Genomic DNA, 55,343 nt, shown 5'->3' with positions numbered 1-55,343 from the left:
GTGCTGGCCTGCAATGCCCCGGCGGACACGCTGTTCGGGTTCTGGCAGCACGCGCCGGCCCGCCGCAATCTGCTCTGGCTTTTGTTCACCGATCCCTTTCTGCGCGACTGCTTTCACGATTGGGAAACCCAGGCGCCGCTGATGCTGTCGAGCTTTCGCCGGGACTACGCGCATGCCACGCAGGAGGCCGACATCCATGCGCTGGTGGCGGAGCTGCGCAAGGTCTCGCCCGAGTTCGCGCAATGGTGGGCGCGCCATGACGTGCACGCGCCGTGCGGAGGGGTGCGCACGCTGCGCGTCGACGGCCGGCTCGCGCGCTACGAACACACCTCGCTCACGATCGATGCCGACCGCCATCTGCGGCTGGTGGTGTACGCGCCTGCCGTGTCTGCCGGCAGCGCCGAGAGCGGCTGAGCAGACGAGCGCACGGACGCATCGGCGGGCGCGCGCGGACAAAAAAATCCCCACGGCAAGCCTGCGCGTGGGGATCTGTTTGCCCGGCGTACACCGGATTGCGTGTTTCAGCGGCGGGGTGTCTCGCCGGAGTCGCCGGGATCCGCGAGCGGAAAGCGCTTGTCGGTGAGGCAGACCTGCAGCCACGCGTGATCGTCGACGTCGTAGATTTCCGCGTCGACCTTGGGCAGCCCCTTGGCGTAGAACTCGCGTTCGAACGGCGGCGGGCTGGTGTTCCAGCGGCCCGTCGCGTCGCCCGGTTGCGGGCAACCCGATTCTCCGCCGCTGAAATTGCAGGTCGCGATCAGGGTGGGCTTGCCTTCCTTCACGTCGGCCACGTAGCGATGGGTATAGGCCGCGTTGGTGGCGAAATACTCGTCGACGCTGCAGATGCGATCGTCGTTCTGGTAGTGGCGGGTGGCGAAGCAGGCGTAGTTTTTGTAGTCGGGCGGAAGCACGTCGCAGCTGGTCTGATAGCCCGCATATTCGCCACCCGAAAACTTGGCCAGGAACTGGCGCTGCGCCGCGGCGCGTGCCAGCAGATCCGGTTTGCCATCGCGGGACTTCGCCTTCAGGGCATCCGTGCGGGCAGCGAGCATTTCGAGCGCGGCATCCGCGAGCGTGCCCTCGCGGTCGCCGGCCTCCAGGTTTTCCTGCAGCGTGTCGAGCCCGCGGTCGCGCGCCAGCAGCCAGCGGCGCTGACTCTCGCGGACCATGGTGCGCAGGCCGTCGTCGCCCGCCTGCTTGAGCAGATCGGCATAGGCGCGGTTCAGCTCGGCATCGGCCTTCTTCAGGCGTGCATCGCTGCAGATCAGCTTTTCGGGCGCGGTCTGGGCCTTGGCGCAGTCGATGGCGAGCGCCGGCGTGGCCGCGAGGGCCAGCGTGACGCAGGCCGCCGCGCGCGACAGCAGCGCGGCAAGGGGAAGGCGGGAAAAGCGCATAAGAAACTCCGTCCGGGGGTCAGCGGCTGATGACTTCGCTGTCTTCCATGACGATGCGATAGCCGTTGCGCAGGTCCAGCACATACGTGAAGTTCGAGGTGCCGGTGGCGGTGCGGCCGCGTTCCGGGCTGGACACCTTGAAGTCATAGATGCCGCGCACCTGGCACAGTCCGCTCTGGCACTTCGCGGTCAGCGAATTCTGATCGACCGTGAAGCGGCGCACCGGCCAGCGCGCGAAATAGCGTTGCTTGTCGTCGAGGATCTCCGACTTCGGCCGCTGCTTCTTGAAGTAATCGACCTCGTTGGCGTAGAACTCGCGCGTGAAGTTCATCGCTTCTTCGTTGGTGGCGCTGCCGGCCTGGATCATCAGCGCGGCCGCGTTGATGGCGCGTTGTTCGTCGGTGGGCTTGGCGGGCTGCGCCGGCGTGTTGGGCGGCGTACCCGCAGGCTTGTCCATGTAGGGATTGGCCGTGGTGCCCGCGGCGGGGGCGGCGCCGCGCGGCGGCAGCTTGGCCGGCGCCTCGCTTTGCGTGACCCCCGTGCGCGGCTGCGCGGCCGTTTGTTGCTGCTGCTGCGGCTGGCCCTGCTGCGGGCTCGACGCCTGCGCGGTGCGAGTGGCGCCCGTGCGGTTGATGCCGTACTTTTCGATTTCCTGCGGCGTGAAGAAATACATGCTCTTGGCCGGCGTGCTGAACATGATGCCCAACACATCGGCCGAGACGCCGTACTTGGGCAGCGTCGACACGATATCGGACACGCCGAACTGCGCCGCCTCGCCTGTCAGCTCGGGCGCCGAGATCTGATGCACGCCCAGACGGCCATCGGCGATGCGCACGCGGCCCGCGAAATACACGAACGCGCATGCGGACGCGCAGAAGCTGTCGGGCGGGATGTAGGTGTTGAGCCCGCGATCGTAGACCTCTTCGGCCACGACCAGCCCGATGTGCACCAGGCCGCCGGGATTGTCTTTCAGGATCAGGGTGTTGATCGTCGGATGCTCGCGCAGCGCCTTCTTCAGGTTCAGCAGGTCGTTTGCCCCGACCCCGCCGGTGTAGAGCAGCATCGTGGGCTGGCTGGGCAGATAGAAGAACGGGCCGAAGCGCTCGACGTTGCTGGGCGCTGCCGGGGCGGCGGGCGCCTGCTGCGCCTGCGCGGCGGCGCCGAGCGCCAGGGACCATGCCAGGCCTAAAGATACGAGCGATTTTTTGAGCATGTGTTGTTCTTCGGTCGGAGTGGAAAGGAATGCGGCGGGGTCAGTTGTCCACCGAGCGCATGTCGCAGGTGGTCACGGCGTTGGAGCACACCCCGCGGAACCAGGCGCGGCCGCGCGTGCGTTGCGCTTCGGGCAGGCGCTGCATGCCGGTGCCGCGGTCGATCTCGTAATCGAGCAGCACCCACGGAGCCTGACAGGCCACGATATGTCTAATGGTGCCACGATCCGTGAGCCAGTCGTCGCCCAAATCCAGCAGGCGCGCGCTCGCGCTGTCGGGGCGGGCATATCCGCGGGCCGACTGGATGCCGATGCGCGCGTCGTCCGAGCGGATCCATCCGGTGCCCCGGTACACGGGACGCGGCCGGGTGTGGTCGCCCGCGCTGTCATCGTCGTTGGCATCCGAAATCCGCAGCCAGCCCGCGCGCGCTTCGTGCACCTGGAAGTTGACGCTGTAGTAGTCGGCGTCGGCATCGTTGCGGGTGGTGGGCAGGGAGCCCACGACCGCCGCGTCGGCGGCCGGTGCGGCATGCACGCGGATCGCGGGTTTGACGTCCTGCGTCCAGGCGCCGAAGTCGCAGGCCGTGGCGCCCGCGGGTGTCCAGGGGCCGGCCGGCTGCGCGGCGGCGGGGGCCAGCACGGCGCACGAGAGCACCAGGGCCAGCCCACGCACGGATAAGGCGTGCTTGTCGGTCTTTTGCATGGGGCTCGGGTCGGTCTGCGGCGCCGGTTGCGCGCGCGAGGAATTTTCCCTCAAGGCCCCCGCGCCCGTGCCGCAATAATGAAACCAAATCCAACACGAGGAAACTCGACGCTGCCTTATGGCGGCGTGCGCCCCGCTCAGAGACCCACGGCGTAACCATCCTTGCGATGGTCGGATGCGGCGAGATAGCCCGACGGCAGGCGCATGGCCATCTGTGCGCTGCCGAACTCCAGGTCGAAGCGGGGCGACACCGTGATGTTGTGTTCCATGTCACGCAGCTGCGCGACGACCTCGGGCGGGCAGTTCCATTCGACCGCGATGCCGACGTTGTCGTCTTTGACGCGCCAGCGCGGCGCATCGCTGGCCGCCTGCGGGTTTTGCCCGAAGTCGGCCAGACGGCTCATCATCTGCACATGCCCCTGCGCCTGCATCGATCCGCCCATGACGCCAAAGCTCATGAGCGGCTCGCCGTTGCGCGTGACGAAGCCGGGAATGATGGTGTGGAATGGGCGCTTGCCCGGCGCCACGACGTTGGGATGCCCCGCGCGGGTGCTGAAGCCCCAGCCGCGATTCTGCAGCGCGATACCGGTGCCCGGCACGACCACGCCGGAACCGAATCCCTTGAAGTTCGATTGGATGAACGACACCATGGTGCCGTGGCGGTCGGCGGCCGTGAGATACACGGTGCCGCCGCTGTGCGGGGTTCCGGGACGCGGCGTGCCGGCGCGGCGCGGGTCGATCAGGCGGGCGCGCTCGGCGAGGTAGGCGGGGTCCAGCAGTTGCGCGTGGCCGAGCGGCATGTGGGCCGGGTCGCCCACGTGTTCGTACATATCGGCGAAGGCAAGTCGCATCGCCTCGATCTGCAGGTGCAGGGTTCGCGCCGTGTCCAGGCCGGCCTCCGCGAGGTCGAACTCGCGCAGCATGCCCAGCGCCATGAGCGCGCCGATGCCCTGACCATTGGGGCCGATCTCGTGGAGTTCGAGATCGCGATAGGCGGTGGAGATCGGCTCGACCCAGTCGGCCCGGTGCGCGGCGAGGTCGGCTTCGGTCAAGAGGCCACCCGTCTCGCGGGCATGGCGCGCGATGCGTTCGGCCAGTTCGCCTTGATAAAAGCTATCGCCTTTGCTGAGCGCGATGCTCGCCAGCGTGGTGGCCTGGCCGGGGCAGCGAAAGCGTTCGCCGGGCAACGGTGCGCGGCCGCCGGGGGCAAACGCCTCCATGAATCCCGGCTGGCCCTGCAGCTTGGGCACCTGCCGCTGCCACTGGCGGTGCACGGTCGGCGAAACCAGAAAGCCGTCCCGCGCGTAGCGGATGGCGGGCTCGAACAAATCTTCGAAGGGCAGCGAGCCGAACTTTTCCCAGATCTCGCGCCAACCCGACACCACGCCCGGCACGGTCACGCTGCCCCAGCCGATCGCGTCCATGCCATCCAGGTGCGCGAAGCGGGCGGTTTCCCAGGCGGCCGGGGCCCGGCCGGATGCGTTCAGGCCGTGCAATCGGCCCTCGTGCCACACCAGCGCGAACATGTCGCCGCCGATGCCGTTCATGCACGGCTCGACGACGGTGAGCGCGATGGCGGTGGCCAGCGCCGCGTCGACCGCGTTGCCGCCGCGCGCCAGCATCTGCAGGCCGGCCGCGCTGGCCAGCGGCTGCGACGTGCTCACCACGTTGTCGGCGAGCACGGGCATGCGTTGCGAAGGATAAGGGAACTGCCAGAACGAGTCGGAATGAGGCATGTCGCGAGTCAGGGATGTCGAAGGGAGCGGCTTACTTGCCGGTGTTGATGTTCAGCGTGCGGACCTTGTCCTTCCAGAAACGCTGCTGGTCCAGGATGAACTGCGGCAACGCGGTGCCGGAGATCTCGCTGATTTCGAAGCCCTGCGCGCCGATCGCCTTGCGGAAGGCCGCGTCCTGCTGCACCTTGTCCATGGCCTGGGCCAGTGCCGCGATGCGGTCCGGCGGCGTGCCTTTGGGCACCATCAGCGCGAACAGGTTCTCGGCCTCCAGCCCCTGCACGCCCAGCTCCTTGAACGTGGGCACGTCCGGCAGCACCGACAGGCGCTTGGCCGACGCCACGCCCAGGATGGCAATGCGCCCGGCGTCTTTGTGCGGCAGCGAGCTCGTCACGCTGTCGAACATGAACGCGGAGCTGCCGTTGATGACCTCGGGGATCGCCTGGCTGCTGCCCTTGTACGGAATCTGCAGCGCCTGCACGCCGGTCTGTTCCTTGAAAATCTCGGCCTCGAGATTGGACAGCGTGCCGGCACCCATCGACGCGTAGTTGTATTTGTCGGGAGACGCCTTGAGCAGCTGCACCAGTCCGGCCATGTCACGCACGCCCAGCTGGGTCGGCGCCACCAGAATGTGCGGGGCGCTGGCGATGCCGTCGACGGCATCGAAGTCGCCGTCCAGCGAGATCTGTTGCTTGCCGTTGAGCGCTTCGTAGATCGAGTTCGACATCACCGAAGAGATGTAGAGCGTGTAGCCGTCGGCCTCCGAGCGGGCGGCCGACTGCATGCCGATCAGGCCGCCCGCGCCGGGCCGATTCACCACCACGACCGACTGCCCGAGTACGGCGCCGAGCTTGAGCCCGAGCTCGCGCGCCAGCACGTCCGTCGCGCCACCGGGCGGGAACGACAGAATGAGCTGGAGGGAGCGATCGGGGTAGGCCGCGGCCGCCGCGGAGGCGGCGCACAGCGTGGTCGTCGCGAGCAGGCCGGCGAGCGCGTGGCGCCACCGGCGTGTCGTACTGCGGAAGGCTTGGAAGGCGTGAGCGTGCATGGTCGTTTCCCTTGTGTTGGTATGACGACGCTTCCTGTGCATGCGAGCCACGGGCGTCGTTCAGGCCATTCTAGAAATTGCGATTTGGGCAATCAAGTTCGATAATTCGCACTCAGATTGCCTTTATTAGATGTGGCGTGCCGTGCCCCGGCGCGCCCGGGAGTGCCCATGCTAGACACCGCCCATCGCTACTTTCTGGAAGTGGTGCGCACCGGCAGCATCAAGGAGGCGGCCGCATGCCTGCACGTGGCCGCCTCTGCGGTCAGCCGGCAGATCGCCAAGCTGGAGGACGCGAGCGGAACGCCGTTGTTCGAGCGCCGCCCGCACGGTATGGTGCCGACGCAGGCGGGTGAGCTGCTGGCGGGATATGCGCGCCGGACGGCGCTCGAGGCCCAGCGGGTGCGCCACGAGCTGCGCAGTTTGCGGCACGCCGAACGCAGCACCATCCGCATCGGAGCCAATGAGGCGGCCGGGCGCAACCTGTTGCCGGGCATCATGGCGGCCTGGCGCGAGACGCATCCGGAGGTGGCATTCCAGGTGCTGGTGGGGGCGCCCGGCGTGCTGGCGCAGCGGCTGGCCGAAGGCGGCATCGACATCGCCGTGGCGTTCAGCCTCAAAACGGCCAGTGGCGTCACGGTGCGCCACGAGATCGACTCGCCCGTGCGGGCGCTGATGGCGCCCGACCACCCGCTGGCGCGACGCGCGTTCGTATCGCTCGATGACCTGCGGGCGTATCCGATCGCGCTCACCGACGCGGGGGCGACCGTCAAGCTGTTGTTCGATGCGGCATCGGGCGGGCTCGACGGCACGCCCTTCGATCTGGCCTACTCGTCGAACTCATCTTCCGTGATTCATGCGGTGGTGAAGGCCGGGCAGGCCATCACCCTGTCTGGCGAAATCACGTTGCGGGCGGCGTTGGCGCGCGGTGAGCTGGTGGCGGTGCCGCTGGCGGAGGCGGGCTTCGCGCTGCGCACGCTGCAAGTGCAGACGGCCGCCGGGCGGGTATTGCCCGAGGCGGCCGAGCGCTTCATCGGCACGCTCATCCAGGCGCTCCAGGCCGAGGCCGACGCGCCGCCGGTGGCTCAGGTCGCGTAGCCGGGGTTGCGGCGGTCGAGCCGGCGCAGCAGTCCGGGCCAGGCCAACGCCGCCTTGGCCGCCCGATCCGCGCGCGACTCCACACGCGCGCGTTCCAGCACATCGGAAGGGATCTCGATCAGCTCGGCGCCGCCGGATTGGGCGCGAACCTGCACCATGCAGGCGGCCTCGAGGCGATGCATCGCCTGGAACGCATCGGCCATGGTCGAGCCCACGGTGAGCAGGCCGTGGTTGCGCAGGATCATGTATTGACGCTCGCCCAGATCGCGCACCAGGCGCGGCTGCTCGTCGGGGTTGAGCGCCAGCCCTTCGTAATCGTGGTACGAGAGCGAGGGCAGCACGATGAACGCGAATTGCGACAGCGGCAGCAGGCCGCGCTTCTGTGCGGACACCGCGGCGCCGTTGATCGAATGCGTGTGCAGCACGCACATGGCGTCCTTGCGCGCCGCATGGATACAGCTGTGGATGGTGAAGCCCGCCGGATTGATGTCGTACTCCGACTCCATCACCTTGCGGCCTTCCAGGTCGATCTTCACCAGGCTGGAGGCCGTGATCTCGTCGAAGGTCATGCCGTAGGGATTGATCAGGAAATGCTCCGTGCCAGGCACCTTGGCGGTGATGTGGGTGAAGATCAGATCGTCCCAGCCGAACAGCGCGACCAGCCGGTAGAGCGCGGCGAGGTCGCAGCGCACTTGCCATTCGGTCTCGCCGACGCGCTCGCGCAAGGCGGCGCTGGCGGCGGAGAGGGGGGCGGGAACATCGTCAGAAAAACTCATGAGGTCGGGCTCGCTGGCTGAGGCCGCGTCCAGGGCGCGGTCGGGATGCATGGCTGGAATAAGCAAGGAAACTGGCTGTCATGGTAGAAAGGGCGTCCGCTAACTCAAACCGGCAAAAGCTCATCGTCCTGATGAGTTTTATGAATATATGTTCCTGCGCAGGCTGACCCCCTCGATGTCGCAATTGCTGGCCTTCGAAGCCGCCGCGCGCCTGGGCAGCTTCACCGCGGCCGCGGCGGAGCTGCACCTGACGCAAAGCGCCGTGAGCCGCCACGTGCAGGAGCTCGAGTCGGCATTGCAGGCAGACCTCTTCCTGCGCAGTGGCCGGCGGGTGAGCCTGACGCCCGAGGGTGCGCGCTACGCGCGGGAGGTCGGCGCCGCGCTGGCCCGCATTCGCAGCGCGAGCATCGACGTGCTGGAGTCGCGCACGCGCGCCGGCGCGCTGCAACTGGCGGTGCTGCCCATCTTCGGCTCCAAATGGCTGATGCCGCGGCTGGGCGAGTTCCACGCGCGGCATCCCGAGGTGTTGATCAACCTGCATTCCAGGCCGGGCGACATCGAACTGGCCGCGGAGGGGATGGACGCCTGCATCGTGGTGGGCGATGGCGACTGGCCGAACATGGTTTCGCATCCCTTGATGAGCGCGCGTGCGGTGGTGATCGGCAGCCCCGCGCTGCTGGCGCGGCAACCCGTGCGGCGCAAGGCCGACCTGCTGCGCCACACGCTGCTGCACATCACGTCCAACGGCGCGGGTTGGCGCGATTGCCTGCTGGCCAACGGGCAGGACCCGCGGCGCGCCCGCATGGGTTCGCGCTTCGAATACACGGCGCACCTGGTGCAGGCCGTGACGAGCGGACTCGGGCTGGGCCTAGTTACCGAGCTGTTCGTGCAGGAGGAGCTGCGCGCGGGCACGGTCGTGGTGCCGCCGATGCCCGGCTTCGTCGCACCCCTCAAGCACTACTACCTGCTGCATCGGCCGGACAAGGCGGCGCACCCGGCGTTGCAGGCGTTCATTGCCTGGCTGCTGCAGGCCTGCCGCAGCGATCAGCCCTCCCTCGATTGAGTTCATGCGCGTAGCGGCTCGCCTCATGCTTCAATTCTTCTCGTTCCGGGCCGTGCGGCGCACGGCTCTCTTCCTGGATTTCACTTCATGAATCTTCTGCTCCTGAGCAACTCCAGCAGCGATGCCGGCTACCTGGTCCATGCGCTCGCCGACATCCGCGCGCTGATCGCGGACCTGCCGGCCGGCGCGCCCGCCATCTTCGTGCCGTTCGCGGGCGTCACTCGCGGTTGGGACGACTACGGCGCGCTGGTGGCCGAGGCCCTGGCCGACACCGGCCTCGACCTGCAATCGCTGCATCGCGCCGCCGATCCGGTGGCCGCGCTCGAGCAGGCGGCCTTCATCATCGTGGGCGGGGGCAATACCTTCAATCTGCTGGGTGAGCTGCGCCGCCGGGGCCTGCTCGAGGTGATCGCACGGCGCGTGCGTGCCGGCGTGCCGTATCTGGGCTGGAGCGCCGGATCCAATATGGCGTGCCCCACCATCTGCACCACCAACGACATGCCGATCACCGATCCGGGCGGCTTCGATGCGCTGGGTCTGATCCCGTTCCAGATCAATCCGCACTACACCAATGCGCATCCGCCCGGCCATCGTGGCGAAACGCGCGCACAGCGCCTGGCCGAGTTCTGCGCCAAGAACCCGGCCATGCCGGTGCTTGGCCTGCCGGAAGGCACGGGGCTGCGCGTGCACGGCGCGGCGATGACGCTGGTCGGGCCGCACGACGCCACCGTGTTTCTCGGTCAGCAGGCGCCGCGCGCCTGCGCGCCGGGCGCGCTGGATATGCGGGCATAGAGGCCGCCCGCATCGGCCCGGGCCAACCGCCCGGGCCAACCTTAATGCGACGTCAGACGCCAGACCTTCGGGTCTGGCGTTTTGCATTGCGCGTTCTGCGTCCCGCGTCCTGCGCCCTGCGCCCCACGTCCTGCGTCCCACGTCCTGCCTCCCGCATCCCGCATCCCGCATCCCGCGTCCCGCGTCCCGCGTCCTGTCGCGGGGAGCCGCAACGGAGCGTTTGCCTGACGCGACGGGAAACGTCCTATTTCAGGCCGGAATCGTGGCAGTCGAAGTGTGCGCGCCAAGAATGGCAACACGCCTTCGCCGGTGCACTCGTTTTCACCGCGATGTGGCCGCGGGACCTCTCTCCGGCCTTCGTGCGCAGACTCCACTCAACAGGAACAACCATGAAAAAAACCTTGCTCAGCGCTGCCGTTCTGGCCCTCATGGCGGGCGCTGCCCATGCCGACTCGTCGGTCACGCTGTACGGCATCCTCGATACCGGCCTCGGCTACCAGAAAATCAAGGGCGCCAAAAATGCCGAGGAATCCAAGTTCGGCATGGTCAGTGGCGTTTCCAGTGGTTCGCGTTGGGGCCTGCGCGGGGCCGAAGACCTGGGCGATGGCCTGAGCGCGGTGTTCACGCTCGAGAGCGGCTTCAATTCAACCACCGGCACGATGGGACAGACCGGCCGTCTGTTCGGCCGCCAGGCCACCGTCGGTCTTAAGAGCAACGCCTGGGGCCAGCTCGACTTCGGCCGCCAGACCAACATCGCCTCGAAGTACTTTGCGGCCATCGATCCGTTCGGTGCCGGCTATGGTCAGGCCAACTACGGTCAAGTGTTCAGCTCGGCCAACACCGTGCGCTACGACAACATGGTCATGTATCAGACCCCGTCGTTCAGCGGCTTCCAGGCAGGCATCGGCTACTCGTTCAGCATCGACGAGCAAAACCTTCAGCCGGGCTACGCCACGATGGACAACGCGCGCGCCTTCACTGCCGGTCTGCGCTATGTCAACGGCCCCGTCGCCGTCGCGCTGAGCTACGACCAGCTCAATCCCAGCCATAAGACCTCGGTCGCGGATGTCAAACCCAATGCCTGGATCGTGGGCGGCGCCTACGACTTCACCGTCGTGAAGGTATCCCTGGCGTACGGGCAGACGCGCGACGGTTGGTTCGCCGGTCAAGCACTCAGTCCGTTCAGCGCGAAAAGCCAGTTCCCGAGCTACTCGAGCTTCAGTGTCTCGGATAGGTACAAGGTCCAATCGTTCCTGGTGGGCCTGAGCGCGCCGGTCGGCCGCGCCGGCAACCTGATGACGTCCTGGCAACACGGCCGGATCGACCGGTCGGATAACGATATCGACGTGCTGAGCGCGGGCTACACGTATGACCTGTCCAAGCGCACCAACATGTACGCCGTGGTCTCGCACACCGAGAACTTCCGGGGCGTGGAAGACCTGTCGAGTTCGGTGGGCATGGTGGGCGTGCGTCATCGCTTCTAAGCGCGATGCAGCACCCGGGTTTGGGCAGGTCTACCTTCGCATAGCCCTTGTCTGATCCCGACCGAATCGGCGGCGCGCATGCGCCGCCGATTCTTTTTTGCGTGACGCGCATGTGTCCGCGCGTCCCACATATCGGGCCATGTCCTCCTTGTTAACACAGGCGCGTGACATGGCTTTTTCGCGCGCCCGACTCTTACATTGCGTGCACCTTCTGCAACACAAAACCCCTTGTTTTCAGGCGTTTCGAGGGTATTCCCTCGTCTGTCACCGAAATTAAAAATGCGGTCCCTAGGATGCGTTCCTGTCATGCGCCTAGGCCGAGGGCGACACGTTCCGGCTGTCATGCGCATGCTTCTTCAATCAATGGGAACAACCAATGAAAAAGACTTTGCTCGGCGCCGCCGTTATTGCCGCGATGGCCGGTACCGCACAGGCGGAAACCTCGGTCACCCTGTATGGCCTGATCGACACCGGCATCGGTTATCAGCGCATCAAGGGCGCTGACACGCACGAATCCAAGTTCGGCATGGCCAATGGCGTGTCCAGCGGTTCGCGTTGGGGCCTGCGCGGCGCCGAAGATCTGGGCGATGGCCTGAGCGCCGTCTTCGTGCTGGAAAGCGGCTTCAACTCGGCCAACGGCACCTCGGGCCAGAGCGGTCGACTGTTCGGCCGTCAAGCCACGGTGGGCCTGAAGAGCAGCTCGTGGGGCCAGCTCGATTTCGGCCGCCAGACCAACATCGCGTCGAAGTACTTCGGTGCGATCGATCCGTTCGGCGCCAGCTACGGCCAGGCCAACATCGGCAACGCCTTCAGCGCCGCCAACACCGTTCGCTACGACAACATGGTCATGCTGCAGACCCCGTCGTTCAGCGGCTTCCAGGCTGGCGTGGGCTACTCGTTCAACGTGGCCGACACGACCGCCGCGCAAACGGGATTCGCCACCGCCGACAACACCCGTGGCATCACCACCGGTGTGCGCTACGTGAATGGTCCGCTGAACGTGGCCCTGGCCTACGACCAGCTGAACCTGTCGAACCGTGTCGCGACGTCCGACGATCCCACGCCCAAGTCGTGGATCGTGGGCGGTTCGTACGACTTCGAAGTGGTCAAGCTCGCCCTGGCCTACGGCCAGACGCGTGACGGCTGGTTCGGTGGCCAGAGCATCAACGCCTTCGGCAGCGGCAGCCCCGCCGCCTCGAGCTTCGGCAGCAACGTCGCCGCCGACGGCTTCAAGGCCACGTCGACCCTGGTGGGCCTGACCCTGCCGCTGGGCGGCGCGAGCAACGTCATGGTGTCGTGGCAGCGTGCCGACGCCAAGAACGACAGGCTGAATGGCGATGACGCCACGATGAACGTCTACAGCCTGGGCTACACCTACAACCTGTCCAAGCGCACGAACCTGTACGCGCTGGGCTCGTACGCCACCAACTTCGCGTTCCAGGACGACGTGAAGAGCACGGTCGCCATCGTGGGTGTGCGTCACCGCTTCTAAGCAGTACGAGAGTCCGGTGGCGCACCTTCGCCGCGCCGCCGGATTTTCCCGAACCGGGTTCGGGTGAGTGGACTGGGCGTCTTACCCGGCCACAGACGCGAAAAAGGCGGCCACCTCCCTAGCTCCACCCCCAGTCCGCTCTCCCGAGCCCGGTTCCCTGTCGTGCGCTGCCGTCGCGGCGTGCGGCACAACAGACTTTCCTACGACACGTCTCGTTGCCTGCCGATCCGAGCGCAGGCGCGGCGCGAAGCTCGCGCCGACGCGTGCGTCGTCTCAGCGCGAGGGCCGTGTCTGCGTGAGTCCGGTAGGCGGGCCGTCGATGGCCGTCCAGCCGCCGTCCACGGACAGACTGCTCGCCGTGATGTAGCTGGCGGCGTCGGAGGCCAGGAATGCCACCGCCGCGCCGACTTCGTGGGCTTCGCCCCAGCGATTGAGCACCGTGTGCCCGGCATAGGCCCGGTGGATCTCCGGCTTTTCTTTCAGCGGTGCGGTCAGGCGGGTCTCGATGACGCCGGGCATGACGGCATTCACGCGCACGCCGTGCGGACCGGCTTCGGCCGCGAAGGCCTTGACCAGCTGCTCGATGCCGGACTTGGTGGCGGCGTAGACGCCCAGCCCCGGTTCGATCGTGACGGCCCGCATCGACGAGCACAGGATCAAGCTGCCGCGGCCCTGCGCCATCATGGGCCGGCCGAACGCGCGCATCACGCGGAATGCGCCCTTGAGGTTGAGATTGACCACCTGATCGAATTCGTCTTCGCTGGTGTCCACCAGCAGCTTGCGGATGTTGAGCGCGGGCGTGGCGACCGCGATATCGATCTGGCCGTATGCGTCGAGGGCGTGCGCGGCCAGCGCCTCGATGGCGGCGCCGTCGGCGGCATCGCAGACGGACCAGCGCGCATGCGCGCCGATCTGCTCGGCCGTGGCGCGCGCGCCAGCCTCGTCGCGGTCGGCACACAGCACCTGGGCGCCGAGTTCGCCCAGGGCGAGGGCGCTGGCCTGGCCGATGCCGGAGGCGGCGCCCAGCACCACGGCAGTCTTGCCATGCAGGCGGAAGCGGTCGGAATAGAAGCTCATGGGATCGGGCGATAGAGAGTTCGGGGCCGCGAGCCTAGCGCGAGCCCATGACAGGGCGGCGACAGCGGGTGCGGGATAATGAGGCCAGGGCGGCCCGCGGGCGGGCTGCCGCCATCGAGAGCACCATGAATCCTACCGAATTTCCCGTCGTGCAAAGCTGGCACGCCCACGTCTATTTCGATGCCGCGAGCCGCGACGCCGCGTTCGCCCTGCGCGAGCGCATCGTGGCCGAGTTCGGCAACCGCATCGAGATGGGGCGCTTTCACGAGAAGCCCGTCGGACCGCATCCGTGCTGGAGCTATCAGGTCGCCTTCCTGCCGGTCGAGCTGGCGCCGTTGCTGACCTGGCTGGCGCTGCACCATGGTGAGCACGATGTGTTCGTGCATCCCAATACCGGCGAGACACTGCGCGATCACCGCGACCGCGCGATCTGGATCGGCCGCAGCCACGCGCTCAACCTGGCGGCGCTGGGCGGCTGAGCCGCGAGGCGCTTCGCAACAAAACGCGCTCCGCGGCCCGGGCGGCGTGGCGCTCAGCGGGCCGGCAGACCGCAGGATTCGCGCAGCACCAGCTCCGTCGGAATCTGGATGCGCGTGTGGCTGGGAGGCTCCTGGCCTTCCATGCGGCGCAACAGCAGCATCGCGGCCTCGGCGCCGAGGGCGTGGGCGTCGTAGCGGATCGCGCTGATCGCGGGGGTGGCCAGGCGCGCCAGCGGCGTGTCATTGGAGCAGACCAGCGAGAGTTGGCGTGGCACCTCGACCCTGGCCGCGCGCAAGGCCGGCAAGACGCCCTCGAGCAGGTGCATGCCGGCCGCGATGATCGCCGTGGGGGGCTGCGCAAGGCCGAGCAACATCTGCGTTTCGCGGAAGGCGTAATCGGGCGAGAAGCTGTCGAGGCGCAGCAGATCGGGATCGAGGGCCAGGCCGGCATCCTGGTGCGCCTGGGTCAGCCCGGCGAGACGATCGCGCCCCACGCGGTTGCGGCGTCCGCCGCTGATCAGCGCAATGCGGCGATGGCCCAGCCCGATCAGATGGCGCGTGGCCTGCGCCACGCCGGTGTAGTGGTCGGCGCCCACCGCGTTGATGGGCAAGGTCATCTCGCGCTCGATCAGCACGGTCGGGAAACTGGCCGCTTCGAGCGCGCGCATGACGCCGGCATGCGATTCGTCTTCGACACCGAACAGCAGGCCGTCGGCGCGGCGCCGCTGAAACAGTGCCAGCAGCGCCAGCTCGCGTTCGGAGGATCCGCCGCTGCTGGCGACCATCAGCGCGTAGCCATGCTGGCTCAGCACGTCCTCGGCGCCCTTGATGGCCGAGGCGTACATGGGATTGCGCACGTCGGAAAAGATGAAGCCGACCATGCGCGTGGCCGCGCCGCGCATGGCCTGGGCGGCCAGGCTCGGCACCCAGCCCAGCTCCTTGATGGCCGACTCGACCCGCTCGCGGATATCGGAGGCGACGCGCGGCGCGCCATTGACGACGCGCGACACGGTGCTGATGGCGACGCCCGCGCGTTGCGCGACGTCGTGCACGGTGACGCGGGCCGGCCGAGTCGAGGCGGAGGAGGGAGGACGGTTCTTCAAGGTGGTGTCGGAGGCGGCCCGCGCCGGGCCTCAATAGGCCTGTTCGAACAGGCCGCGGAAGTCGGCCTGGCTGGTCTGGCGCGGATTCCAGCGATTGTATCCGGCCTCTCCACTCAGCCGCGCCAGCTCGTCGAGCATGTCGGCGCGGGCGCCGACATCGCGCAGCCGGGCCGGAATGCCGAGGTCGCGGCAGAGCGTTTCGATCGCGTCGACCGCGGCGCGGGCGGCGTCGAGTTGAGGCAGGCCCTGCACCGGACGATCCATCGCGGCCGCGATCCGTGCGAACTTCGCCGGGTCGGCGGCGAGGTTGAAGCGCGCCACGACGGGCAGGCACACCGCGTTGGAGAGCCCATGCGAGATATGGCAGGCGGCGCCCAGAAAGCGCGCCATGCAATGCACATTGCCCAGGCCCGTCTGGCCGAAGGTGATGCCGGCGAGCGCCGAGCCCACCAGCATGTTCATGCCGGCGTCGAGGTTCTCGCGGTTGGCGACGAACGGCCGGATGTTGGCCGACAGCAGCGCGATCGCCTGCAGATTGATGGCATCGGTGATGAGATTGGACTGGCGCGAGATGAACGATTCGAACGCATGCACGAAGGCGTCCATGCCCGAGTGCGCGGCGACGTGCGCGGGCACCGTGCGCAGCGCCAGCGGGTCGAGGATGGCGTAGGCGGCCGGGTTGAGCGACGCGTGCCGGATCGACATCTTGCGGTTGGCCTCGGTGTCGGTGATCACGCAGGAGCCCGACACTTCGGAGCCCGTGCCCGCCGTGGTGGGCACGGCGATCAGGGGCAGGCCGGGCGTGCTGAACTTCTCGATGCCCTCGTAATCGTGGATGCGGCCGCCGTTGGTCGCCAGGATGCCGACCGCCTTCGCCACGTCCATCGTGCTGCCGCCGCCAATGGCGAGCAGCAGGGTGGCCTGGTGGGCGTTGCAGGCCTCGAAGGCGCGCGTCACCGTGTGGGCGCTGGGGTCGGGTTCGATCTCGGCGTAGTGCGCCAGCGCCACCCCGTCATCCTCGAGCATGCGGCGGATGTCGGCATAGAACGCGCTGTCGAGCAGCGCGGCATCGATGGTGATGAAGAGCCGCTTGCAGTCGTGCTTGCGCACGATATCGGCGATGTTGCGATGCGCCCCGGCGCCGAGATACAGGCGCGTGGGGCAGAAGAACGTGGAGAGGGAGGTGGGCTGCATGGCGGGGCGTGGCGTCAGGGATTGAAGATCACGAGGCGTTCTTCGGTCATTTCTCGAATCGCGTAGGCGGGGCCTTCTTTGCCGAAGCCGCTGTCCTTGACGCCGCCGAACGGCATGACGTCGGAACGCGCGCTCGAGCTTTCGTTGATCTGGACCGTGCCGAAGCGCAGGACGCGAGCGGCTTGCAGCGCGCGCTCGAGATCGCGGGTGAATATGCCGGCCGAGAGGCCGAACGGGGTGTCGTTGGCGCTGGCGAGCATCGCGTCGAAGTCGTCGAACGGGCGGATGGCGATCAGCGGCGCGAAGGCTTCCTGGCACCAGACCCGGCCGTCCTCGGGCACGCCGGTGAGAACCGCGGGCGAGATGACGGAGCCTTGGCGCTCGCCGCCGCAATGCAGGCGGGCGCCGCCCTGCACGGCCTCGCGCAGCCACTGCTCGGCACGCTGGGCTGCCGCGATGCTGATCAGCGGGCCGACGCGGGTGGCGGGATCGCGCGGGTCACCGGCCTTGAGCGTGCCGGCGAATTCCACCAGCCGCGCGGTGACCTCGTCGGCGATGCTGCGTTCGACGTACAGCCGCTGGACGGAGGTGCAGACCTGGCCGGCCTTGCGCAGTCCGGCGTTGGCGATGCGCGGGATCGCGCGGTCCAGATCGGCGTCCGCGCACACGATGGTGCTGGCGATGCTGCCCAGCTCCATCTGGGTGCGGCGCAGGCCGGCGGCCTGCTGGATCAGGCGGCCGACCCGCGTGCTGCCGGTGAAGGTGTAGAAGGCGATGTCCTGCTCTTCCAGGAGCCAGTTGCCGACGGTATCGCCTTCGCCCTGCAGAATCGCCAGGAATCCGGCCGGCATGCCGGCTTCGAGCAACACCTCGCCCAGCAAAGCGCTGGTCAGGGGCGTGAGGGCCGAGGGCTTGAGGACGACGGCGTTGCCCGCCGCGTATGCCGGCGCCACCTTGTGCAGCACGGTGTTGAGCGGCGAGTTGAAGGGCGTGATGGCGCAGACGACGCCCACCGGGAAGCGTTGGGTGAAGCCCAGCCGGCCATGCGCGCCGGGGCTGGCCGCGAACGGCACCATCTCGCCGGTCAGGCGCACGCCTTCTTCGGCCGAGAGCGCCAGCGTGATGCGGGCGCGGTCGACCTCGCCGCCGGCGTCAGCGAGCGTGAAGCCCGCCTCGGCGACCATCACGTCGACGAAGCGCTGGCGATGGACGTCGAGCAGGGCGGCGGCGCGGTGCAGAACCTGGCCGCGTTCGTGCGGGGGCGGCGCGCCATGCTCGACCGCGGCCCGGCCGATGCGCACGGCCTGCGAGACCTGCTCGCGGCTGGCGGCGCAGACCTCCGCCACCGCGCGGCCGGTGAATTTGTCCACCACCGGAAAGCGCGAGCCGCCCTCCGTCCAGGTGCCGTTGATCAGATTGCCGGTCGGCGGCAGGCCGGCCAGGGTCATCGAAGCGTCGTTCATGAAGGCGTGTTCGCGTGGGGTGGCCATCGGCCGCGAGGCGCGAGGGCGGATGAGGGGGTTTTGGAAAAACGTTTTTTTATGATGTGGCTGGGAGAGTTGCGGTGTCAAGGGGGGAATCCACGCCGGCCCGCGCCCGTTCGCGCCTCCGATGCCCGCCCGACACGCCGGCCTGTGAATTGGTGTCAAAGCTCGAGGCGCCGCGCCGTCTCGGCCGCGCGCTCGGCACGCCGGATAGCTATCGGGCGCGGCTGATGCGCGCAAGGCCTTCGGGCGCATGACCGAAGCGCCGGTCCAGGAAATCGATGAAGGCCTGGACCTTGGGCGTGAGGTACTTGCGGCTCTTGTAGATCATGAAGAGCGGCTCCGCATGGTCTGGCTGCAAGGCCTGCAACACCGGCACCAGGCGGCCCGCCTCGATCTCGCCGCGGATGTGGAATTCGGCGAGCCGCACGAGACCCGCGCCGTGGATGGCCAGTTGCATGAGCATGTCGCCCTGGTCGGCGGCAAGGGTGCCCACGGCCTTTACGCCCCGCGGCGCCGTGGTGAGGGGCCAGGTGTTCCAGTGCGTGCGGTGGGTGAAGTTCAGACAGTTGTGCGCCGCCAGGTCTTCTGGCGTGGCCGGCGTGCCGTGCCGGCGCAGGTAGTCGGGCGAGGCACAGATGATCCATCGGCTGCCCAGCAGCCGGCGGGCGATCAGAGACGAATCGGGCAGCGCGCCACTGTGGATCGCCACGTCGATGTTGTGTTCGACCATGTCCAGCGGATCGTTGTTGAGCAGAAACTCGACGCGGATCTCCGGGTTCTCGTACATGAACTCGGTCATGACCGGGGCGAGCTGATATTTCGCGAAGGTGAAGATCGAGTGGACGCGCAGGGTGCCGCGGGCGTCTTCGGCGTGCAGTTGCAAGGCGCTTTCGGCCTCGGTGAGCGCTTCCAGCACGCGCAGGCCTTCGCGGTGCAGCGTGTGTCCCGCCTCGGTGAGCCGCACTTCGCGCGAGGTGCGTTCGAACAGCAGGGTGCGCAGGCGCGCCTCCATGCGAGAGACCAGCTTGCTCACCGCGGATGGGGTGCGCGACAGGCGGCGCGCCGCCGCCGAGAAGCTCCCTGTCTCGACCACCGCGATGAACACTTCCAATTCGGCGAGCTGGTTCATCGGGCTGTCTCCTGTGAATTTTCGTCATGCCCCTATGACTGGGGATTGCTGTTCAAACCCTGGCCTGCGGCCTCATCATCCTGCCGGTGGCAACCATACTTTGAAAAAACGTTTCGATCAATAAGAGAGGAGACCTGTATGTTGACCCGATTTCTGGCCGTGGCCGCGCTCGGCCTGGCCGCTCTGGCCCCCGCCGCCCAGGCGTTTCCGGACAAGCCGGTCCGGCTCGTCGTGCCGTTCAGCCCGGGCGGAGGCACCGACATCCTGGCCCGCCAGGTGGCCGAGGCCCTCAGCAAATCCGAAGGCTGGAATGTGGTGGTCGAGAACCGCCCGGGCGGTAACGGCGCGATCGCGCTCGGCGCGGTGGCACGCGCGCCCGCCGACGGGTATCAGATCATCCTGGCGCTGCGCGAGAACATCGTGATCGCGCCGCTGCTCAGCAAGGACAAGCGCCAGTTCGATCCGCTCAAGGACTTCACCGCCATCGCCAACGTGGCCGATGCCCCGATGGTGATCGCCGCCGGTCCCGAACCCAAGTACGGCACGATGAAAGAGACCCTGGACGCCGCGAAACAGAACGGCCAGGCGCTGCGCTTCGGCACGTCGGGCCAGGGCAGCATGTCGCATCTGCTGCTCGCGCTGCTGACCAAGACGGCGGGCGCTCACATGATCCATGTGCCGTACAAGGGCTCGAACCCCGCGCTCACCGATCTGATCGGCGGCCACGTCGAGCTCGTGGGTGGGTCGGTCGCGTCGGCCAAGACCTTCATCGATGCGAAGCGCGTGCGGCCCCTCGCGGTGTCGTCGGCACAACGGGTGGAGGCGCTGCCCGGCGTCCCCACGATCGCCGAGCTCGGATACCCCGACTTCCATGTCGTGACGTGGTACGGGCTCTATGGCCCCGCCGGCATGCCGAAGGACGTGGTGGCGAAGATCAATCAGTCCACCAACAAGGTGCTGGCCATGCCGGAGTTCAAGCGCATCCTGTCCGAGCAAGGCATGCAGCCCCAGCCCGGCACGCCCGAGCAATTCGACCAGATGTTCCGCAAGGACTACGTGGACCTGGAGGCGCAGATGAAGGACCTGGATCTGTCGGGTCAGTAAGGCGCCCGCCGCGCCGGATTTCAACGAAGGAAACAGTATGTCGAACGAGAATGTCGCAGGCTTCATCGGCCTGGGCGCAATGGGCGCCGCCATCGCGCGGCGCGTGGTGGGCGCGGGGGTGACGCTCCATGTGCATGACCCCGACGCGAACCGCGCCGCGGCGTTGCGCGAACGGGGCGCGATCGTCCACGACAGTCCGCGTGCCGTCGCCGACGCGGCGCCGATCGTCTACGCCTGCCTGCCCGATGCCCGGGTGAGCCGCGACGTGGCGTTCGGGCAGAACGGCGTGGCAGGCGGCAAGGCGATACAGGTGTACGTCGAGATGTCGACCATCGGCCGCCAGGCAGTGGTCGAGATCGCGCAGGGGCTGTCGGCGCAAGGCATCGATATGGTGGACGCGCCGGTGAGCGGCGGTCCCAAGGGCGCGGATGCCGGCACGCTGTCGATCATCATGGCCGGCGCCCCGCAAGCGCTCGCGCGCATCCGGGGCCAGGTCGGCGGCATGGGCAAACACGTCTTCGACGTGGGGGCGGAGCCCGGCATGGCCCAGATGATGAAGCTGGTGAACAACCTGATCTCCGCGGCCAACATGGTGTCGGCCTACGAGGCGCTCGTGCTTGGCGCCAAGGCAGGACTCGATCCGGATCAGATGGTCGACATCATCAACGTGAGCACCGGCCGCAACAGCGCCACGACGGACAAGATTCCGAAGGCGGTCCTGCCGGGCACCTTCGACTACGGCGCCAGCATCCGCACCATTCACAAGGATGTCTCGATCGGCCTGGACGAGGCCCATGCGCTGGGCGTGCCCATGTGGCTCGGCCAGTCGGTGCGTCAGGCCTGGGAGTTCGCCATCACGCAGGGGGGCCAGGATCTCGATTTCACCGCCCTGATTCAGTACATGGAGCGCTGGGCCGGCGTCGAGGTGCGCGGCCGCGCTGCCGGAACCAAGAAGGAAACGAAGTCATGATGCCAATCTCCGGCAATACGGCGCTGATGTGCATCCTCGCCGATCCCATCGGGCAGGTTCGCACGCCGCAGATGGTCAACGCGCTGTTGCAGGCGCGCGGCACGGACGCGGTCATGGTGCCGATGCACGTCGCGCCCGCCGACCTTCCGGACGTCATGCAGGCGCTGCGGCGCACACGCAACCTCAAGGGCATGGTGATTACCGTGCCGCACAAAATGAGCGTGGTGCCGCTGTGCGACGAGATCGAGGGCGACGCCGCGGCGGTCGGCGCGGTCAATGTGGTGCGGCGCGAGCCGGACGGCCGGCTGGTGGGCGGCATGCTGGACGGCACCGGATTCCTGCGCGGTCTGGAGGCGCTGGGCGTGCCGGTGCGGGGAGCATCGGTGTACCTGGCCGGCGCCGGCGGCGCGGCGCATGCGATTGCGTTCTCGCTCGCGCAGGCCGGCATCGGCCGCCTGACCATCGCCAATCGCAGCCGGGCCCGGATCGATGCGCTGGCGCGGCGCCTGACCGAGCGCTATCCCGCGCTGCCGGTCAGCGCCGGCTCCGCCGATCCCGCGGGCCACGACATCGTCGTCAACGCGACCTCGCTGGGCATGGCGCCCGGCGATCCCCTGCCGCTGGACGCGGCAGGCCTGAGCGCCGGGCAGGTGGTGGCCGACATCATCATGCAGCCCGCGGAAACGGCGCTGCTGGCCCAGGCGCGCGCCCGCGGCTGCCGTCTGTACGGCGGCGCCGGCATGCTCGAAGGACAGGTGGCGGACATGGTCGCGTTCATATCCGGCCGTGCAACGTCTCAAGCCGGGGAGGCCTGAATGCGACTGAAAGATAAAGTGGCCGTGGTGATCGGCGCGGGGCAGAGCCAGGGCGAAACGCTCGGCAACGGGCGTGCCACCGTATTGCGTTTCGTGCAGGAGGGCGCACGCGTGCTCGCGGTGGACCGCGATCTGGCGTCGGCCGACCAGACCTGCGCCAAGGCGGTGGAACTCGCGCCACAGGCGCAATGCCTGCCCTGGCAGGCCGATGTGCTGCGCGAAGACGAACTGGCCGAGGCGCTGGCGCAAGCGATGCGGCTGTGGGGGCGTATCGATATCCTGCACTACAACGTCGGCATCAGCGTGTCGGGCGGCGATGCCAGCCCCACCGAGATCAGCGAGGCGGCGTTCGACCGCATCTGCGCGATCAATCTGCGCGGCTGCGTGATGGCGGGCAAGCACGTGCTGCCCATCATGCGCCGGCAGGGCGGTGGCGTCATTCTCAACATCGCTTCCGTCTCCGCCTGGCAGCGCTATCCATGGGTGGCGTACAAGGCGTCCAAGGCCGGCATGATCGCCTACACGCAGCAGCTCGCCATCGAGAACGCCGAGTACGGCGTCCGCGCCAATGCGATCCTGCCCGGGCTGATCGACACGCCCATGGCCGTGGACACCCGCGCGCAGACCTTCGGCCGCAGCCGCGCCGATGTGGTGGCCGAGCGCGACGCGCGCGTGCCGCTGCGGGCGCGCATGGGCACGGCCTGGGATGTGGCCAACGCCGCGGTGTTCCTGGCGTCGGACGAGGCCGGTTTCATCACGGGCGTGGAGCTGCCGGTCGACGGTGGCGCGCTCGTGAACATCGTGCGTTGAGAGGCGGCCTCATGTCGACTGACGCGCAATTCGATTTCATCCTCGTGGGGGGCGGCACGGCGGGCTGCATCCTGGCCAACCGGCTGAGCGAGTGCGGCCGGCACTCGGTACTGATGCTCGAGGCGGGCGGCGAAGCCCGGGTGCCCTGGGTGTCGATTCCGGCCGGTTTCAGCAAGCTGCTCACGCACCCGCGCCTGAACTGGTCGTTTCGCAGCGAGCCCGAGGACAACGTCATGGGCCGCAGCATCTCGATTCCGCGCGGCAAGGGGCTGGGCGGCTCCACCCTGATCAACGGCATGATTTACGTGCGGGGCCAGCCGGGCGACTACGACCACTGGGATGCCCTCGGCGCGCATGGCTGGGCCTGGCGCGACGTGGCGCCCTATTTCATCCGCGTGGAGCACACGGCGGTGGGCGGCGCCGAGCGCGGCCGCCACGGCCCCATGCACATCACGGAGGTGAGCGAGCGCTTTCCGCTGGCCGACGCCATGATCGACGCCGCCGCCGAGGACGGCCAGCCGCGCAACCCCGACTACAACGGCGCGCGCCAGGACGGCTTCGGGTATTACCAGGTCTGCCAGCGTGACGGGCGGCGCTGGAGCGTGGTGGATGGCTATCTCAAACCCGCGCGCAAGCGCCCCAATCTGACGATCCGTACCGGTGCCCGCGTCACCGGGCTGATACTCGAAGGCAAGCGCTGCGTCGGCGTGCGGTATCGCCGTGACGACGGCAGCACCGGCGAAGCTCGGGCGCGCGTACGCGTGGTGCTCACCAGCGGCGCCATCCAGTCGCCCCAGTTGCTCGAGCTCTCCGGTATCGGCCGACCCGAGGTGCTGCAGGCCGCCGGCCTGCCGGTACACCATGCGCTGCGCGGCGTCGGCGAGAACTACATCGACCACTTCGCCACCCGCATGAACTGGCGGGTGCAGGGCGCGGCCACCCTGAACGAGGGCACGCGCGGGCTGGGCCTGGGCACGGCGGTGCTGCGCTACGCGCTGGCGCGCAAGGGCATCCTCACGCTGGGCACCGGGCTCGTGTTCGGCTTCGTGAAGACCGACCCGGCGCTGGCGACGCCCGACGTGCAGTACTTCTTCATGCATGCGAGCTACGCCGATGCGGCCGTGCGCAAGCTCGATACGCGGCCGGGAATGACCCTGGGCGTGGCGCAACTGCGGCCGCGCTCGCGCGGCTCCATCCACGTCGCCAGCGCCGATCCGCTGGCCGCGCCTTTGATCCGACCCAATCTGTTGGCCGAAGCCGGCGACCAGGCCTGCCTCGTGGCGGGCATGCGCATCGCCCGGCGCATCGTGGGCCAGCCGGCGATGGCGCGCTTCGTCAAGACGGAGCTCAACCCCGGTCCGTCGGTGCAGACCGACGCGCAATGGCTGTCGTTCGCACGCGAAAACGGCCAGACGATCTATCACCCCATCGGCACCTGCCGCATGGGCGCGGGCCCCGAGGGCGTCGTGGACGCGCGTCTGCGCGTGCATGGCATCGAAGGGCTCGGTGTGGTGGATGCCTCGGTGATGCCTGCGATGGTCTCGGGCAATACCCAGGCCGCCGTGATGATGGTGGCCGAGAAGGGCGCCGATATGTTGTTGCAGGACGCCCGCGCGTCCTGACCCATCCCGTTAACACCCAAGGAGCACTCATGACAGACAGCAAGTTCGAACCGGTCAAGCCGGAAACCGTGGAACTGGGCCACCGCAACCGTCGCGCCACCCTGGGCGACGAGTATGTGGATCGCTCGATCGCGCGGGCGCGCGACGACGACTTCTTCGCGCCGTTGCAGGAGGCGGTCACGGGCCTGGCCTGGGGCGCCGTGTGGGGCCGGCCCGGCCTGTCCGCCAAGCATCGCAGCCTGGTGACCGTCAGCGTACTGATCGCCACCGGCCGCCGTCACGAGCTCGCCCTGCATCTGAACGGCGCGCTCAACAACGGCTGGACCCGCGAGGAGCTGCAGGAAATCCTGCTGCACGCGGCCTGCTATTGCGGCATGCCGGCGGCCGTCGACGGCTTCCGCGTGGCGAAGGAAGTGCTGGACGAGCGCGCCAAGGCCGGCAAGTAGATCCGGCCGCGCGTCATCACAGGAGACATGAGGAGACATGAAGTGAAAAAAACGATGCAGCAAGGCCAGGCCGCGCGCCACTGGCAACGTATCGGCCTGGCGGCCGCTGGTCTGTTGGCCAGCTTCGCCGTGGCCGCGCAGGACTATCCCGCACGGCCGCTCGCGATGCTGGTGCCGTTCACCGCGGGCGGCGCGACCGATGTGCTGGCCCGCGCCGTGGCCGAGGCGCTGTCCAAAGAGCTCAAGCAGCCCATCGTGGTCGAGAACGTGCCGGGCGCCGGCGGTTCGGTGGGCCAGGCGCGCGCGGCGCGCGCCGCGCCGGATGGCTACACGCTGCTGCTCGGCAACGTGGGCACGCTGGCCGCGAACGCGTCGCTCTATCGCAACCTGCCGTATGACGTGCTGAAGGACTTCACCGCCATCGCTTCGGTCGGCGACGCCCCGCAGGTGCTGTCGGTGCGCGCGGACTTTCCTGCGAAGTCGCTGGACGAGTTCGCGGCCTATGCCAAGACCCATGCCGCCACCATGAATTTCGGCACGGCCGGCGTGGGGTCGGGATCGTTTCTGGGCGGCGTGCTGCTGAACGCCGCGCTGGGCGTCAAGGTGCCGCCGGTGCACTACCGCGGCGCGGCGCAGGCTACCGCCGACGTCATGGCCGGCCACATCGACTACACCATCGAGAGCAGCAGCACGGCGGTGAGCTCGATCTCGTCGAAAAAGGTGAAGGGGCTGGTCATCATGGGCGACAAGCGCGTGGGCGTGTTGCCCGACGTGCCGGCCGCGAGTGAAACCGCCTACCCGGCGCTGAAGTACGACATCTGGAACATGGTGCTCGTGCCCAAGGGCGTGAAGCCCGAGGTGGCCACCCGGCTCAATGCGGCACTGACCAAGGTGTTGACGGATCCCGCGATGCAGGAGCGCTATGCCCAGATGGGCCTGGCCGTGCCGAGCGAGGCGCATCGGTCGCAGGCCGGGTCGGCGAAGTTGCTGGCCGACGAGGTGGCGCGCTGGCGCAAGCTGCTGGCCGACGCCGGGGTCAAGCCCGAAGGATCCTGACCCGATCCGCCTGCACGCGAGCGGCGGGGGCCGCTCGCGATCCGGTCGACTGGCGATCAGTACGTCTTGTAGGGCAGGAACTTGCCGCTCATCAGGATCTGCACGCGATCGCCGTTGGGGTCGGCCTGGCGCTGCAGATCCATCTTGAAGTCGATGGCGCTCATGATGCCATCGCCGAATTCTTCGTGGATGAGGGCCTTGAACGTCGTGCCGTACACGCTGATCAGTTCGTAGAAACGGTAGATCAGCGGGTCGGTGGGCACCGTGGTGGGCAAGGAACCCTTGTAGGGCACCACCTGCAGCTGCACCACGGCGTCGGCGGGCAGATCGAGGATGCGGGCGGCGGCCTGGGCCTGCGCTTCGGTGAGCGTCATCTGGCCGAGCAGCGCGGCGGTGGTCCACTCCTTGCTCTGGCCGACGGCCTCGGCGATGGCGGACCAGCTCAGTTTCTTTTCCAGCTTGCGCGTGACGATCAGTTCGGTCACTTCGTTGCGGGTCATCATGGCGAACTCCTTGGGGTGAGACGGAATAGCAAAACAGCGGGCTTCAGTGCGCGGCCTTGTCGACGAGGAAGTCGACCAGGTGATTGCGGATCTCGTAGTAGCGCGGCTCGTGATGCAGACTGGCGCGCGTGCGGTCGCGCGGCAGATCCACCGTGACCGTGTCCGCGATGCGGGCGTGCGGACCGGCGCTCATGAGCAGAATTCGGTCGGACAGCAGAATCGCCTCGTCCACGTCGTGGGTGATCATGAACACCGTCTGCTGCGTGCTGGACACGATGGCGCGCAGCTCGTCCTGGATGGTGCCGCGGGTGAGCGCGTCCAGCGCGCCGAACGGTTCGTCGAGCAGCAGCATCTTCGGCTGGATGGCGAAGGCGCGGGCAATGCCGACGCGCTGCTTCATGCCGCCGGAGAGTTCGCTCGGCCGCTTGTCGAGCGCGTGCTTCAACCCCACCATCTCGAGGTAGCGCACGCTGTGCTCGCGCACGGCCTCGCGCGATTTTTCGGGCCAGCGCGAGCGCACGCCGAAGGCCACGTTCTCGAGCGCGGTCAGCCACGGAAGGAGTGCGTGCGCCTGGAACACCACGCCGCGGGCCAGCGACGGGCCTGCGATCTCGCGGCCGTCCATGATCACGACGCCGTCGCTGGCCTCGTCGATGCCCGCCAGGATGTTGAGGATGGTGGTCTTGCCGCAGCCGGAATGGCCGATCACGCTGACGAACTCGCCGCGTTCGATGCCGAAGTCGATCTGGTCGAACACGGGCGCCTGCGGCTTGCCGCCGCGGCCCGGGTAGCGCTTGGCGAGACCCTGTACCTGCAGGAAAGAGGTGCTCATGGCGTCATTCCTTGTAGCTCACCAGCCGCGCCACGCGCGCCAGCAGCGTGTCGAGCAGCATGCCCACCAGGCCGATGAACAGAATGGCGCAGATGATGTTGGTGATCGAGAGGTTGTTCCATTCGTTCCACACGAAGTAGCCGATGCCGGTGCTGCCGATCAGCATCTCGGCGGCCACGATCACGAGCCAGGCGATGCCGACCGAGATGCGCATGCCGGTCATGATGGTGGGCGCGGCCGCCGGCAGCACCACCTGCAGCGCCGTGCGCAGACGCGACACTTCCAGCGTGCGCGCCACGTTGAGCCAGTCCTGCCGCACGGCACCCACGCCGAAGGCCGTATTCACCAGCATCGGCCACAGCGAGCAGATGAAGATCACGAAGACGGCGGAGGTGTTGGCGTCTTTGATGGTGTAGAGCGCGAGCGGCATCCAGGCGAGCGGCGAGATCGGCTTGAGCACCTGGATGTAGGGGTCGAACGCGCGATACACCACGGGCGACATGCCGATCAGAAAGCCCAGCGGAATCGCGACCAGCGCGGCCAGCGCGAATCCACTGAGCACCCGTACGATGGAGTGCCCCAGCTGAATGCCGATGCCCTTGTCGTTCGGGCCGCGGTCGTAGAACGGGTCGGCCAGGTGGCGCCAGAGCTGCGCGCCGACCTCGGCCGGCCCGGGGAAGGGCGTCTTGCTGCCGCTCGCGGCCGCATTGCCCACCAGCGCGGCATACGCGGGATCGACATTGGCCGTGCCGGCGACCGGCCGCGTGCTGACGTGCCACACGATCAACAGCAGCACGAGCAATGCGATCGACAGGGCCACGGCCTGCAGGCGGACGCGAGGAGGGACGGCTGCCATCAGGTCCTCCGGATCGGGAAGCTGGCGAGGTATTCGTCGGGCTTGGCCGGATCGAAGGGCTTGCCCATGATCGAGAAGGACTTGCTCGTCTCCGCGGGCGGCGTGAGGCCGGCTTCGCGCATCAGCCGCACCGCGTCGGTGGCCAGGAACACCTCGTTGGCCACCTGCGCATAATCGACGTCGCGCTTGAGCTGGCCCCAGCGTTTCATCTGGGTCAGGATCCAGACCGCGAACGACTGCCACGGCATGGGATCGAAGTCGATGCGCTCGGGGACGTTCAGCACGTTGCCCAGGCCATCGGCAAAGGTGCCGGTGAGCACCTGTTCGACGACGGTTACGGGCTGGTTGAGATAGTTGGGCGTGGCGATCGCCGCGGCGATCTCCTTGCGGTTGGCCGGCTGACGCGCGTAGGCGGTGGCCTCGATGATCGCCTTGAGCAGCGCCTGGTAGGTGTTGGGCATCGTGGTGACGAACTGCCGGCTGGCCGAGAACGCGCAGCACGGATGGCCGTCCCAGATGGCTTTCGACAGGATGTGGATGAAGCCCACGCCGTCATACACGGCGCGCTGGTTCACGGGGTCGGGAGCCAGGAAGCCGTCGATGTTGTCGGCCCGCAGGTTCGCGACCATCTCGGGCGGCGGCACCGACCGGATCTGCACGTCCGTGTCCGGATCGATGCCGTGCTCGGCCAGGTAGTAGCGCAGCAGGTAGTTGTGCATCGAGTAGTCGAACGGCACGGCGAGCCGGAATCCCTTCCAGGACTTCGGATCGCGCTTGTCCTTGTGCTTGACCGACAGCGTGATGGCCTGACCGTTGATGTTCTCGACGGCCGGCATCGTCCACGGGATGGCGCTGCTCGTGCCGACGCCCAGCGAGATCGCCAGCGGCATGGGCGAGAGCATGTGCGCGGCGTCGTACTCGCCGGAGATCGCCTTGTCGCGGATCAGGGCCCAGCCGGCCGTTTTCACGACCTCGACGTCGAGCCCCTGCTTGGCGTAGTAGCCCATGGGGTGCGCCATGATGATGGGCGTGGCGCAGGTGATCGGAATGAAGCCGACCTTCAGTTTCTGCTTTTCGAGCGGGCCCGTGCTCTGGGCGAATGCCTCTTTGGCGGCCGCGAGCGGAAACAGCGAGGCCACGGCCGCCAGCGCGGTGCCCGAGCCGACCGCGCGCAGGAAGCGGCGCCGCAGCATGTCATCGGGAAACAGCGCGCGCATGATGGCGCCTTCGACGGCGCGCTCATGGAGCGCGTCGCCGGCCAGGGCCTGGTCGTGCTCGGCGGCGCTGGCGTGCTGGCCGCAGGCGCAGCTCAGTCGGCTGCGGGCGTCGAACGGATTGCGAAACAGAGACATGAGGAGCTCCGGGCGGTCAGTGGGGTTGGGGGGAGGCGGGGCTGGCCGTGGCGTATTCCACGTCTTCGCGATACAGGTCGTAGGCGCGGCGGTACTCCATTACGCGCGCGATCTCGTCGATCAGCGCTTCGGGGTGGCCGGCGCGGCGCAGCAGATGGAGGCCGAGATCGATGCCGGCCGAAGGCCCGGCGCAGGTGATGAGGCGGCCGCTGTCGACCACGCGGGCGCGGCGGGTGCGGCAGGCCGGGGCGAGCATCTCGAGGCGCGCGAGCGGCGCGCAGCCCAGGTGCGTGGCTTCGAGGCGGTCGGCCTCCTTGCGGCTGGTGGCGCACTGGCCGTCGAGCAGGCCCATGGCCGCGTAGATCCAGGCGCCTTCGCCCGTGGCGGCCAGCAGGCAGCGCTCGGGCAGCGCGGCGATGTAGCGGTGCAGACGGCGGTTGTGGATCTGTTGCCGCGCGCCCGGGCCGCCGGGTATCAACAGGGCGTCGATCGCCGGCGCGTCGCTCATCGCGAGGCCGGGCAGCAGCGTCAGGCCACTGGCGGTGCAGACGGCCTGCAGCGTGTCGCCGATCACGCAGACTTCGATCTCGGGATCGAAGCGGCGCGCGATCGACATCACGCCGTGCGGCGTTGCGTAGTCGAGGATCTCGGCATCGCGATATACATAGATGCCGAGCCGAAAGCCCGCGATTTTCATCCTGCTGCTGCTCCGAGTGGGTAGGCAGGAAGGATGATGCGGCGCGCGGGCGAACGCGCCTATCCCGGATTCAGTGATATGCGTGTAGTGGGCGCACTACGCGGTGCACGCCATGCGCCGCGCCGGTGCGCGAGGGTGTCTCATGCACCCAGCTGGTGCTCGTGGGCATACGAGACCAGCTCCACCAGCGAGCGCACGCGCAGTTTGTCGAAGATGCGCGAGCGGTAGGTGGAGATGGTGTTGGCGGACAGCGAGAGCTGCTCGCCGATCGCCGACACCGACTTGCCCGCCACCAGCAGCTGCAAGACCTGGAATTCGCGATCCGACAGGCTGTCGTGCGCCGCCTGGGCGCCGTCCTGGCGCACGTTGTGCGCAAGCAGTTCCGCGACCTCGGAGGTGATGTAGGGCCGGCCGGCGGCGGCGTTCACCAGCGCGCCGATCAGCGCCTCCGGATCGCAGCCCTTGTTGAGGTAGGCCTGCGCGCCGGCCCGCAGCGCCCGCACCGCGAACTGCGCTTCGGGATAGACCGAGAGCATGACCACGCCGACGCGCGGTTGCTCCGCGCGCACGGTCTTGAGCAGGTCCAGTCCGTCGCGCTCGCCCAGCGCCACGTCGAGCACGATCGCGTCGTAATGGCTGTTGCGCAATGCCCGCAGCGCGGCCGCGCCGTCGGCGGCTTCGTCGGCGCGGGCGATGCGTGGGTCCTCGGCGAGCAGGCGGGCGAGCCCGCGGCGGATGATGAGATGGTCGTCGACGATCAGGATGTGCAGGCTCATGGCGGGATCTCAGTCGTTGGCGTTCGTCAGCGCGGGCACGGGCAGCCCGTCGATCCGCAGGCTGGCGCGGGTGCCCGCGCCGGGCGCGCTGTCCAGAACCAGGTCGGCCCCGATGGCGCGGGCGCGCTCGCGCATGCCCAGAATGCCGAACGAGGTGGCGGCGGGCGTGGTGCTCATGCCCACGCCGTCATCCTCGACGGTGATGTCGAGCACGCCATCGCGCGCCGCGATGATGACGCTGGCGTGACGGGCACGGGCATGGCGCTGCACGTTGGTCAGCAGTTCCTGCACGATCCGGTAGACCTCGATCTCCGCAGCGCGGCCGAGCCGCAGGCGCTCCAGCGCGGGCGGACACAGGTAGCGGCAGACCAGGCCGCTGCGCGTCTGCACGTCTTGCAGCAGGCTCTCGAGCGCGGCCCACAGGCCCAGATGGTCGAGCACGACCGGGCGCAGATCGTTCAGGATCCGGCGCGTCGCGCCCATGGCGCTCGCGGTCACGTCCAGCATGCGGGCGAGATGCTGCTGCAATGCCGGCTCGGGCGGCAGGCGCCGGAGCAGCCAGTTCAGATCGAGCTGGAGCGCGGTGAACGACGCGCCGAGGTCGTCGTGGATGTTGCGGGCGATATGGGCTCGCTCTTCCTCGCGCAGGGTGCTCAGGTGGGCGGTGAGGCGGCGCAGCGTGTCGTGGGCGCGGCTGAGTTCGGCGGTGCGCTCGTCGACGCGGCGTTCGAGCAAGGCATGGGTGGCCTGCAGTTCGCGCTCGATGCGCTTGCGCGCGGAGATGTCCGCGAAGGTCACCACGGCGCCCACCACCTGATCGTTGTCGCGGATGGGATATGACGCGTACTCGGCAGGAAAGCTGCTGCCGTCGCGGCGCCACAGGACCTCGTCATCGACCTGCACGCCTTGCCCTTCACGAAAGGCCTGAAAGATGCGGCAGTCGTGCACCGGCATCAGCCGGGCGTCGGCGTGCGAGTGATGAATGAGGTAGTGCATGTTGCGCCCGATCACTTCGTCGGGCGTGTAGCCGAGCAGCGAGGCGCCCGCGCCGTTGATGAAGATGCACCGCCCGCGCAGGTCGATACCGTAGATGCCGGAGCCGGCCGACTCGAGCAGCATCTCGAGCTGGCGGCGCCATGCCGCGTGGTGCGACAGATGATTCAGGTCGGCGAACATGCGATGCCCCTTGGCGCAATGCCAAGGCAACGCCGGCGGCCGCGGAGGCGTCCGCGGCCAGACCATCCCCTGGCATTGTCTCTATGTCGAGCCCCATCGAACGTGCGGCTTCAGCCGGGCAGTGTAGCGAGGCCCCGAGGGCATGTCAGCGCAGGGTTTGCCCCCAGCGGTGCATTGCCGTTCTTTTCACACTATGAAATTTGCCGCGGCATTCGTGCAATCGTCTGTGTTAATTTTCGCGCCATTCTTGCAAAGCGCTGCAATAATCGTGACGTGGCCGGGTCATCGGGACGCCGGCCGCTCGCCCCGTCGCATCCAGAGGCCCGCCCACTATGAAAAACTTCACCCTGCGCCAGCGTATCGGGACCAGCTTCCTGGTCATTCTCGCGATCATGGCGCTCATGGTTGTCGTGGATTACCGGCGCCTGCTGCACATCGAGGCCGAGGCCGATCTCATCAACCGCGACGCCGTACCCGGCATCTACTACAGCACCTCGGTGCGCGCCGCCTGGTTTGGCGGCTTCGTGCTGGTGCAGGATGCGTACGTGCAGGAAGACGAGGGCGAGCGGCGCGCCGGCCTGGCCGGACTGCCGGCGAGCGACAAGGCGCTCGAAGAACTCTATACGGCGTATGAAAAAACCGTCATGCGCGATGACGACCGCCAGCTCTTCGAAGCCTTCAAGAAGGCGCTCGCCGACTACATGCGCATACGCGCTGCCGTGCTCACGCCGCAGATGCTGGGCAATCCCCAGCAGGCACGCGAGTACATCCGCACCCAGTTGCGCCCGGCCTTCTATGTCGGGCGAGACATCCTCGCGCAGATGGTGGCGGAAAACAAAAAGCAGGCCGACCAGGCGACCCAGGGCATTCAGGACGCCGTGGACAACGCCGAGTTCGGCATGCTGACCTCGCTGGGGCTGGCCATTCTGGCGGCGCTGATCTGCGGCTGGCTGCTGATGCGCGCGATTGCCAACCCGATGCGCACCATCGTGGGCACGCTCGAGACCACGGGCAGTGGCGACCTGTCGCGCCGGCTCAAGCTCGAGCGCAACGATGAATTCGCCATGATCGAGAACGGCTTCAACGGCATGGTCGACGAGCTGACCGGTCTGGTGGGCCGCACCCAGCGTTCGGCCGTGCAGGTCGCGACCTCGGTGACCGAGATCGCCGCCACGTCCAAGCAACAGCAGGCGACCGCCTCGGAAGTGGCCGCCACGACGACCGAGATCGGCGCGACCTCGCGCGAGATTTCCGCCACGTCGCGGGATCTGGTGCGCACCATGACCGAAGTGTCGGGCGCCGCGGAGCAGACCGCCTCGCTGGCCGGCAGCGGCCAGGTCGGCCTGGCGCGCATGGAAGACACCATGCGCAACGTGGTCGATGCCGCGGGCTCGGTCAACACCAAGCTGGCCGTCCTGAACGAGAAGGCCGGCAACATCACGCAGGTGGTCACCACCATCAACAAGGTGGCCGATCAGACCAACCTGCTGTCGCTGAACGCCGCGATCGAGGCCGAGAAGGCGGGCGAGTACGGCCGCGGCTTCGTCGTGGTCGCCACCGAGATTCGCCGTCTGGCCGACCAGACCGCCGTCGCGACCTACGACATCGAGCAGATGGTCCGCGAGATCCAGTCCTCGGTGTCCGCGGGCGTGATGGGCATGGACAAGTTCTCGGAAGAGGTCCGCCGCGGCATGAACGAAATGCAGCAGGTCGGCGACCAGCTCAATCAGATCATCCAGCAGGTCCAGACGCTGGCGCCGCGCGTGCAGATGGTCAACGAGGGCATGCAGGCCCAGGCGACCGGGGCGGAACAGATCAACCAGGCCCTGCAGCAGCTGAGCGACGCCGCGCAGCAGACCGTCGAATCGCTGCGCCAATCGAGCCTGGCCATCGACGATCTCACGCTCGTGGCCAACGACCTGCGCAACGGCGTGTCGCGCTTCAAGGTCTGACGCGTCCACCCGGACCCGCCCGCCATGGCCAGCCTGCCCGCCGCCGCCCCGCCCACCAGCCATATCGGCGGGCGCCGGCTCTATCTGCTGTTTCGTATCGGCCAGGACCGCTATGCGCTCGAGGCGCGCGATCTCGTGACCGTGCGGCCGCTGGTGCAGCTCAAGGGGATCCCGCACGCCCCGGACTACGTGGCGGGGGTGTTCGATCATGAAGGCGTGCCCGTGCCGGTGGTGGACGTGAGCGCGCTGGCCGGTGCCGGCCCCGCGCCCCGTCTGACCAGCACCCGCATGGCGCTGGCGCGCTATCGCCCGGATCCCGGCGGCGCATCGCATGTGCTTGGCCTGATCCTGCCCGGCGCCACCGAAACCGCCCACTTCGACCCCGCGGCCTTCCAGCCCAGCGGCGTCACGCAGGAGCAGGCCCGGTATCTCGGGCCGGTGCTCAACGACGCGCGGGGCATGGTGCAGAAAGTCTATGTGCAGGACCTGCTGACCGACGCGGCGCGGGCCCTGCTGTTCGTCGCCGCAGAGGGTGCGGCATGAATCTGCTGCCGGAGTTCAGCGCGATGCTCAAGCGCGAGATCGGCCTGGACACCGGCTCGGTGGGGCAGGCCGCCATCGAACGCGCGGTGCGGTTGCGGCTGAGCGCCTGCGGCATCCACGACGAGCAGGCCTACCTGCAGCACGTGCAGATTTCCGCGGCCGAGCGCCAACAGTTGATCGAAGCGGTGGTGGTGCCGGAGACCTGGTTCTTCCGCTATCCCGAATCGCTCGTGACGCTCGCGGAGCTCGCGCGCAAGCGCCTGCAGAACTCGGCGGGCGTGGGCCTGGTGCGCGTGCTCAGCATTCCCTGTTCGACCGGCGAAGAACCGTATTCGATCGCCATGGCCTTGCTCGATGTCGGCGTGCCGGCCGATCAGGTCGTGATCGATGCCATCGACATCAGCGAGCGGGCGCTCGAGACCGCACGCAACGGGCGCTACGGCCGCAACTCGTTTCGCGGCGAAGACCTGTCGTTTCGTGACCGGCATTTCGCGGGCGAGGCCGATGGCACGTATGTGCTGGCACCCGCGCCGCGCCGTGGCGTGCGCTTCGTTCAGGGCAATCTGTTCGATGCCGGCCTGCTGCAAGACCAGCTCCCCTACGATTTTGTGTTCTGCCGCAACTTGCTCATTTATTTCGATACTGCCACGCAGGACCGCGCGATCCAGGTGCTCGCGCGCCTGACGCGACCGGAGGGTGTGATGTTCTTCGGTCCGGCCGAGGCCAGCCTGCTGACGGCGCGCGGCTATGCCGCGGTGGCCTCGCCGCGGGTGTTCGCGTTCTATCCCCGCACCCGCGCCGACGGCGCGCATGGCAGTCACGGCGGGCGTCCCGGGTCCGGCATGCAGCCACTCAAGCCCGCGGCTGCCGCTCCGACGTCGTTTGCTCGGCGGGTGGGGGCGGGCGCCGCGGCATCGCCAGCCGCGGCGCGGGCCGCCGTGCCCCGCGCCACGCCGCGCTTCGCGGCGCCGCCCGCCGCCACGGCGGCCACAGCGGCCACGGCGGCCGACGCCGCGCTGGACGAGGTGACGGCGCTGGCCGATCAGGGACGGCTCGAAGACGCGCTGGCAGCCTGCAACCACTATGTGGCCACCCACGGCGGTAGCGCACGCGCGTTTCATCTGAGCGGTCTGTTGCACGACGCGGCCGGACGGCCGCGCGACGCCGAGTCGGCCTATCGCAAGGCGCTTTATCTGGCGCCGCGCCACCGCGAGGCCTTGCTGCATCTTGCGGCGCTGGTCGCGGCCCGCGGCGACGCCGAGGGTGCGCAGCGTCTGCAGGAGCGCGCGCAGCGCGCGGGAGACGGCCATGAATGAGCTTCGCGGCGATCTGCCCGATGTGGACGACTGCTGGAATCGTATCGGGATTCATGGCGATGGCAGCTGCGAGCGATTGCGCGAGCATGTGCATTGCCGCAACTGCGCCGTTTATGCCAGCGCCGCGCGTCAGCTGCTGGACCGCATTCCGGTGCAGACCGCCTCGGCGCAGAGCGTCGCGCCGCTGTCCGCGCCGTTGTGGCACGCGTCCGACGAGCGAGCGCTCGTCGTGCTGGTGTTCCGCGTGGCGCGCGAATGGCTGGCCTTGCCGTCGCGCGCATTGATCGAAGTGGCCGCGCCGCGTCCGATCCACAGCCTGCCGCACCGGCGGGATCGCGCGGTGCTCGGCCTGACCAACGTGCGCGGCACCTTGACCGTGTGCGTGTCGCTGGCCCGTCTGCTGGAACTCGAAGGCGGCGGTGTGCGTGACCGGGCCGAGGCGCGCGTGCTGGTGTTCGGCGGCAAGGATCGCCGGCTGGTGCTGCCGGTGGACGAAGTCTCGGGCATGCATAGCGTGACGGGCGCTGCCCTCGAGGCCCTGCCTAGCACGCTGGCGCAAGCGCCCGTCAAGTTTTCGCGTGGGGTGATACGGGTCGATGGCCGGGCCGTGGGCCTGCTCGACGAATCGCTGCTGAAGCAGGCCCTGGAACGGAGTCTCGCGTGAATCCCGATCAGATGCGCGACGCCTCGCTGCTCGAGCTGTTTCAGCTGGAGACCCGCACGCAGGTGCAGGTGCTCAACCACGGTCTGCTGGCCCTCGAACAGGATCCGGTATCGGCCCAGCATCTCGAGGACTGCATGCGGGCCGCGCATTCGCTCAAGGGCGCGGCACGCATCGTCGATCTCGATCCGGCCGTGCGCATCGCGCACGCCATGGAAGACTGCCTGGTCGCGGCCCAACAGGGGCGGCTGCGGCTCGCGGCCTCGGATATCGACGCGCTGCTGGCCGGCGCCGACCTGCTGCAACGCGTGGCCGAGCCCGGCGCCCAGCTGGACGCCGAGATCGATGCGCTGGTGGCGCGCCTGAGCGCGCAGCCTCCCGCCGTCCCCGCGCCGCCGGTGTTCCGGCCGACCGCGCCGGCGATGATGCCGCCGGCCGCCGATCCGGTCGGCTCGCCCGCCCTGTCGCATCCCGCCTCCGTGCCCATGCCCATGCCAGCGGCCGCGCCCGCCGCGCCGTCGACCGCGCCGCCCGAGTCCGCCACCGCGCTGCCGAGCCGCCGCAGCGGGGATCAGAGCGAGCGCGTCGAACGCAATGCGGATGGCGAGCGCGTGTTGCGCGTGACCGCCGACACGCTCAATCAATTGCTGGGGCTGTCGAGCCAGACGCTGGTCGAATCGCACTGGATGGCGCCGTTCTCGGCGTCGATGCTGCGGCTCAAGCGGCTGCAGGCGCAAGCGGGCCGCGCGCTGGACGTGGTGCGCGCGGAAGGCGAAGGCGCGCTGGCGCAGGCCGCCTTGCAGGACGCGACGCGCCTGCTGCAACAGTGCCAGCAGGAGCTGACCTCGCGTCTGAGCGAGGTCGACGATTTCGGCTGGCGCATGTCGCACCTGGCGCAGCGCCTCTACGACACCGCGCTGGCCTGCCGCATGCGGCCATTCGGCGATGGTCTGGGTGGCATGCCGCGCATGGTGCGCGATCTGGGGCGCTCGCTGGGCAAGCAGGTGCGCCTGGAGATCCGCGGCGAAGCCACCGAAGTCGATCGCGACATCATGGAGAAGCTCGACGCTCCGCTCATGCAGCTGCTGCGCAACGCGGTCGACCACGGTATCGAGGATGCCGCCACGCGCGCGGCGGCGGGCAAGCCCGCCGAGGGCGTGGTGACGCTGTCGGCGCGCCATAGCGCCGGCATGCTGCTGATCGAACTGGCGGACGACGGCGGAGGCATCGACCTCGACCGGCTGCGGCGCGAGGTGGTGGAACGCAAGCTCACCACCACCGAGACGGCGGAGCGCCTGAGCGAAGCCGAGCTGCTCGAATTCCTTTTCCTGTCCGGTTTCTCGACCCGGTCGGCCGTGACGGAGATCTCGGGACGCGGCGTGGGTCTGGATGTCGTCCAGACCATGGTTCGCAAGCTGCGCGGCACCGTGCGGGTGCACCAGACGCTCGGGCAGGGCACGCGCTTCGTGCTCGAGATGCCGCTGTCGCTGTCGGTGGTGCGCAGCCTGCTGGTCGAGGTGGGCGGCGAGATCTACGCATTCCCGCTGGCGTACGTGGCGCACGCGCTGCAGGTGCCGGTCGCCGACATCGAGCAGCTCGAGGGGCATCCGCATTTCCGCTTCCAGAACCGCCAGATCGGCCTGGTTTCGGCACGGCAGTTGCTGCGCTACGATGGGGAGGCCGCGTCCCGCGACGAGGTGGCGGTGGTGGTGCTGGGCGACCATGACCAGTTCTACGGCGTGGCGGTCGACCGGTACATCGGCGAGCGAACTCTGGTGGTGCAGCCCCTCGATCCGCGCCTGGGCAAGGTGCAGGACGTGCTGGCAGGCTCGCTGATGGACGACGGCACGCCCTTGTTGATTCTCGACGTCGAGGATCTGCTGCATTCGGTGCAGAAGCTGATCGACGGCGGCGGGGTGGGCCGGGTCGAACACCGGGCCCAGGAACGGGTCGCGTCGCGACGCAAGCGCGTGCTGGTGGTCGACGACTCATTGACGGTGCGTGAGTTGGAGCGCAAGCTGCTGCTCAACCGAGGTTACGATGTGGCGGTCGCGGTCGACGGCATGGATGGCTGGAACATGCTGCGTGCCGAGCCGTTCGATCTGGTAGTAACCGATGTCGACATGCCGCGCATGGATGGCATCGAGCTGGTCTCGCGGATCAAGGCGGATCCGCAGTTGCAGGTTTTGCCGGTGATGGTGGTTTCTTACAAAGATCGCGAGGAGGATCGGCGCCGCGGGCTGGATGCGGGTGCTGATTACTACCTGGCGAAGGGCAGCTTCCATGACGACGCCCTTCTGGACGCCGTCGCAGACCTGATCGGGAATCCTGGATCGTGAGAATAGCGATCGTCAATGATATGCCGCTGGCCGTCGAGACCTTGCGGCGCGCGTTGTCGCTGGAACCGGACTTCACCGTCGCCTGGGTGGCCACCGATGGCGCGCAGGCCGTGGCGCATTGCGCCCACGACCGGCCCGACGTGATCCTGATGGATCTCATCATGCCCGAGATGGGCGGGGCGGAGGCCACGCGCCGCATCATGGCCGACTCGCCCTGCGCCATCGTCATCGTCACCTCCGACATGACGCGCAACACGGCGGGCGTGTTCGAGGCGATGGGCCACGGTGCACTCGACGCCGTCGATACGCCGGTGCTGGGTGGCGCCGACCCGCGTGCCGCGGCCCAGCCGCTGCTGCGCAAGATCCGCAATATCGGCTGGCTGATCGGGCGTTACGGCAAGACCCGACCCACGCTGGCGCCGGTCACGGCCAGCGCGTCGTCGCCGGGGTCGCAGCGCATGGTGGTCATCGGCGCCTCGGCCGGCGGGCCGCCGAGCCTGGCCAAGCTGCTGTCCGCGCTGCCGGTCAACTTTCCGGCGGCTGTCGTGCTGGTGCAGCATGTGGATGCCATATTCGCGGCCGGCATGGCGAGCTGGCTCAACGACCAGGTGGCGCTGCCGGTGCGGCTGGCGGCGCACGGCGAGATGCCGGCACCGGGCGAAGTGCTGCTGGCCGGCACCGACGATCACCTCGTGATGCAGGAGGATGGTAGGCTCGCCTATACCCGCGAGCCCCGCGAGAGCCTGTACCGGCCGTCGATCGATGTGTTTTTCCACAGCGTGGCGCGCCATTGGCGAGGCTCGGTCGTGGGCGTGCTGCTTACCGGAATGGGGCAGGACGGCGCCCAGGGACTGAAGGCCTTGCGCGATCGCGGCTGTCTCACCATCGCGCAGGATCAGGCCACCAGCGCGGTGTATGGCATGCCCAAGGCCGCGGCGGCGCTGGGCGCAGCCAAGGAAATCAAGCCGCTGGAGACGATCGCGCCGAGACTGGTGCAGGCGTTTGCCTGACGCGCGTCGTCATCATGACATCAAGGAACTCAAACTATGTACCCTCCTAACGACGATCGGCCAGAGCAGGCGGTTGTGCAACCGCATGCCGCGATGGTGTTGTTGGTGGATGACCAGGTCATGGTGGGCGAGGCAATCCGGCGTGCGCTGGCGTCCGAGCCCAATGTCGACTTTCATTACTGCTCCGATCCGCACGAAGCGCTGCAGGTCGCGATTCAGACGCGCCCCACCGTGATCCTGCAGGATCTGGTGCTGCCGGGCGTCGATGGCCTGACGCTGGTGCAGGCGTACCGGTCGCATCCCGTCACGCGCGATATCCCGATCATCGTGCTCTCGACGAAAGAGGATCCCGAAATCAAGAGCGCGGCCTTCAGTGCCGGCGCCAACGATTATCTGGTCAAGCTGCCCGACACGATCGAGCTGGTCGCGCGCCTGCGCTATCACTCGCGCTCGTACCTGGCGATGGTCCAGCGCGACGAGGCCTATCAGGCCTTGCGGCAGAGCCAGCAGCAACTGCTCGAAAGCAATATGGAGCTGCGCCGCCTGACCAACTCCGACGGCCTGACCGGCCTGGGCAATCGGCGCTATCTCGATGAGTATCTGGGCGCCGAGTGGGCGCGGGCGGCGCGCGACGGGCGCGAGATCAGTCTGCTCATGATCGACGTCGATCATTTCAAGGCCTACAACGATATCTACGGGCACATTGCCGGCGACGAGGCGCTAAAGCGCGTGGCCGGCACCATCTTCGCCTGCTGCGATCGTTCCACCGACCTGGCCGCGCGCTTCGGCGGCGAGGAGTTCGCGATGGTGCTGCCCGGCAAATCCTCGGGCGCCACCCGCCTGATCGCCGAAAAGCTGCGGCGGGCGGTCGAGGCCATGCAGATCCCGCACGCGGGCGGCAGCGGCCAGTGGCTCACCATCAGCGTCGGCGCGGCCACGCTCTCGCCCAACGGCGAGCGCCCGAGCACCGAGCTGATCCAGGTGGCCGATCGCGGGCTCTATCAGGCCAAGCGCCAGGGCCGCAACCGGGTCGTCGGCGGCGAGCCCGGGGCGGGCGACGGCCTCGAGCCGGGCGCGGCAGACCCCCCGCCGCGCCACTGACATTGCCGTCACCCCCAACGCCGCGCCTGTCGCGGCGTTTTTCATGGCGCGCGCGGATGCGGCAGCGGCCAGATACAAATCGCCGAAATATTGCGTTATGTCGACAAAATGGCGCGTTGTTGCAAGTTTGCGCTTAGTGGGCGAGCGGGCGCGGGTGTAAACTCTCGTAAATTCTAAGTGGAATTGTCACAATTTGTGGGCATGCTGACAGCGCCCGGACGCGCCGCCGTCCGACTGAGCTGGACTTGCGCGCTTCCTCACTATTTACCCCGCAGCCACGGCCATGGACCAAGAAGATTACCTGGTGACGACGCCTCTCGAGATCGCGCACCTGATGCTCACCATTTTGCAACGCCAGAGTCTGGTGTTCGTTCATGTTCCGGGCCGCCCGATCAACAGTGTGACCTCGATCCTGGCCGTTGACGCGCAGCGCGGCACCCTGGTGCTCGACGCCGCCCAGGAACACGCGATCAACGAACGCATCGCCGCCGGCGATCGCGTGTCGTTCGAGACCGCACTCGACAATATCCGCGTGGCCTTCTCCGGCCGCAACGTGCGGGTAGGCGAGTACGAGGGCCGTCCGGCCCTGATCATGCCCCTGCCGGAATCGGTCTCGCGCATGCAGCGCCGCGACTCCTTCCGCATCGAAGTGCCGGTGCTCAAGCCCGCCACCTGGTCCATGTCGGGCCGCCGCCTGACGCTGTCGCTCAAGGACATCAGCTCCACGGGTCTGGCGCTGGTCGACGACGCGCAGGAGCTCGACGTCACGCCCGGCGGAGATTTCGAGGGCGTCCTGAGCCTGCCCGACATCGGCGCTTTCGCCATCACGCTGCGCGTGGTCCATCACAACGATCACGAGGCCAGCCGCGGCAAGACCCTGCGCCGCGTCGGCTGCTCGTATGTGAATCTCGAGGCCCCCACGCGCATCCGCATCCAGGCCTACGTCAACAACCTGCAGCGCGAGCAGATCGCGCGCCAGCGCGGCAATTGAGCCCGCGGCGCGCCGGTGAGCGCGCCGCTCCCTTCTAATGCAACGGCACCCCCGGCAGTGACGCGCGTGGCGTCACGAGCTCGGGGTCCGCGATCATGGCCATCACGTCACAGGGCTCGAACGGCACCTTGAACCGATGGGACAGCAGCGCCATGGCCTGGGCGGTGGCGGTGATATCCAGCGCCTCCAGCGCCAGCAGATAACCCGCCAGCTCCGCGTCCGTGGCGGCGAGATCCAGCAGCTTCAGAACATTTTCCTTGCTCATGGTGATCTCCTGCTCGAAGACCCGCCTGGCCCAGGAAACGCGCAGCGCGCGTTCGTGGCGGCACCGGGCGGGTGAAGAATCCCGTCGGGGGCCGGGGGCTCAGCGGTAGGCCCGGCGCAGGGCCGCGCGCGCCAGCAGGCGCGTGGAGTCCAGCGTGGGCATGCCGCAATTCGTATCGTCCAGAACCAGGGGCAGCTCGGTGCACGCGAGCGCGATGCCGTCGCAGCCATCGAGCCGGAACTGCGCGGCGATCTTGCACAGCCGGTCGATCGACGAGGAGCGCTGCACGCCCTTGACCAGCTCGTCCATGATGATCCGGTCGATCGTCGCGCGCGTGTCGGCATCGGGGCGCACGCATTGCAGTCCGCGTGCGGACAGCGCGGTCGGGTACACCTCGCTTTCGGTGAGCCAGCGGGTGCCCATCACGGCGACCCGCCGCAGCCCTTGCTGCGCGGCGTGGCGCGCCACTTCGTCGGCGATATGCAGCCACGGCAGCGGCGAACGCGCCTCGATATGGGGCAGTGCCTGATGGATGGTGTTGTCGGGGCAGATCAGAAACTCGGCCCCGGCTTCTGCGAGGTGATGCGCCGACGAGAGCATCAGCGCGCCGAGTCCGTCGATATCGTCGGCCTGCAGGCGTTGCACGTAATCGGCGAGCGAGTGGCCGTGCAGCAGGATGTCGGGGTGAGCATAGGGCCGGCCCGCCAGACCCGGGGCCTCGGCGCACAGCGTGCGATAGCAGAGTGCGGCCCCTTCGGCGGAACAAGCGACGATACCGATACGCAAAGGCATGGGAATCTCCGGCGAGCGGGCGCTGCTCGCGCCCTGACCTCCACTATAGGGCACCTTGGCCGGATTGGCGCATGTTTGACCTCGATCAAGGCCCGGGCCGGGGCGCGTAACTACTATGGTTCTGCCGCGGCTTTTCCCCGAACCGGTCGCGGCAATTCGCAATAGGAACCTCGAGTTGGCCCCGGGCTTCGCGCCCGGGGCACTTTTTTTTGGGCTGACGCAGTGCGGGGCAGGGCCCGCTGCCGCGCCGGGGGCGCCCGGCGCACGAACGCCCGGCCGCCCGGGTGCCGTCGTGCGCGGGGTTACGGCGCGGGCGTGGCCGGCATCGACTCGATCACCTGACGCACGAGCGCCTGGTGACCTTGCGCGTTATCGGCGCGCGACACGATCTGCACCACCGCCAGCTTGGGCCCGGAGCCCGCCAGCAGACTGGTCGAGACGATGGGCGCGCCGTTCATGGTGCTGGTCGCGTCGATCTGCCGCAGGCCCAGGCCTTTGCTCACGAGCGACTTCTCGCCCGTCTTCTTGTAGTCGGCGGAGATCTGTTTCTGCTGCTCCATGAAGCCCACGGCCGCGCCGGTCAGGAAGGCCGCATCGTTATCGGATGTCTCGACGCCGCTCATGGTGGGCGTCTCGCTGACGACGATGACCTGGCGCGACTCCTGCTGCACGTAGAGCTTGCCTTCGGCCCCGGCGGTGCCGTTCTGCGCGGTGCCGGCGGGCAGGTCGCTGGCCGTGAAGGACTGCGGCAATTTGAAGTTCAGCTTGCCGCCGAGCGCGCTCACCTGCTGCAGTTGAGCGGGGGCGGCCGGCGTAGCGACGCCCGGCGCAGGGGCGGCCGGTTTGGCGGCCTCTGGCTTGGCGGTTTCCGGTTTCGCCGTGCCCGGCGTAGTGACGCCCGGCGCAGGGGCGGCCGGCGCTGCGGTGCCCGGCGCTGCGGCGACCGGGTCGGCGGCGTGGGCCGCTTGCAGGCCCAGCGCGCCCAAGGCGAGGCTGAGGGCGGCGGCTGTCGTTTTGGCGGTACGGAATGACATGCGCGAGGCTCCTACAGTGAAAGTCGGTAGGGCCATCCTACAGACCGGCCGACCATCATGTCAGGCCAGGCGCTTTCCGATTGCAGGAATGCTTTACGAGTTATGGCTGCGGGTGCGGCGCCGCATGCCGCCGCACCCCGGTGTCGTCAGGGCACCAGCGACAGGCCGATACGGAATTGCGATTCGTTGCGCTGGTTGTAGCCCAGCAGCGTTTCGCCATAGCCGTTGAAATACTGCAGATGCAGATAGCCGTTCATGTTGAGGAACGTGCGCTTGAGCGGCCAGTTGAAATCGAGTTGCGTGGTGCGGCGCTTCGCGTCGCCCTGGCGGTACATGGCCGACACGACGGCGCCGCCGTCCTGCTCCCAACGCAGCTTCCAGTCGACGTGGCCGGCGTAGTCGGAGTAGTCGCGGTTTTCGCTGGCGACGCCGAAGTAGCTTTTCACCCGCGGCGCGAACGACAGTGTGCTGCCGCTATCGAACCGATAGAACAGCGCCGGTTCGATATAAGCGTCGTTCACCGAGCGCGAATCCTCGCCGTCCTTGCCGTTTGAACGATGTTCGACGCCGGTGTTCATGCCCACGCGCCAGTTCTGGCTCTGCGAGGTCCAGAGGCTGTTGTTGAGCCAGAACACGCTCGGGTTGAACGTGGTGTCGATGAAGGGCATCGAGTCGCCCTGCAGGTCCCACAGCGAGGTCTGGGTATAGCCGAGATAGAAGTTCTCGCCCCAGGTGGCCGGGCGGTCGCCCGCGGGGCTGAACAGACGGTATTTGGCGCTGAGCTGGAAGCGCGCCGTGGTCTGGTCGCGCGTGCCGATCGAGAAGTACATCGGCTGGTACTCGGACAGCGCCGAGCGGAAGTTGTCGAAGGCCGAGCTCGGCGTGCCGGTGCGGGCTTCGACGCGGGCGACCTGCACCGGCGACGGACCCTGATCGGGCTGGGCGCCGGCCGCCGTCACGACCGCGGGCGGCACGGGCTCGCCGGTGGCGGGTTCGGTGACCGGCACGGCGGCGGGCGCGGCCGCGACCGCGGCACCGGCATGGACGGCGCCGGTCGTGTCCAGCGCCATCATGGCGCTTTCGCCCTCGATCGACACCGCCTGCAGGCCGGATGCCTCGGCGGGCACCTCGGCGGTCCAGGCCAGACGCGCGAAGTTGTTGACCGGCACGCTGAGCGGCGTGGTCTCTCCCTGCAACTTGGCCAGCGTCCGGACGGTCTTGCCGTCCGCGCCGCGCCATTGCAGCACCAGCTGCGCGGGCGGCTGCCAGCGCGAGCGGGCGTCGCCATCGTTGAAATAGACGGCCTCGACGCGCACGGTATCGCCGGGCGCGGCGGCGGGGCGGTCGAGACGGTAGGAAACACCGGCCTGGGCCGCAAAGGCGGCGAACAGGGGTGCGGCTGCGCCGAGCACGAGCAGGGCGGGGTGCGCGGCGCGGGAGCGGCGCACGGGACGAGACTGGACCATGAGTCAGGGGGAGGGATAACGATGACGAGGCACTGTAGCACTCGGCACGCAACGCACCGCTACCGCTTGTAAGAAGCGTCTCGAAACCACATCACCGGAGCGGCGGCGCCGCTCCGGCCTTGCCGTTTATTCGCCGAACTTGATGCCCTGGGCCAGCGGCAGCGCGCGCGAATAGTTGATGGTGTTGGTGGCGCGCCGCATGTAGTTCTTCCAGGCATCGGAGCCCGACTCGCGGCCGCCGCCCGTTTCTTTTTCGCCGCCGAACGCGCCGCCGATCTCGGCGCCCGAGGTGCCGATGTTGACGTTGGCGATGCCGCAGTCGGAGCCGGACGCGGACAGGAAGGTCTCGGCCTCGCGCAGGTCGTTCGTGAAGATCGCCGACGACAGGCCCTGCGGCACGTCGTTCTGCAGCGCGAGCGCCTCGTTGAAATCGGTGTAGCGCAGCACGTACAGGATGGGCGCGAAGGTCTCGTGGCGCACCACATCGGTCTGGCCGGGCATTTCCGCGATGGCGGGGCGCACGTACCAGGCCTGGGGATAGCTGTCGGCCAGCAGACGTTCGCCGCCCGTCACCGTGCCGCCCTGTTCGCGCGCGGCCTTGAGGGCATCCTGCATGGCATCGAACGCGCTCTGGTCGATCAGCGGCCCGACCAGCGTGGACGGCTCGAGCGGGCTGCCCACGGTGGCGCTGGCATAGGCGCGCTTGAGCTTGGCGAGCAGTGCGTCCGCCACGTCTGCGTGCACGATGAGGCGGCGCGTGGTGGTGCAGCGCTGACCGGCGGTGCCGATGGCGCCGAACACGATGCCGCGCGCGGCCATGTCGAGGTCGGCGCTGGGGCCCACGATGATGGCGTTGTTGCCGCCGAGTTCGAGCAGGACGCGGCCGAAGCGCTGCGCCACGCGCGGGCCCACCTGGCGGCCCATGCGGGTGGAGCCCGTGGCCGACACGAGCGCCACGTCATGCGAATCGACCAGGGCTTCGCCCAGCGCGCGGCCGCCGATCAGGACCTCGGAGAGCCCCGCGGGCGCATCGCCGAATTGCTGCGCCACGCGCTGGAACAGCGCCTGGCAGGCCAGCGCGGTCAGCGGCGTTTTTTCGGAAGGCTTCCAGACGACGGCATTGCCGCACACCAGGGCCAGCGCCGTATTCCAGGACCACACGGCAACCGGGAAGTTGAACGCGCTGATGACGCCGACCACGCCCAGCGGATGCCAGGTTTCCATCATGCGATGGCCCGGGCGCTCGGACGCGATGGTGAGGCCATAGAGCTGGCGCGACAGGCCGACCGCGAAATCGCAGATGTCGATCATCTCCTGCACTTCGCCTTCGCCCTCGGCCAGGATCTTGCCGGCCTCGAGCGCGACCAGGCGGCCGAGCGCCGATTTGTGCGCGCGCAGCGTCTCGCCGTACAGGCGCACCAGTTCGCCGCGGCGCGGCGCCGGCACGTCGCGCCAGGCGTGGCTCGCGTGGCGGGCACGCGTGATGGCGGCGTGCGCCTGGGCCACCGTGTGTTCCGGGACCTGCGCCAGGATGGCGCCATCGATGGGACTGCGCGCGGGCAGGCTGCCATTCGACAGGGCGGCCGGGTCCAGGCCGAGTTCGCGCAACAGCGCCGTAAGCGTTTCCATGGCCATTCCTCGTGTTGGGGTGAGCGGATTCAGGGTAAAGCCTAAGTCGTTTTTCGGAGAAAAAATTTACTATACGAAACTCCGGCGTCAAATGCGAAATCTTTTTCGCGCATCGTCCGCCGGGGTTTTGGAGAGGTCTACCGATGTCCCAGCCGCTGGTGCAGGTGCAGTCCGTAAGCAAGACCTACGCGCGTCCCGGCCAGGCGCCGCATGCCGCGCTGACCGAGGTCGATTGCGAACTGGATCGCGGCGAGGTGCTGGTCGTGATCGGACCCTCCGGCTCGGGCAAGAGCACGCTGCTGCGCACGCTCAACGCGCTCGAGTCGATCGATTCGGGTTCGATCCGCATCGACGGCGTGTCGCTCACCGACCCGTCCACCGACCTCAATCGCTGGCGCACCGACGTGGGCATGGTGTTCCAGCACTTCAATCTGTTCCAGCATCGCACCGCGCTCGACAACATCGTGCTGCCGCAACGCGTGGTGCGGGGCCACGGCGCCACCGAGGCACGCGAGCGCGCCCAGGCGCTGCTCGAGCGCGTCGGCATCGGCGAGCTGGGCGATCGCTATCCCAGCCAGCTTTCGGGCGGCCAGCAGCAGCGCGTGGCGATCGCGCGCGCGCTGGCCATGCAACCCAAGGTCATGCTGTTCGACGAGGCCACCTCGGCGCTCGATCCCGAAACCGTCGGCGGCATTCTCGCGTTGATGCGCGAGCTGGCCCACGAGGGCATGACGATGGCCGTCGTCACGCATGAGATGGGCTTCGCGCGCGACGTGGCCGACGAAATCATGTTCATGGACGCCGGCCGGGTGCTCGAGCGCGCCACGCCCACCGACTTCTTCAGCCAGCCGCGCCATCCGCGCACCCGCGCGTTTCTCGACCAGATTCTTTGAAGCGGCGCCGCGTCGCGGCGTCGTGCAGGGCAGTGCCAGCAGTTCCGGAACCGGTGCAGAGAGGCCGGCAGCCGCCACGTAGCGGCTTTCACATCACCAAGGCGATAAGGGGTATCACGATGCGCAAGATCAAACACTGGTTGGGCCTGGCCACGCTGGCCGTGGCCGCGATAGGCGCCAGCACGGGGGCGCGGGCCGACGAGCTGGCCGATATTCTCAAGCGCGGCGAGCTGCGCGTGGCGGTCCAGACCTCCGGTCCGCTGATGAGTTTCATGGACAAGAACGGCAAGCGCACGGGTCTGGCGGTGGTGCTGGCGCAGCGCATGGCCGACGACCTGGGCGTGAAGCTGGTGCTGCAGGATTACGACTGGAAGGGTCTGATCCCGGCGCTGCTCTCGAACAAGGCCGACATGATCGCTGCCGACATGACGCCCACGCCGCAGCGCGCGGCGCAGATTCTGTTCTCGGTGCCGATGTTCTATGCCGACACGGTCGCCGTGGTGCCGAAAGACTCGCCGCACAAGGCCTACGCCGACCTCAACAAAGAGGGCGTGACCGTGGGCGCGCTGGGCGCGAGCACGTACTCCGAGGTGTCGAAGAAGATGCTGCCCAAGGCCACGCTTAAAGAGTTCTCCGGCGGCAGTGCGCCGGTGGGCCAGGCGCTGTCCTCCGGCCGTCTCGACGCCGGGATCATGTCGCTCTCGACCGCCAACCAGTTTCTGGCCGACTTCAAGAACCTGCGGGTGCTCGACGGCGTGATGGTGCGCGAGCCGCTCGCCTTCGCCGTGGGCCCCAACGCCATCCGCCTGAAGCTCTGGCTGGATAACTGGCACGCCCTCAAGACGGCCGACAAGACGCTGCCCGAGACCGTGGAGTATTGGTACTCGACCGAGTGGAAGAAGGATCACTGACGCGGGATCGGGTCCATGGACTGGTTGCTGAATTGGCTGCTTGATTATTACAACTGGCGCATCGTCGTCCAGTACACGGACCCATTCCTGCGCGGGCTGGGCAATACCCTGATCGCCGCCGGCGCCAGCCTGGTGCTGGCGGTGATGCTGGGTGTCCCGCTCGCGCTGGCGCGCATGTCGTCGCGCGCCCTGTTTTGGCGGCCGGTGGCGGGGTACGTGCAGTTCGTGCGTGCGACTCCGCTGCTGGTGCAGATCTATCTCGTCTATTACGCGCTGCCGGAGATCATTCCGGCCTCCAAGGGCTGGAGCGAGATGTGGTTCGGTATCGTGGCGCTCACGCTGCATCACGGCGCGTATGTGAGCGAAATCGTCCGCTCGGGCATCGAGTCGGTGCCGCGCGGCCAGATCGAAGGGGGCAAGGCCGTTGGCATGAGCTACCTGCAACGGCTGCGCTACATCGTGTTGCCGCAGGCGTTCGTGAACACGCTGCCGCCCCTCATCGGGCAGGCCGCGGTCCTGATCAAGGACACGTCGCTGCTGTCGCTCATCGCCGTGTTCGAGCTGGTGGCCGCCGGAGTCCTGATGAATAGCGAGCGCGTGGTGCCCAGCGAGAGCTTCCTGACGATCGCCGCGGGTTATCTGGTCATCTATGCCGTGATGCTGATGCTGTCCAAAGGCGTGCGCATCTGGCTGGCCGGTCCGGCCTGGAACGCGAGGTAAGCATGCAGGAATACATCGATACCGCCGTTACGGTGATGCCGTTCCTGCTCAAGGGCTTTCTCGTCACGCTGAAGATCTCGTTCGTCTCCATCATCGCCGGATCCCTGCTGGGCTTCGTGCTGGGCGTGATCCGCAGCTATCGGATCCCGGTCGTGCACACGCTGGTAGGGCTCTATATCCATGCGCTGCGCGGTACGCCGTTCCTGGTGCAGCTGTATCTGGTGTACTTCGTGCTGCCCAAGGTCGACATCGACTGGCTGCATTGGGAGTCCAGCACAGCGGCCTTCGTGGCGCTGTCGATCTACACCTCGAGCTACGTGGCCGAGATCGTGCGGGGCGCCATCGAGTCGGTGCCGCGCGGCCAGACCGAAGGCGCGATGACGCTGGGTCTGAAGCCGCTGCAGGTGTTGTGGCTGGTGATTCTGCCGCAGGCCATGCGTCTGATTGTGCAGCCCATGAGCGGTGTCTACGTGATGTTGATCAAGAGCACCGCCGTGCTGGCCGTGGTCGGGCTGTCCGAGCTCACCCACCAGGGCGAGGTGCTGATGATCACGTTCCCGAGTAAATCGCTGTTCATCTACGCGATGATCGCGTTGGTGTACTTCGTGTATTGCTACCCCCTGCTGCGCCTGGCCAATTGGGTCGAGCGCCGCGTGACCGGCCGGCTCGCCCCGGTCTCGCTCAACTGACAGGAGCGCGGATGGACGCCGCCTACGTCGACACCTGGTATGCCCGTACGCTTGCGGATCCCGACACGCGCTATCCCGCGCTGGCGGGGTCGGCGGACACCGACATCGCCGTCGTGGGCGGTGGCCTGGCGGGCCTGTCGACCGCGCTCGAGCTGGCGCGCCGCGGCCGCAAGGTCACGCTGCTGGAAGGGCGCCGCCTCGGCTGGGGCGCCTCGGGGCGCAACGGCGGCTCGGTCTCGCCCGCCTATTCGGCCGGCGCCGACCAGATCCGGCGCTTCGTGAGCGAATCGCACTATCAGTCGCTGTACCGGCTCTCGATGGAAGGCGTGGAGATCATTCGCGACAACATCGCAGCGCTGGGCATCACCGAAGCGCACAAGGTCGACGGGCGCCTGCGCGTGGTCCGCTACGAGGGCACGGCCGAGTTGCAGCGCTGGTGCGACGAGCAGCGCAGCGTGTTCGGCCGCGAGGTGTCGGTGCTGTCGCGCGCGCAGGTGCAAGAGCGCCTGCTGTCTGACGTGTATTTTCAGGGCATCGACGATCCGACGTCGTTTCACTTTCATCCGCTCAACTACGCGCGCGCGCTGGCACGCGAGTGCGTGCGGCTGGGCGTGTCGATCCACGAAAACAGCGAGGTCACTTCGGCCGCGCTGCAGGGCCCGGTCAAGCGGCTCACCACCGCCGGCGGCACGCTGCAGGCGGCCCAGGTGGTGCTCGCCACGGGCGGCTACACCGAGGGTCTGGTGCCCAAGCTGCGGCACGCCATGCTGCCCATCGCCACCTACATCATGCTGACCGAGCCGCTGGGCGAGCGGGTCCGCGAAGCCATCCGCACCGACGCGGCGATCGGCGACAACCGCCGCGCGGGCAACTATTACCGGGTGCTGCCCGGCGGGCGCATCGGCTGGGGCAGTAGAATCACGACCCGGATCAGCGATCCGCCCGACCTGGCGGAATCGTTGCGTCGCGAGCTGCTGTCGGTCTATCCCCAATTGGAGGGAATACGCGTCGAGGCCGCCTGGTCGGGCCGCATGGCTTACGCCCGGCACCTCATGCCTCAGATCGGCAAGCTGGGCGAAGGCACCTGGTATTGCACGGCTTTCGGCGGCCACGGCATGAACACCACGTCCATTGGCGGACGGGTCGTCGCCGAGGGTATCGCCGGGGAGTCGGAGCGCTACCGTTTGTTCGAGCCCTTCGGGTTGGCCTGGAACGGCGGCCCGTTCGGCACCGCGGCAGTCCAGCTTACATATTGGTCGTACCAGGCGCGCGACTGGCTACGAGAACGGCAGGCGCGCGGATGACGAGGCTGAACAGGCGATGCAAGACAAACGGGAAAGCGCGCTGGCGCTGCGATTGCGGGCCTTGCGCCAGGAGCGGCGCTGGACGCTGAAGCAGGCCGCAGAGGCGAGCGGCGTGGCGGCCTCGACCCTGTCCAAGATCGAGAACGGCCTGCTGTCGCCCACCTACGACAACCTGCTCAAGATCGCGGCGGGGCTCGAGCTGGACGTGGCCGAGCTGTTCACCCCGCCCGACGAGCACATGGGCACCGGCCGCCGCAGCGTCAACCACGGCGCCGAAGGCCGGCCCTACGAAACCCCGTATTACGACCACCTGCTGCTGTGCACCGCGCTGTCGCACAAGCGGATGATGCCGTTTCGCACCCGTGTGAAGGCGCGTTCGTTCGACGAGTTCCACGACTGGAGCCGCCATCGCGGCGAGGAATTCGTGTATGTGCTGGAGGGCGAGATCGAGTTGCACACCGAGTTCTACTCGCCCGCGCGCCTGAAGGCCGGTGAATGCTTCTATATCGACAGCCGCATGGGCCATCGCGTGATCAGCCGCAGCAAGAAAGACGCGCTGGTGCTGTGGGTGTCGACCTCCGACGCCCTGGACGCCGATCCGGCGCCCACGCTGGAGCAGGCAGGGTAAAATCGCGACCGCGGATGACGCCGGCTTCCCTGCAACGGGATCGCCTACACGTTATCATTGCGCGCTTTGCCGCATTCCGCCCTTAGCTCAGTTGGATAGAGCACTCGCCTTCTAAGCGAGCGGTCACACGTTCGAATCGTGTAGGGCGGGCCAATTCTTGCCGCGCTGGGAGTTGCTTCTGCCAGGCGGATCATCGTCAACGCGCTAACGCGTCATCATTCCGGTGTGCCTTTGGTCGCGCGTGTTGCACGGAGGGCGTCCTTGTGGAACACCGCGAGCAGATCGCGGGCGCTATGCAGGACGCGCTCGATCCGGACCGTTCCGTCCCGGAAACGGAAGCGGAAAAACACGACGTAGTTGCCCAGAGGCGCCATTCTCAGACCCGGTGCGAGATCCGCGCGGCTGGGATAGCCCAGGGGCGCTCGCCCGATGCGCACGCACTGCTCGCGTAGCTGGGATACAAAGCGCAGCGCATTGGCGCGGCTGTCTTTGGCGATGTAATCGCCAATTTCCATCAGGTCCTCGAGCGCCCGCGGCGAGAACGTGACCGGGGCGGCCATTACTTCGTCTGGCGTTTGCGGCGCGCCGTTGCGGTGTCCGCTACCTGGCTCGCCGCCGGCTTGGACTCTGCCCCATAGCGGGCTTCGAGTTCGTTTAGTACGGTATCGGCGGCAATGGCCGGGCCGCTGTCGATGCCTTCCTGAATCGCGTCGCGCAAGTCGACGTTCAGTCTGCGCAGCATGGCCTCGTACACTTCCGGCGACAAAAGATAGGCCGCAGGGCGGTTGTTGTTAAGTACCGCCACCGGCTCTGTGGCGGCCATTTCAAACACTGCATTCGGACTGCGTTTAAGCTCGGCGATGCTGACGGACCGGGCAGCCAGGACGTGTTCCATATCGCCTCTCCGAAGGGGGCCGAAAAAGATACTTGATAGTGGACTTTTTCGGGCCGCGAGGCAATGTGACTGCGAGATCACGCGTCAAAACTGCCGCGCCTCGCCGCGCAACCCCGCACTCAGCGCGCGCCTGCCGCTGCGGGGTCCATATCCGGTACCACGTCCGACAGGTCTTCGGCCTGTTCGTGTTCGCGCGCGCCCTGCACCAGGTCGTCGGTGACGCGCAGTTCCGCGCCGGTGGGCGACATCAGCGCGGCGGAGGCAAACGGGGCGACCGGGGCGGGGGCGGGGCGTTCCTTGCGGCGCCACATGAAGCTGACGGTCAGCAGCACGTTGAGCAGGACGAAGGCCCAGAAGAGGCCGGCCTCGCCGACATGCGTCATCACCGGCGAGATCATCAGCGGGCTGATGGCCGAGCCGAGCGAGTTGATCAGCAGCAGGCCCTGGATCATGCGCACCAGCGCGTCGGCCGGCGCCCGGTCGGCCGAGTGGCTGACGGCCACGGGATAGATCGCGAACACGCCGCCGCCCAGCAGGAACAGCAGCACGATGAGCAGCGGCGACGAGGCGGGGACCAGCAACAGCAGCGCGCTCAGCACCAGGCAGAACACACCCAGCGCGATCAGCACCACCTGGCGATCCTGGCGGTCCGACCAGCGGCCCACGGGATACTGCAGCACCATGGCGCCCAGGATCGTGGCGGCCATCATGCGGCCGATGTCGTCCACGTTCAGGCCCACGCGCTGCAAATACAGCGGCAACAGGGTGTAAATCGCGGCGATCGCGATGCCCGATCCGAAGCACCCGATCACGCCGGTCGGCGTGACGCGCAGCAGTTGGCGCGGCGACAGGGGTTCGACGCGTTCGACCTGGGGCGAGATGCGCGGAATGATGACCATCGGCAGCACCGAGAGCGCGGCCAGCATGCCGGCCAGCATGAACGGCGCGGCTTCGCTCCAGTCGTTGATGGCGCCGAGCTTGATCTGGCCCAGCATGCCCGAGCCGTAGAGCGCGATCATGTAGAGCGCCAGCACCTGGCCCCGGCGTTTCTGATCGGCGGCGAGCAGCAGCCAGCTTTCCACCACGAGGAACACGCCGACCGTGGCCCAGCCATTCACGAGGCGCAGCACGGCCCAGGCCCAGGCGTCGAAATAGAGCCCCTGCAGCAGGATGGTGACGGCGATGAGCGAGGCGAAGCTGCCGTAGGCGCGGATGTGGCCGATGCGTACGATCAGGCGATCGTTGAACATCGCGCCGAGGGTCAGGCCGATGAAGTAGGCGGATGACACCACGCCCACGATCGTGGCGGACTCACCCGCGGCGTCCAGCCTCAGCGTGGTGAGCGAAGACAGAAATCCGTTGCCGATGCAGACGATGAAGAGCCCGAGCAAGGGAGCGAGTGCCATGGCCAGCAATTGGCGTGACATGAAGACCTCGATGAAACAGAAGCGAAGGTGAAACAGCGCCACGCTGGCCGGAGGCCGGGCGGGGCGGGTAGGGAAACGGAAGCGCGGCCCGCGAGGGGCGTGCGCGCGGTGCCGCCACGGACCGCGACGGCGCGGCGTCGCGCCGGGTCGGGTCCGGTCGTTCGCACGCGTCCGCGCGTGCGGACGCATGCCGGGTGAGGCAGGCGCGCGGTGGCATGGTGGGGGGATGAGGTCTGTGCCGTCGGGAAACGCGAAGCCGGGTCCACGAAGGCGGCGCAGTGCGCGGCGGTGGGGGCGTGTGGCGGAGAAATCCGACCGGTCAGGGGGTGCCTGCGACCTCTATCTGGCAGTGGTTTGGGGGCGAGGGCGGTTCGCGAGCGGGTCTGCGGGGGCCGGGCCTCTGGCGCCGGGAGACGGCGCGGCGGGAATTCTACCGCTAAAGCAGAACGGCCGTCCGGACCGTGCCGGCAGCCCGGTGGGAGAGGTCGATGAGTGGCCCCGCC

The 55,343-nt window shown here is 68.0% G+C and carries 54 protein-coding genes and 1 tRNA gene (1 of these 55 cut by a window edge); 29 read left to right on the top strand and 26 right to left on the bottom strand.

The window, feature by feature from the left end:
* Nucleotides 1-414, top strand: partial view of a helix-turn-helix transcriptional regulator gene (locus CAL25_RS18435; RefSeq protein ID WP_094802632.1) — the 3' portion only. Its footprint begins 396 nt before the window's first position; only the last 414 of its 810 coding nucleotides appear in the window; its start codon lies off the left edge, out of view; its stop codon occupies nt 412-414.
* A gap of 107 nt (nt 415-521) precedes the next feature.
* Here CAL25_RS18435 and CAL25_RS18430 read toward each other — a convergent pair whose 3' ends face one another.
* The 5 genes from CAL25_RS18430 to CAL25_RS18410 all read right to left on the bottom strand — a co-directional run bounded on the left by CAL25_RS18430 (nt 522) and on the right by CAL25_RS18410 (nt 6,088).
* Entirely contained in the window at nt 522-1,394 is an 873-nt protein-coding gene (locus CAL25_RS18430) for a lysozyme inhibitor LprI family protein (protein ID WP_094802630.1), read from the bottom strand.
* 19 nt (nt 1,395-1,413) lie between these two features.
* Complete coding sequence (locus tag CAL25_RS18425; RefSeq protein ID WP_094802628.1) at nt 1,414-2,607, bottom strand: hypothetical protein; 1,194 nt, start codon at nt 2,605-2,607, stop codon at nt 1,414-1,416.
* A 40-nt stretch (nt 2,608-2,647) separates the two neighbouring features.
* Complete coding sequence (locus tag CAL25_RS18420) at nt 2,648-3,307, bottom strand: hypothetical protein (RefSeq protein WP_094802626.1); 660 nt, start codon at nt 3,305-3,307, stop codon at nt 2,648-2,650.
* 137 nt (nt 3,308-3,444) lie between these two features.
* Nucleotides 3,445-5,043 (bottom strand): gamma-glutamyltransferase family protein, encoded by a 1,599-nt coding sequence (locus CAL25_RS18415; RefSeq protein ID WP_094802624.1) that lies wholly within the window; start codon nt 5,041-5,043, stop codon nt 3,445-3,447.
* A 31-nt stretch (nt 5,044-5,074) separates the two neighbouring features.
* On the bottom strand, nt 5,075-6,088 hold the full coding sequence (locus CAL25_RS18410) for a Bug family tripartite tricarboxylate transporter substrate binding protein (RefSeq protein ID WP_170948532.1): 1,014 nt from the start codon (nt 6,086-6,088) through the stop codon (nt 5,075-5,077).
* 168 nt (nt 6,089-6,256) lie between these two features.
* Between CAL25_RS18410 and CAL25_RS18405 the strand changes: the two genes are divergently transcribed.
* Nucleotides 6,257-7,183, top strand: coding sequence for a LysR family transcriptional regulator (locus CAL25_RS18405; RefSeq protein WP_094802622.1), 927 nt, complete (start codon nt 6,257-6,259; stop codon nt 7,181-7,183).
* On the opposite strand, the gene CAL25_RS18400 is transcribed toward CAL25_RS18405, so the two are convergent.
* A complete protein-coding gene (locus CAL25_RS18400; RefSeq protein ID WP_094803279.1) occupies nt 7,171-7,959 on the bottom strand; it encodes a class II aldolase/adducin family protein in 789 nt (262 codons plus the stop codon). The two genes, CAL25_RS18405 and CAL25_RS18400, sit on opposite strands and share 13 nt — an antisense overlap.
* Before the next feature lie 148 nt (nt 7,960-8,107).
* On the opposite strand from CAL25_RS18400, the gene CAL25_RS18395 reads away from it, so the two are divergent.
* The 4 genes from CAL25_RS18395 to CAL25_RS18380 all read left to right on the top strand — a co-directional run bounded on the left by CAL25_RS18395 (nt 8,108) and on the right by CAL25_RS18380 (nt 12,790).
* Nucleotides 8,108-9,022, top strand: a complete 915-nt coding sequence (locus tag CAL25_RS18395; protein ID WP_094802620.1) for a LysR substrate-binding domain-containing protein — start codon at nt 8,108-8,110, stop codon at nt 9,020-9,022.
* A gap of 87 nt (nt 9,023-9,109) precedes the next feature.
* On the top strand, nt 9,110-9,814 hold the full coding sequence (gene pepE, locus CAL25_RS18390) for a dipeptidase PepE (protein WP_094802618.1): 705 nt from the start codon (nt 9,110-9,112) through the stop codon (nt 9,812-9,814).
* A 389-nt stretch (nt 9,815-10,203) separates the two neighbouring features.
* Nucleotides 10,204-11,298, top strand: a complete 1,095-nt coding sequence (locus CAL25_RS18385) for a porin (RefSeq protein WP_094802616.1) — start codon at nt 10,204-10,206, stop codon at nt 11,296-11,298.
* A gap of 376 nt (nt 11,299-11,674) precedes the next feature.
* Entirely contained in the window at nt 11,675-12,790 is a 1,116-nt protein-coding gene (locus CAL25_RS18380; RefSeq protein ID WP_094802614.1) for a porin, read from the top strand.
* Between the two features lie 273 nt (nt 12,791-13,063).
* On the opposite strand, the gene CAL25_RS18375 is transcribed toward CAL25_RS18380, so the two are convergent.
* Entirely contained in the window at nt 13,064-13,867 is an 804-nt protein-coding gene (locus tag CAL25_RS18375; protein WP_094802612.1) for an SDR family NAD(P)-dependent oxidoreductase, read from the bottom strand.
* A gap of 125 nt (nt 13,868-13,992) precedes the next feature.
* On the opposite strand from CAL25_RS18375, the gene CAL25_RS18370 reads away from it, so the two are divergent.
* Nucleotides 13,993-14,346 (top strand): DOPA 4,5-dioxygenase family protein, encoded by a 354-nt coding sequence (locus CAL25_RS18370; RefSeq protein WP_094802610.1) that lies wholly within the window; start codon nt 13,993-13,995, stop codon nt 14,344-14,346.
* Nucleotides 14,347-14,399: 53 nt separating this feature from the next.
* Here CAL25_RS18370 and CAL25_RS18365 read toward each other — a convergent pair whose 3' ends face one another.
* The 4 genes from CAL25_RS18365 to CAL25_RS18350 all read right to left on the bottom strand — a co-directional run bounded on the left by CAL25_RS18365 (nt 14,400) and on the right by CAL25_RS18350 (nt 19,259).
* Nucleotides 14,400-15,449: a LacI family DNA-binding transcriptional regulator gene (locus tag CAL25_RS18365; RefSeq protein WP_094802608.1), complete on the bottom strand. Its 1,050-nt coding sequence runs from the start codon at nt 15,447-15,449 to the stop codon at nt 14,400-14,402.
* Nucleotides 15,450-15,479: 30 nt separating this feature from the next.
* A complete protein-coding gene (locus CAL25_RS18360; RefSeq protein ID WP_094802606.1) occupies nt 15,480-16,643 on the bottom strand; it encodes an iron-containing alcohol dehydrogenase in 1,164 nt (387 codons plus the stop codon).
* Between the two features lie 14 nt (nt 16,644-16,657).
* A complete protein-coding gene (locus CAL25_RS18355) occupies nt 16,658-18,106 on the bottom strand; it encodes an aldehyde dehydrogenase family protein (RefSeq protein ID WP_094803277.1) in 1,449 nt (482 codons plus the stop codon).
* Nucleotides 18,107-18,341: 235 nt separating this feature from the next.
* The gene (locus CAL25_RS18350; protein ID WP_094802604.1) at nt 18,342-19,259 is read right to left on the bottom strand and encodes a LysR family transcriptional regulator; all 918 of its coding nucleotides are present in this window, start codon (nt 19,257-19,259) and stop codon (nt 18,342-18,344) included.
* Nucleotides 19,260-19,397: 138 nt separating this feature from the next.
* Between CAL25_RS18350 and CAL25_RS18345 the strand changes: the two genes are divergently transcribed.
* From CAL25_RS18345 to CAL25_RS18315, 7 genes are read left to right on the top strand one after another with little or no spacing between them, the layout of a single operon-like run.
* Nucleotides 19,398-20,363 carry a tripartite tricarboxylate transporter substrate binding protein gene (locus CAL25_RS18345; protein ID WP_094802602.1) on the top strand — a complete coding sequence of 322 codons (966 nt, stop codon included), beginning with the start codon at nt 19,398-19,400 and terminating at the stop codon, nt 20,361-20,363.
* A gap of 37 nt (nt 20,364-20,400) precedes the next feature.
* Nucleotides 20,401-21,333, top strand: coding sequence for an NAD(P)-dependent oxidoreductase (locus CAL25_RS18340; protein WP_094802600.1), 933 nt, complete (start codon nt 20,401-20,403; stop codon nt 21,331-21,333).
* A complete protein-coding gene (locus CAL25_RS18335; protein WP_094802598.1) occupies nt 21,330-22,148 on the top strand; it encodes a shikimate dehydrogenase family protein in 819 nt (272 codons plus the stop codon). Before CAL25_RS18340 ends, CAL25_RS18335 begins: the two co-directional genes overlap by 4 nt.
* Nucleotides 22,149-22,958 (top strand): SDR family NAD(P)-dependent oxidoreductase, encoded by an 810-nt coding sequence (locus CAL25_RS18330; protein WP_094802596.1) that lies wholly within the window; start codon nt 22,149-22,151, stop codon nt 22,956-22,958.
* An 11-nt stretch (nt 22,959-22,969) separates the two neighbouring features.
* Complete coding sequence (locus CAL25_RS18325) at nt 22,970-24,580, top strand: GMC family oxidoreductase (RefSeq protein ID WP_094802594.1); 1,611 nt, start codon at nt 22,970-22,972, stop codon at nt 24,578-24,580.
* A gap of 29 nt (nt 24,581-24,609) precedes the next feature.
* Nucleotides 24,610-25,026 (top strand): carboxymuconolactone decarboxylase family protein, encoded by a 417-nt coding sequence (locus CAL25_RS18320; RefSeq protein WP_094802592.1) that lies wholly within the window; start codon nt 24,610-24,612, stop codon nt 25,024-25,026.
* A gap of 42 nt (nt 25,027-25,068) precedes the next feature.
* Nucleotides 25,069-26,082 (top strand): Bug family tripartite tricarboxylate transporter substrate binding protein, encoded by a 1,014-nt coding sequence (locus tag CAL25_RS18315; protein WP_249279142.1) that lies wholly within the window; start codon nt 25,069-25,071, stop codon nt 26,080-26,082.
* Nucleotides 26,083-26,138: 56 nt separating this feature from the next.
* Here CAL25_RS18315 and cynS read toward each other — a convergent pair whose 3' ends face one another.
* The 7 genes from cynS to CAL25_RS18280 form a co-directional block, all read right to left on the bottom strand.
* On the bottom strand, nt 26,139-26,582 hold the full coding sequence (gene cynS / locus CAL25_RS18310; RefSeq protein WP_094803275.1) for a cyanase: 444 nt from the start codon (nt 26,580-26,582) through the stop codon (nt 26,139-26,141).
* A 46-nt stretch (nt 26,583-26,628) separates the two neighbouring features.
* Nucleotides 26,629-27,417 carry an ABC transporter ATP-binding protein gene (locus tag CAL25_RS18305; protein ID WP_094802588.1) on the bottom strand — a complete coding sequence of 263 codons (789 nt, stop codon included), beginning with the start codon at nt 27,415-27,417 and terminating at the stop codon, nt 26,629-26,631.
* Between the two features lie 4 nt (nt 27,418-27,421).
* On the bottom strand, nt 27,422-28,273 hold the full coding sequence (gene ntrB / locus CAL25_RS18300) for a nitrate ABC transporter permease (RefSeq protein WP_094802586.1): 852 nt from the start codon (nt 28,271-28,273) through the stop codon (nt 27,422-27,424).
* Nucleotides 28,273-29,625, bottom strand: a complete 1,353-nt coding sequence (locus CAL25_RS18295) for a CmpA/NrtA family ABC transporter substrate-binding protein (protein WP_094802584.1) — start codon at nt 29,623-29,625, stop codon at nt 28,273-28,275. Before CAL25_RS18295 ends, ntrB begins: the two co-directional genes overlap by 1 nt.
* A 16-nt stretch (nt 29,626-29,641) precedes the next feature.
* On the bottom strand, nt 29,642-30,322 hold the full coding sequence (locus tag CAL25_RS18290; protein ID WP_094802582.1) for a DJ-1/PfpI family protein: 681 nt from the start codon (nt 30,320-30,322) through the stop codon (nt 29,642-29,644).
* A 140-nt stretch (nt 30,323-30,462) separates the two neighbouring features.
* On the bottom strand, nt 30,463-31,098 hold the full coding sequence (locus CAL25_RS18285) for a response regulator (RefSeq protein ID WP_094802580.1): 636 nt from the start codon (nt 31,096-31,098) through the stop codon (nt 30,463-30,465).
* A 9-nt stretch (nt 31,099-31,107) separates the two neighbouring features.
* The gene (locus CAL25_RS18280; RefSeq protein ID WP_094802578.1) at nt 31,108-32,274 is read right to left on the bottom strand and encodes a PAS domain-containing sensor histidine kinase; all 1,167 of its coding nucleotides are present in this window, start codon (nt 32,272-32,274) and stop codon (nt 31,108-31,110) included.
* A gap of 332 nt (nt 32,275-32,606) precedes the next feature.
* Here CAL25_RS18280 and CAL25_RS18275 point away from each other — a divergent pair, with 332 nt between their 5' ends.
* The 8 genes from CAL25_RS18275 (at nt 32,607) to CAL25_RS18240 (ending at nt 42,187) form a co-directional block, all read left to right on the top strand.
* Nucleotides 32,607-34,226 carry a methyl-accepting chemotaxis protein gene (locus tag CAL25_RS18275; RefSeq protein WP_094802576.1) on the top strand — a complete coding sequence of 540 codons (1,620 nt, stop codon included), beginning with the start codon at nt 32,607-32,609 and terminating at the stop codon, nt 34,224-34,226.
* 24 nt (nt 34,227-34,250) lie between these two features.
* A complete protein-coding gene (locus tag CAL25_RS18270; RefSeq protein WP_094802574.1) occupies nt 34,251-34,769 on the top strand; it encodes a chemotaxis protein CheW in 519 nt (172 codons plus the stop codon).
* A complete protein-coding gene (locus CAL25_RS18265) occupies nt 34,766-36,085 on the top strand; it encodes a CheR family methyltransferase (protein WP_094802572.1) in 1,320 nt (439 codons plus the stop codon). The genes CAL25_RS18270 and CAL25_RS18265 overlap by 4 nt, the downstream gene beginning before the upstream one ends.
* Nucleotides 36,078-36,749 carry a chemotaxis protein CheW gene (locus CAL25_RS18260; RefSeq protein ID WP_094802570.1) on the top strand — a complete coding sequence of 224 codons (672 nt, stop codon included), beginning with the start codon at nt 36,078-36,080 and terminating at the stop codon, nt 36,747-36,749. The genes CAL25_RS18265 and CAL25_RS18260 overlap by 8 nt, the downstream gene beginning before the upstream one ends.
* Nucleotides 36,746-39,085 carry a hybrid sensor histidine kinase/response regulator gene (locus CAL25_RS18255; RefSeq protein WP_094802568.1) on the top strand — a complete coding sequence of 780 codons (2,340 nt, stop codon included), beginning with the start codon at nt 36,746-36,748 and terminating at the stop codon, nt 39,083-39,085. The genes CAL25_RS18260 and CAL25_RS18255 overlap by 4 nt, the downstream gene beginning before the upstream one ends.
* A complete protein-coding gene (locus tag CAL25_RS18250) occupies nt 39,082-40,095 on the top strand; it encodes a chemotaxis response regulator protein-glutamate methylesterase (RefSeq protein ID WP_094802566.1) in 1,014 nt (337 codons plus the stop codon). The genes CAL25_RS18255 and CAL25_RS18250 overlap by 4 nt, the downstream gene beginning before the upstream one ends.
* 36 nt (nt 40,096-40,131) lie before the next feature.
* The gene (locus CAL25_RS18245; protein ID WP_094802564.1) at nt 40,132-41,196 is read left to right on the top strand and encodes a response regulator; all 1,065 of its coding nucleotides are present in this window, start codon (nt 40,132-40,134) and stop codon (nt 41,194-41,196) included.
* A 283-nt stretch (nt 41,197-41,479) separates the two neighbouring features.
* Complete coding sequence (locus CAL25_RS18240) at nt 41,480-42,187, top strand: flagellar brake protein (protein WP_094802562.1); 708 nt, start codon at nt 41,480-41,482, stop codon at nt 42,185-42,187.
* A 34-nt stretch (nt 42,188-42,221) separates the two neighbouring features.
* Here the strand turns inward: CAL25_RS18240 and CAL25_RS18235 are convergent, their stop codons facing one another.
* The 5 genes from CAL25_RS18235 to amaB all read right to left on the bottom strand — a co-directional run bounded on the left by CAL25_RS18235 (nt 42,222) and on the right by amaB (nt 47,373).
* Nucleotides 42,222-42,452 (bottom strand): hypothetical protein, encoded by a 231-nt coding sequence (locus CAL25_RS18235; RefSeq protein ID WP_094802560.1) that lies wholly within the window; start codon nt 42,450-42,452, stop codon nt 42,222-42,224.
* 99 nt (nt 42,453-42,551) lie between these two features.
* Nucleotides 42,552-43,244: an aspartate/glutamate racemase family protein gene (locus CAL25_RS18230; protein ID WP_094802558.1), complete on the bottom strand. Its 693-nt coding sequence runs from the start codon at nt 43,242-43,244 to the stop codon at nt 42,552-42,554.
* Nucleotides 43,245-43,546: 302 nt separating this feature from the next.
* Complete coding sequence (locus CAL25_RS18225; RefSeq protein ID WP_094802556.1) at nt 43,547-44,278, bottom strand: hypothetical protein; 732 nt, start codon at nt 44,276-44,278, stop codon at nt 43,547-43,549.
* 146 nt (nt 44,279-44,424) lie between these two features.
* On the bottom strand, nt 44,425-45,744 hold the full coding sequence (locus CAL25_RS18220; RefSeq protein ID WP_094802554.1) for a phospholipase A: 1,320 nt from the start codon (nt 45,742-45,744) through the stop codon (nt 44,425-44,427).
* A gap of 126 nt (nt 45,745-45,870) precedes the next feature.
* Entirely contained in the window at nt 45,871-47,373 is a 1,503-nt protein-coding gene (amaB, locus tag CAL25_RS18215) for an L-piperidine-6-carboxylate dehydrogenase (protein WP_094802552.1), read from the bottom strand.
* Between the two features lie 143 nt (nt 47,374-47,516).
* Here amaB and CAL25_RS18210 point away from each other — a divergent pair, with 143 nt between their 5' ends.
* The 7 genes from CAL25_RS18210 (at nt 47,517) to CAL25_RS18180 (ending at nt 52,671) form a co-directional block, all read left to right on the top strand.
* Nucleotides 47,517-48,266: an amino acid ABC transporter ATP-binding protein gene (locus CAL25_RS18210; protein WP_094802550.1), complete on the top strand. Its 750-nt coding sequence runs from the start codon at nt 47,517-47,519 to the stop codon at nt 48,264-48,266.
* Nucleotides 48,267-48,385: 119 nt separating this feature from the next.
* Nucleotides 48,386-49,177, top strand: coding sequence for an ABC transporter substrate-binding protein (locus CAL25_RS18205; protein ID WP_094802546.1), 792 nt, complete (start codon nt 48,386-48,388; stop codon nt 49,175-49,177).
* Between the two features lie 15 nt (nt 49,178-49,192).
* On the top strand, nt 49,193-49,897 hold the full coding sequence (locus CAL25_RS18200; RefSeq protein ID WP_249279140.1) for an amino acid ABC transporter permease: 705 nt from the start codon (nt 49,193-49,195) through the stop codon (nt 49,895-49,897).
* A 2-nt stretch (nt 49,898-49,899) separates the two neighbouring features.
* On the top strand, nt 49,900-50,586 hold the full coding sequence (locus tag CAL25_RS18195) for an amino acid ABC transporter permease (RefSeq protein WP_094802544.1): 687 nt from the start codon (nt 49,900-49,902) through the stop codon (nt 50,584-50,586).
* A gap of 11 nt (nt 50,587-50,597) precedes the next feature.
* Nucleotides 50,598-51,890, top strand: a complete 1,293-nt coding sequence (locus tag CAL25_RS18190) for an NAD(P)/FAD-dependent oxidoreductase (RefSeq protein WP_094802542.1) — start codon at nt 50,598-50,600, stop codon at nt 51,888-51,890.
* 16 nt (nt 51,891-51,906) lie between these two features.
* Nucleotides 51,907-52,518, top strand: a complete 612-nt coding sequence (locus CAL25_RS18185) for a helix-turn-helix domain-containing protein (RefSeq protein ID WP_094802540.1) — start codon at nt 51,907-51,909, stop codon at nt 52,516-52,518.
* A gap of 76 nt (nt 52,519-52,594) precedes the next feature.
* A tRNA-Arg gene (locus tag CAL25_RS18180) sits at nt 52,595-52,671 on the top strand.
* A 62-nt stretch (nt 52,672-52,733) separates the two neighbouring features.
* Here CAL25_RS18180 and CAL25_RS18175 read toward each other — a convergent pair.
* The 3 genes from CAL25_RS18175 to CAL25_RS18165 form a co-directional block, all read right to left on the bottom strand.
* A complete protein-coding gene (locus tag CAL25_RS18175; protein ID WP_094802538.1) occupies nt 52,734-53,078 on the bottom strand; it encodes a type II toxin-antitoxin system RelE/ParE family toxin in 345 nt (114 codons plus the stop codon).
* On the bottom strand, nt 53,078-53,413 hold the full coding sequence (locus CAL25_RS18170; protein WP_094802536.1) for a type II toxin-antitoxin system Phd/YefM family antitoxin: 336 nt from the start codon (nt 53,411-53,413) through the stop codon (nt 53,078-53,080). Before CAL25_RS18170 ends, CAL25_RS18175 begins: the two co-directional genes overlap by 1 nt.
* Nucleotides 53,414-53,532: 119 nt before the next feature.
* Entirely contained in the window at nt 53,533-54,840 is a 1,308-nt protein-coding gene (locus CAL25_RS18165; protein ID WP_094803271.1) for an MFS transporter, read from the bottom strand.
* Nucleotides 54,841-55,343: the final 503 nt, after the last annotated feature.

The sequence above is a fragment of the Bordetella genomosp. 5 genome (assembly GCF_002261315.1).
GTDB lineage: Bacteria > Pseudomonadota > Gammaproteobacteria > Burkholderiales > Burkholderiaceae_B > Bordetella.
The sequence above is the reverse complement of the archived record's forward strand: the minus strand, read 5'-3'. Positions and strand labels throughout refer to the sequence as shown.

Coding starts and splice junctions, on each gene's coding strand:
- CAL25_RS18305 (WP_094802588.1), bottom strand. CDS start 27,417: ATGAGCACCTCTTTCCTGCAGGTACAGGGTCTCGCCAAGCGCTACCCG.
- CAL25_RS18420 (WP_094802626.1), bottom strand. CDS start 3,307: ATGCAAAAGACCGACAAGCACGCCTTATCCGTGCGTGGGCTGGCCCTG.
- CAL25_RS18165 (WP_094803271.1), bottom strand. CDS start 54,840: ATGTCACGCCAATTGCTGGCCATGGCACTCGCTCCCTTGCTCGGGCTC.
- CAL25_RS18170 (WP_094802536.1), bottom strand. CDS start 53,413: ATGGAACACGTCCTGGCTGCCCGGTCCGTCAGCATCGCCGAGCTTAAA.
- CAL25_RS18205 (WP_094802546.1), top strand. CDS start 48,386: ATGCGCAAGATCAAACACTGGTTGGGCCTGGCCACGCTGGCCGTGGCC.
- CAL25_RS18345 (WP_094802602.1), top strand. CDS start 19,398: ATGTTGACCCGATTTCTGGCCGTGGCCGCGCTCGGCCTGGCCGCTCTG.
- CAL25_RS18430 (WP_094802630.1), bottom strand. CDS start 1,394: ATGCGCTTTTCCCGCCTTCCCCTTGCCGCGCTGCTGTCGCGCGCGGCG.
- CAL25_RS18210 (WP_094802550.1), top strand. CDS start 47,517: ATGTCCCAGCCGCTGGTGCAGGTGCAGTCCGTAAGCAAGACCTACGCG.
- CAL25_RS18240 (WP_094802562.1), top strand. CDS start 41,480: ATGGACCAAGAAGATTACCTGGTGACGACGCCTCTCGAGATCGCGCAC.
- CAL25_RS18290 (WP_094802582.1), bottom strand. CDS start 30,322: ATGAAAATCGCGGGCTTTCGGCTCGGCATCTATGTATATCGCGATGCC.
- ntrB (WP_094802586.1), bottom strand. CDS start 28,273: ATGGCAGCCGTCCCTCCTCGCGTCCGCCTGCAGGCCGTGGCCCTGTCG.
- CAL25_RS18340 (WP_094802600.1), top strand. CDS start 20,401: ATGTCGAACGAGAATGTCGCAGGCTTCATCGGCCTGGGCGCAATGGGC.
- CAL25_RS18350 (WP_094802604.1), bottom strand. CDS start 19,259: ATGAACCAGCTCGCCGAATTGGAAGTGTTCATCGCGGTGGTCGAGACA.
- CAL25_RS18260 (WP_094802570.1), top strand. CDS start 36,078: ATGAATGAGCTTCGCGGCGATCTGCCCGATGTGGACGACTGCTGGAAT.
- CAL25_RS18220 (WP_094802554.1), bottom strand. CDS start 45,744: ATGGTCCAGTCTCGTCCCGTGCGCCGCTCCCGCGCCGCGCACCCCGCC.
- CAL25_RS18245 (WP_094802564.1), top strand. CDS start 40,132: ATGTACCCTCCTAACGACGATCGGCCAGAGCAGGCGGTTGTGCAACCG.
- CAL25_RS18275 (WP_094802576.1), top strand. CDS start 32,607: ATGAAAAACTTCACCCTGCGCCAGCGTATCGGGACCAGCTTCCTGGTC.
- CAL25_RS18360 (WP_094802606.1), bottom strand. CDS start 16,643: ATGCAGCCCACCTCCCTCTCCACGTTCTTCTGCCCCACGCGCCTGTAT.
- CAL25_RS18225 (WP_094802556.1), bottom strand. CDS start 44,278: ATGTCATTCCGTACCGCCAAAACGACAGCCGCCGCCCTCAGCCTCGCC.
- CAL25_RS18400 (WP_094803279.1), bottom strand. CDS start 7,959: ATGAGTTTTTCTGACGATGTTCCCGCCCCCCTCTCCGCCGCCAGCGCC.
- CAL25_RS18335 (WP_094802598.1), top strand. CDS start 21,330: ATGATGCCAATCTCCGGCAATACGGCGCTGATGTGCATCCTCGCCGAT.
- CAL25_RS18380 (WP_094802614.1), top strand. CDS start 11,675: ATGAAAAAGACTTTGCTCGGCGCCGCCGTTATTGCCGCGATGGCCGGT.
- CAL25_RS18370 (WP_094802610.1), top strand. CDS start 13,993: ATGAATCCTACCGAATTTCCCGTCGTGCAAAGCTGGCACGCCCACGTC.
- CAL25_RS18280 (WP_094802578.1), bottom strand. CDS start 32,274: ATGTTCGCCGACCTGAATCATCTGTCGCACCACGCGGCATGGCGCCGC.
- CAL25_RS18375 (WP_094802612.1), bottom strand. CDS start 13,867: ATGAGCTTCTATTCCGACCGCTTCCGCCTGCATGGCAAGACTGCCGTG.
- CAL25_RS18405 (WP_094802622.1), top strand. CDS start 6,257: ATGCTAGACACCGCCCATCGCTACTTTCTGGAAGTGGTGCGCACCGGC.
- CAL25_RS18175 (WP_094802538.1), bottom strand. CDS start 53,078: ATGGCCGCCCCGGTCACGTTCTCGCCGCGGGCGCTCGAGGACCTGATG.
- CAL25_RS18395 (WP_094802620.1), top strand. CDS start 8,108: ATGTTCCTGCGCAGGCTGACCCCCTCGATGTCGCAATTGCTGGCCTTC.
- CAL25_RS18230 (WP_094802558.1), bottom strand. CDS start 43,244: ATGCCTTTGCGTATCGGTATCGTCGCTTGTTCCGCCGAAGGGGCCGCA.
- CAL25_RS18410 (WP_170948532.1), bottom strand. CDS start 6,088: ATGCACGCTCACGCCTTCCAAGCCTTCCGCAGTACGACACGCCGGTGG.
- CAL25_RS18295 (WP_094802584.1), bottom strand. CDS start 29,625: ATGTCTCTGTTTCGCAATCCGTTCGACGCCCGCAGCCGACTGAGCTGC.
- CAL25_RS18200 (WP_249279140.1), top strand. CDS start 49,193: ATGGACTGGTTGCTGAATTGGCTGCTTGATTATTACAACTGGCGCATC.
- CAL25_RS18235 (WP_094802560.1), bottom strand. CDS start 42,452: ATGAGCAAGGAAAATGTTCTGAAGCTGCTGGATCTCGCCGCCACGGAC.
- CAL25_RS18190 (WP_094802542.1), top strand. CDS start 50,598: ATGGACGCCGCCTACGTCGACACCTGGTATGCCCGTACGCTTGCGGAT.
- CAL25_RS18265 (WP_094802572.1), top strand. CDS start 34,766: ATGAATCTGCTGCCGGAGTTCAGCGCGATGCTCAAGCGCGAGATCGGC.
- CAL25_RS18320 (WP_094802592.1), top strand. CDS start 24,610: ATGACAGACAGCAAGTTCGAACCGGTCAAGCCGGAAACCGTGGAACTG.
- CAL25_RS18425 (WP_094802628.1), bottom strand. CDS start 2,607: ATGCTCAAAAAATCGCTCGTATCTTTAGGCCTGGCATGGTCCCTGGCG.
- cynS (WP_094803275.1), bottom strand. CDS start 26,582: ATGACCCGCAACGAAGTGACCGAACTGATCGTCACGCGCAAGCTGGAA.
- amaB (WP_094802552.1), bottom strand. CDS start 47,373: ATGGAAACGCTTACGGCGCTGTTGCGCGAACTCGGCCTGGACCCGGCC.
- CAL25_RS18355 (WP_094803277.1), bottom strand. CDS start 18,106: ATGAACGACGCTTCGATGACCCTGGCCGGCCTGCCGCCGACCGGCAAT.
- CAL25_RS18270 (WP_094802574.1), top strand. CDS start 34,251: ATGGCCAGCCTGCCCGCCGCCGCCCCGCCCACCAGCCATATCGGCGGG.
- CAL25_RS18285 (WP_094802580.1), bottom strand. CDS start 31,098: ATGAGCCTGCACATCCTGATCGTCGACGACCATCTCATCATCCGCCGC.
- CAL25_RS18385 (WP_094802616.1), top strand. CDS start 10,204: ATGAAAAAAACCTTGCTCAGCGCTGCCGTTCTGGCCCTCATGGCGGGC.
- CAL25_RS18195 (WP_094802544.1), top strand. CDS start 49,900: ATGCAGGAATACATCGATACCGCCGTTACGGTGATGCCGTTCCTGCTC.
- CAL25_RS18330 (WP_094802596.1), top strand. CDS start 22,149: ATGCGACTGAAAGATAAAGTGGCCGTGGTGATCGGCGCGGGGCAGAGC.
- CAL25_RS18185 (WP_094802540.1), top strand. CDS start 51,907: ATGCAAGACAAACGGGAAAGCGCGCTGGCGCTGCGATTGCGGGCCTTG.
- CAL25_RS18415 (WP_094802624.1), bottom strand. CDS start 5,043: ATGCCTCATTCCGACTCGTTCTGGCAGTTCCCTTATCCTTCGCAACGC.
- CAL25_RS18325 (WP_094802594.1), top strand. CDS start 22,970: ATGTCGACTGACGCGCAATTCGATTTCATCCTCGTGGGGGGCGGCACG.
- pepE (WP_094802618.1), top strand. CDS start 9,110: ATGAATCTTCTGCTCCTGAGCAACTCCAGCAGCGATGCCGGCTACCTG.